This window comes from Flavobacterium sp. 123, assembly GCF_003634825.1.
Taxonomy (GTDB): domain Bacteria; phylum Bacteroidota; class Bacteroidia; order Flavobacteriales; family Flavobacteriaceae; genus Flavobacterium.
Genome location: NZ_RBXD01000001.1, coordinates 447,844 through 505,514 on the forward strand (window position 1 = coordinate 447,844; position 57,671 = coordinate 505,514).

The following is a 57,671-nucleotide window of genomic DNA, read 5'->3' on the forward strand; positions in this document are numbered from 1 at the left end:
ATGTTGCTATTCCTAGAAATAAACTAGTGGTGATTACCGGACTTTCAGGCTCTGGAAAGTCAAGTTTAGCATTTGACACTTTATATGCAGAAGGACAACGACGTTATGTAGAAAGTCTATCCTCTTACGCCAGACAATTTTTAGGTAGGTTAGACAAACCAAAAGTAGAGTATATCAAAGGAATTGCACCCGCAATTGCTATTGAGCAAAAAGTAAATACGACCAATGCACGTTCAACGGTTGGTACTTCTACAGAAATTTACGATTATATTAAATTGCTTTATGCTAGAATTGGAAGAACTTTTTCGCCAGTTTCAGGTCAAGAAGTCAAAAAAAATACCGTTTCTGATGTAATCAATGATGTTAAAAATTTTACGCTTGACAGCAAATGGTTACTCCTGGCTCCTATTCATCTCGAAGAAGGAAGACAACTGGAAGACAAACTAAAAGTGCTCTTACAACAAGGTTTTTCAAGAATTTTAGTTGGTACAGAAATGGTTCGTTTAGACGATTTACCAAGTTCTCTTGCTCACAAAGATATTCTTCTAATTATTGACCGAATAGTTGTAAAAGAGGAAGATGAATTTTACAACCGATTAGCAGATGCAGTTCAAACTGCTTTTTTTGAAGGAAAAGGAATTTGTTACCTACAAGAACTTAACTCAGAAAAAAGATACTCCTATTCAAACAATTTTGAAATGGATGGAATGACGTTTTTAGAACCAAATGTTCACTTGTTTAGTTTTAATAATCCTTATGGAGCTTGTCCAGTTTGTGAAGGATATGGAAAAATTATTGGTGTTGATGCCGAATTAGTAATTCCTAACACGACTTTATCAATTTACGAAAATGCTATTTTTCCTTGGCGAGGAGAAAGTATGAGCTGGTTTCGTGATGAACTAGTAAACAACGCCTATAAATTTGACTTTCCAATTCACAAACCTTTTTATCAGTTGACAGAGGAACAAAAAGAACTGATTTGGAAAGGAAACAAGTATTTTCAAGGTTTAAATGATTTCTTTAAAGAACTTGAGGAAAAGAATTATAAAATCCAAAACCGTGTAATGCTTTCGCGCTACAGAGGCAAAACTAAATGTAATTCCTGCAATGGTAAACGCCTACGCACAGAAGCATCATATGTCAAAATAAATTCTAAAACCGTTTCGGACTTAGTTGATTTACCTATAAAACATCTTGTTAGTTTTTTCAAAAACATCGATTTAGATGTGTATGAAAAACAAATTGCGAAACGTTTATTGATTGAAATTAACAATCGATTATCTTTTTTAACCGAAGTTGGATTGGATTATTTGACCCTAAATAGAAATTCAGCTTCACTTTCAGGGGGTGAATCACAGCGTATTAATCTAGCCACTTCATTAGGAAGTAGTCTGGTAGGTTCGATGTATATTTTAGACGAACCTAGTATTGGTTTACACCCAAAAGATACGGAGCGCTTGATAAAAGTATTGCTATCATTAAGAGATTTAGGCAATACCGTTATTGTGGTGGAACATGATGAAGATATTATGAAAGCGGCCGATATGATTATTGATATTGGTCCAGAAGCAGGAACGCTCGGAGGGAATTTAGTTGCTCAAGGTACCTATGAAGAAATATTAAAATCAGCTTCGCTAACTGCTCGCTATTTAAATGGAGATTTAGAAATTGCTGTTCCAAAGAAAAGAAGACCATTCAAGAATTTCATTGAAATAAAAGGCGCTAGAGAGAACAATCTTCAAAACATTGATGTTACTTTTCCTTTAGATGTATTGACTGTAATAACAGGTGTTTCTGGAAGCGGAAAAAGTACACTGGTAAAAAAAATTCTGTTTCCTGCAATGCAAAAAAAGCTTGATAATGCTGGTGAAAAAGCAGGTCAGTTTACAGAACTTGGAGGCTCTTTTTCGCAAATAAAACATATTGAATATGTAGATCAGAATCCTATTGGTAGAAGTTCACGCTCCAATCCTGTCACTTATATCAAAGCGTATGATGACATTAGAGAATTGTATGCTAAAGAAAAACTTTCTAAAATAAGAGGATATCAAGCTAAACATTTTTCTTTTAATGTCGATGGTGGAAGATGTGAAACTTGCAAAGGAGAAGGCTCTATTAATGTAGAAATGGTATTCATGGCTGATGTACAATTGCCGTGTGAAACTTGTAATGGAAAACGATTCAAAAAAGAAGTTCTAGAAGTCTATTTTGAAGGCAAGAATATCAATGATATTTTAACAATGACTATTGATGACTCGATAGCATTCTTTAAAGAAACTAAACAAAATAAAATCACACAAAAACTACAACCACTTCAGGATGTTGGATTAGGATACGTTCAATTAGGGCAATCTTCATCAACATTATCTGGTGGTGAAGCGCAACGTATTAAGTTGGCTTCGTTTTTAGTAAAAGGAGCTACAAAAGACAAAGCTTTATTTGTATTTGACGAACCAACAACTGGATTACACTTTCATGACATCAAAAAACTATTAGCGTCATTCGATGCATTGATAGAAAAAGGGCATTCGATACTTGTAATTGAACACAATCTTGATTTGATAAAATGTGCAGATTGGATTATTGATCTTGGACCAGAAGGTGGCGAAAATGGAGGTAAGTTATTGGCCACAGGAACTCCTGAGAATATTGTAAAAATAGATGAATCTATAACAGGAAAATATTTAAGAGAAAAGTTATAAACTATCCAATGTAGCAATCTTCTTGAAAAACATTTCCGTCTTCATCTAAGGCTACTAATATCTTTTTGGTTTTAGAAACATAGGTTAAATAAATCCATGGAATAAACCAAAGTCCAAAAGTAAAACAAGAAATCAAAAAATTAAATCCATGATTAATCTGTTTTCCTTTTTTGGATAAAATAGCAAAAGGCAATTTATCATTGAGTTCCTCTAGAATAAATCCTTTATGAATTTTATTCGCAATTGATTTAGAGAAATTTTGAAAACTCTCTTCATTTATTAATTGAGTCCCTTTCATAAACGTTGAATTTAGTTTGTTCCCATTTTTAAAATATCTATTTAAAGATACTTTACAAAAATAGGCAATACCTAAAGTTCATACCATACCCACTTTTAGTGATTTTATAAGTAAAAGAGTTTATTTTTGGATTTTCAATTTTTTGAATACAACATTCAATGCTTGATTTATTTCAGGAGAAATAACAAATTTATAGTTGACATAAACATATAATATTGTCACTAAAACGGACTTCATTCCTATAGCAATAATAGGATGAAAGGGAAATTTCCAAAAATAAAACAGTAAGAATATAACAAATGTTATCCCAATAGAATAGAGTGTTTGATTTGTAAAAGGATACAAATGCATTCGTTTGACAACAAAAAGTAATTTGGCTATACTATATAAAGTTATCGATAATAAAGTAGCAAAAGCAGAACCAATTATACCGTATCGTGGTATAAAAAACATATTTAAACTAATAGTTAAAAAGACTAGCATAAGTCCTAAAAACAAAACCATTCGGTAGTATTTTGAATTAAAAATAATAGCATTATTATTCCCTAATATCAAATCAAAATATTTAGAAAGCCCAATCATAAAAACAACCATAATCCCTCCTGCATATTCTTTTGGTACCAATTCGTATAATTGATCTATGTTTACAAAAATACATAGCATAACAAATCCTCCAACCATTTGAAGATTAATCGAAGTCTTTTTGTACAAATCATTAAGTTCATCATGTTTGTTTTCGTGCATCAGTTTAGCGGTAATAGGATACACGATTTGATGCATTGCACGACTTGGAACCGAGATTACCAAAGCAATATAAGTAGCAACTGAATAATACGCAATATTCTCAATTTTCATATATTGATTAAGAATCATTTTATCTCCATCCAAAAGTAAATTAGCCACACTTCCTGACAAAATGATATAAAAAGAATACTCCATTATACCTTTGACATTTTCTGGAATACTAAATTGAAAAACGGGTTTCTTAATATAAAAGGCATAAAACATAGTCACTAATAATGCCAATAAATATATACCCGCGGTCAAATATGTAAATTCAACTACAGTAATCCATTTAAGGTATACTGCTATTAAAGCTCCTAAAAACAAGAGTCGCAAACCAACTTCTTTAATGAAATTTCCAAAAACAGAATGCATATGTACTCTTGCCCAAGCATAGAAAATTTCAAAATAAGCCATACACAAGGCTATGAAAGGAATTAACCAAACAAAGGTTTTAACTACTGGATTTTCTTTCGACAAAAAGCTTGTTATATCATCATAAAAAAACAAGGATATTAAAACTAACGGAATACACAGCAGTAAAGGAAATAGCACTGTAAAAGATAAAAATTCAGAACGCTCTTTTTCCGTTTTATATTGCGAATAATATTTTACTAATGTGTTTTGCATCCCAATAGCAAAAAGTGGCATAATTACATTTGCCGAAGAAACTAAATAGTTCGATAAAGCATAATAAGTAGCTCCTAAAAAAACGGGATATAAATAAATTGTATTTATGGCACCAATCCCAAAACCAATGTATGTTATTATTGTATTCTTTAAAGATTGATTTAATACTATTCCCATTTTAGGATTTTAAGGTTTAAAATTGTGTTATTTCTGAATCAGTTTAGCCAATTCTTTCGTTAGATTTTTTCTGGAATAATGCTGTAATCCTATTCCGTTTACTTGCAATTTACCTTCTAAAAACTGGTTATAAAAGTCCAAAATTACACTTTTTAGTTTCATTTTTTCAGAATAGTCAAAGAATACGCCTGTATTTGTATTGGTTATAATTTCCGCAAAATCGGAATCCTTTGGGCCAATAGCCACTATTGGTCGGTCAGAAACCATATATTCAAATAATTTACCCGGAATAATACTTTTGGTATCCTGTGAATCAATTTCTATCAACAACAAAACCTGAGAATTTCTTTGATGAGCAATTGCTTCGGTGTGCGATACATACCCTAAATTATTAACATATCCATTTAATCCATATTGAGAGATGGTTTCTAAAACTTCCTGACTCACCGCACCAATTAATTTTATTTCTAAATGAGACTTAAAATCAGGGATTTCATGAAGTAATTCAACCAAACTTTCCCATAAAATCAAAGGATTTCTTTCGGATAGAAATGACCCAATATGAGCTAAACTAAATTTAGTATCTAAGGTTTGTTTTGCTACTTCTTCGGTATCATATCCATTGGTAATAACCGCAATTGGTTTACTAGTAATGGCTTGAAATTCGGTTTTTGTAGTTTTACTGGTAACGATAATTGTATCGGCTGAATTCAATACTTTATGCTCTAACGCCTTGTGTTTATTAGCCGCATACTTAGACAATCGCAATGCTTTATGATACCCAATCGTGGTCCATGGATCTCTGAAATCAGCAAACCATTTTACATTCAATTTTTCTTTTAATTCTAATCCAATAAGATGTAAACTATGAGGTGGTCCCGAAGTTACAATGGTATCAATATTATGCTCTAAAATGTATTTCTCTAAATACGAAACTGATGGTTTTACCCAAAAAATACGGGCATCCGGTATAAACAAATTTCCTCGAATCCAAAGAAAGGTTTTATCCAAAAAAGATTGTTTCTTTTTATTGGGAATAATTCCAGAACTGATTTTTTTGGTTTTATTCTTCGAAAAGAAAGAAGCCAATTGATAGGGTTCAAAAATTTTATGTTTTACTATAATGGCTTTATCCGAAACTTCATTTACTAATGCTTCATCAACAATAGGATAGGTTGGATTTTCTGGAATATATACAGTGGGCAGAATACCAAAATCTGGCAAATATTTTACAAACTTAAGCCAACGTTGCACTCCTGGCCCTCCTGCTGGTGGCCAATAATAGGTAATTATTAATAGTTTTTTTTGTTCCAAGTTTCAGGTTTACTATTTTTTAAATTTATAAGTTTAATTTTAAACTTATAATATGCACAGACTATTCACTAGTAAAAAATTGTTCAACAACAATTTTTAATCCTTCTTTTTATTTAGTTTTTCTAACTCTTCAATATCTAAAATATCTTTAGGACGATTTGTGGCTTTTTTAGCTTTTATCAAATTATCATAATCTAAAAAATATACTGGAATTTCTTTCAGGAAAACAATAGTTGAATTTTGCAGTAAATTATCAAATTTTTCATTTTCTAATCCTTTAATAGAAGTCATTACATCTAACCTCAACCCATAAGAAATAGTAAAATCTGTAAATCCTACAACAAATTGCATGGTTTCAAGTGATTCAAAATCTCCAATTCCAATTGCTGCAAAAGCAAGACGAAGATTTTTTCTATTTTCAATAGTATCTTCAATCAATAAATCAATATCACCTGTGTTTCTGGTATACCCATAAATATTTACTGCTAATCCGCCAATAGTTAGATAACGAACATTATATTCATTGAGTTTTTCCCAAATATCTAAAATTTCTTGAAGCATTATTTTTTCTGAATAATTCTTGGTGCTGTTTTTAAGGCATACGAAATCTCAACCAAAACCATAAATCGTTCTAATCTTTCAGCATATGTTTTTTGCAAATCAGAAACTTCAATTTCTTTTTGCATTAATTTATTTTCTTTTTTATGTAAAGATTTCATATTCAAATGTACAATTTTAGTAAAACAATCAGACTAATTCTCATTGTCTTTACTCTTTTGTTTTCCTCTTTGTTCAAAATAAATCCCACCTACTAACAATATCAAAATGCAAACAGAACTTATTAATGCAATTGTACTTCCTGTTTGAACTACTTGCGGTTCAAACTTAAATTCTATAGTATGATTTCCTGATGGAATTTTTAATGCTCTTAAAACATAATTAGCCTGAAAAACATCAGTTTTATTTCCGTCTATATAAGCATTCCAACCATTTTTATAATACATTTCAGAAAAAACAGCAACTCCTTCATGTGAATTAGTAGCAGAATATTTTAAATAATTGGGTTTATAAACATCTAATTTTATTACAGCTGAACTGTCTTTAACAAAGCTTTTAGGATCTGATTTAAATCTAGAACCAAACTCAAAATCATTTACAACTGCTACGTTTTTAGAATCTAAGTGATCTAAAGCTTTCATCTCATTATCAGCAGAATCCACTAATTCAATCTGTCTTACAAACCAGGCATTTCCATTAATTTCTGGATTTAAAGTTGGAAATTCTTTCCCTTCTTTATCGGCTTGAATTACATACTTAACATTAAGCATGTTCAAGATTTCTAAATTATTTTTAGCAATTTGATAATCAAATAATTGCTGCATTCTTCTTGGTTTCACTGCGCTATACCCTCCAATAGACTTATGGAAGTACGATGCTCTAGCGCTTGATAAATTACCCGAAACTTCAAAAACTCGGTAATGAGTTGTGTCCTGTAAAATCTGAGCATCAGTAGGTGTTTCTTGAAAAGGAACTGCAACTTCTCTTCCGCTTACAAAATCTTTTCCTGAAACATATCTTTTATCTACAAAAAACAAATCAAAAATCATCAAAAGTCCTACTACTATTATAGCGGTATTTTGAGCAAATCTATTTTTAATAAACAACCATAATATTCCTGCTGAAACTAAAATAAAGAAAGCGGAACGCAATAAATCAGCACTATAAAGACTTTTTCTGTCTGCTTTTAATGCATCGACAAAACTAGGTCCGTAGGTCTGTAAAAAATAGCTGTCACCACTTCCAGAGAAACTAAACATGCTTTTGCACAAAAACAAAATAACAATAACTCCCAAACCAAAAATTCCAGTTTGAACCAATCCCTTAGTTTGTTGTTCTTTTTCGGACATAAAAAAAGATTGCAATCCCATAATTGCCAAAACTGGAAAACATAATTCTAATAGAACTTGTATTGATGAAACAGCTCTAAACTTATTATACATGGGAACATGATCTATAAAAAAGTCTGTCAAAAGAGCAAAGTTTTTCCCCCATGAAAGTATTAATGCAAACATTGCGCCTGCAAAAAACACATATTTTATTTTTCGTTTGTCAATAAATAAAGCTAAAACTGCCAAAAAGAAAACCACAACCCCAATGTAAGCTGGTGCGGCAACAATAGGCTGATCTCCCCAATAGGTTGGTAATCCCGAAACAAAATCGCTTGCTTGTGCTTCTGGTACCCCTTGACCAATCATGAATTCATACATGCTACTATCTGTCCCTACTGCTTCACTATTAGAGCCTCCAAAAAGTCTTGGAGCAATAAGATTGAAACTTTCGGTGATTCCGTAACTGTACTCCGTAATATAATCTCTGGATAGCGCACTGTTTCCAACAATTTTAGAACCATCTGGATTAAAAGTCAATTCGCTTTTTCCACGCGTGCTAAAATCAGTATATTCTGTAGTCGCTAATAAATTAGTTGCATTTGCTCCAATAGCAAATATACCTGCCACGGCTAATACACCACAAGAGGTTAACAGTTCTTTATATTGTTTCTCTTTTACTGCTTGATAAATAAAATAACCTGAAAGTATCAATAAGAAAATCAATAAATAATAGGTCATTTGGAAGTGATTCGCATTAATTTCTAAGGCTGTTGCAAACAAAGTAATCAATCCTCCCAGAATATATTTTCGTTGAAAAACCAATATAAAACCAGCAATAACTAATGGCATATACCCAATTGCATGCGCTTTGGCATTGTGTCCGACACCAAGAATTATAATCAAATAGGTTGAAAAACCAAAAGCGATAGCGCCAAAAAAAGCTTTAAGAGGATCTACTTTTAAAACCAATAACAACCCATAAAACCCAATAAAATAAAGAAATAAATAATCTGCTGGGCGAGGTAGAAATCGCAAAGCATCATCAATAGCTCCGATATAATCGTGTGGGTATTTTGCTCCTAACTGATACGTTGGCATACCGCCAAAAGCCGAGTTAGTCCAGTAAGGCTCTTCATGATCTGAGGCTCTAAAATCATTTTGCTCTTTAGCCATACCTGTATATTGAGCAATATCTGATTGAAAGATTTGCTTGCCTTGCAATACAGGATAAAAATAGATAAGAGAAATGAGGACAAAACCAATTAGGGCTAGCGCGTGTGGATAGAACTTATTTATTATTTTCAATTTAAAACGGTTTGGATTAGAGTATCAACGAATAGTATAAACGACAAATTTAATCTATTTCTTCGTAATCAACGTAATCCCCTACTTTTTTGGTTTCGCGAGGATTTTTAGCATGGGTAGTATCATATATAACCTCATCCTTATTGGAAGATTTCTGCCAAGAACTATCTTGGGCATATTGTTGCTGTTGTTGAAAACTCTCTCCTGCTTTTTCTACTACTTTTTTAACGATTAATGGCAAAAATAATTTGGCCAAAAACTTAAAAATATAATAGAAAGCCATAATATAAAATATCGTTTCTATGAAACCCGTGAATGAGGCTGTTTGCATAATCAAATAATTTTTTTTCAAAATTAATAAATTCATCCCGAACCTTCGGGACAAAATTAAAATATCATTCTTAAATAAATAATAAAATATAGTACATTTGAAATGCGTTATTACTTTTTAACCCCTAAAAAAATAATATGTTCAAATTCAAAAGTACAGTTGTTGTTGCGCTTCTCATGATTCCAATGCTTAATTATGCACAACACACCGATGAAATAAACTCAAATAGACCTGGCGAAACAATGTCTGCTTTTTCAGTTGGAAAATCAGTTTTCCAAATAGAAACAGGTATTTACGGTATTACTGAGAAACATAATTTATTGAATTATGATGCCAATGGTTTTGGAGTTGATGCTACTTTACGATGGGGTTTATTTATGGAAAGATTAGAATTTGTAGCGGATTTACAATACCAAAATGAAAAAGTTAACGCCCTTTTTAGTAGCACAGAAAAATCTGCATTAAAGCAAACTGTCCTTGGCGCTAAATATCTGATTTACGATCCTTTCAAGAATTACGAAAAAAAAGTCAATCTTTATAGCTGGAAAGCCAACCACGCTTTTAACTGGCATCAGTTAATTCCTGCCGTATCAGTATTTGCAGGTGCTAATCTGACTTTTTCAGATAATCCATATTCTTTTTCTCCTGATGGAACTATTTCACCAAAAATAATGTTGATTACTCAAAACCATTTTGGTGACGGAACCTGGGTTTTTGTAACTAACATTATCGCTGATTACATCTCAACGGACTACCCTAGCTATGGTTATGTACTAACACTTACAAAAGGATTCAATGACAAATGGTCTGGTTTTATAGAAAATCAAGGTTATAAAAGCGATTTTTATAGCGATGCTATTGTTAGAACTGGTGCCGCTTATTTAATAAATAAAGACACTCAAATTGACGCTTCAATAAGCACTAATTTCAAAGATACTCCATCGATATTATATGGTGGCGTAGGTATTTCTTGGCGATATGATGCAAATTACAAAGAAGTACGAATGGATGTTGATAGTGGCGACTCCAATAAAAAAGCACTTCGACGAGCTAAAAAGACTAAAAGAGGATAAATCTAAATAAAACAAATGCTTCAAACCTTAAAAGCCCATTAATTTGGGCTTTTTTTTATGTCGCTTTTTTATTCTGTCAAAGTTAGTTATATTCGTGGCGTTGTCTTAAAACAAAACATTTTCTCAATGATTACAATACAAGAAGCTAAAACAAAAAAGGAGTTAACAGATTATATCAAATTCCCTTTTTCTTTATACAAAAACAATAAGTACTGGGTTCCGCCAATCATTGCTGACGAACTAGAAACTTTTGATAAAACAAAAAATCCTGCTTTCGAAAATGCTGAAGCTTACTTTTATATCGCTTATAAAGACAACAAAATTGTAGGTCGAATAGCAGCAATAATTAATTGGGATGAAGTAAACAACCAACAAAAAAGCAAAGTCCGTTTTGGCTGGTTTGATGTAATCGATGATATTGAAGTAACTAAAGCTTTGCTTGAAAAAGTATATGAATTAGGGCGCAAAAACAATTTAGAACATGTAGAAGGACCGATGGGTTTTTCTAACTTAGACAAAGTTGGTGTTTTAACCGAAGGATTTGAAGAGATTGGCACTATGATTACTTGGTACAATCATCCGTATTATGCGAATCATTTTGAGCAATTAGGATACGAAACCGAAAAGGAATACTTAGAAAATAAATTCCCTTTTGTCAACGTAAAATTAGAGTATTTCGACAAAGCACAAGAATTAATCAAAAGACGCTACCAACTCAAAGCGCTCAATTTCAAAAAGACCAAAGAGGTCATGCCCTATGTAGACAAAATGTTTGATTTATTCAATGCTTCGTATGCCAGTCTATCCTCTTTTGTGGCCATTTCGGATATTCAAAAAGAATATTTCAAAAAAAAATACATCAGTTTTATCAATCCAGAATACATTAAATTTGTAGAAGACAAAGATGGAAATTTAGTAGCTTTTGCTATAGTAATGCCGAGTTTTTCAAAAGCATTGCAAAAAGCAAATGGCAAATTATTCCCTTTTGGATTTCTTCATTTATTAAATGCCCGAAACAATAGCAAAGACGTAACTTTTTATCTTATTGGTGTACATCCAGAATATCAAAACAAAGGAGTTCACGCTATTATTTTCAAAGAATACCATACTACTTTTACCGAAAAAGGCATTGAAAACTGCATCCGAACACCAGAATTAGCTGATAATCATGCCATTCATTTGCTTTGGAAAAACTTTGATCCAAAAATTATCTGTAGACGAAAAACGTTCAAAAAATATTTATAAATCAATCCATAAAAAAACCCATCTTGAAAAAGATGGGTTTTTAATTTATTTTAAATCGGAAAATTTAAACTTATGAAACGTCAACTGTAGTACGTTCCGCAATTTCTTTATACGTTCCATTTTCTAATTTTTCTCTAATCGCTTCAAATGCTGCCAAAGTTTCATCAATATCAGCAATAGTATGTGAAGAAGTAGGAATCATACGCAATAAGATAATCCCTTTTGGAATTACTGGATAAACAACTATTGACAAGAAAATTCCATAATTCTCTCTCAAATCATTCACCATAATCATTGCTTCTGGAATAGAACCTTCAAGATAAACTGGTGTAATACAAGTATTTGTATCACCAATGTTAAATCCTTTTTCTTTCAAGCCGTTTTGTAACGCATTTACGTTTACCCACAACTTATCTTTTATTTCTGATGATTGACGCAACAATTCTAAACGTTTCAATGACCCAATAGTTTGAATCATTGGCAATGCTTTAGCAAACATTTGAGAACGCAAATTGTATTTCAAGTAATCAATAATATCTTTATCAGCAGCAACAAAAGCACCAATGTTAGCCATTGATTTTGCAAAAGTTGAGAAATACACATCAATATCATCTTGAACTCCTTGCTCTTCTCCTGCTCCTGCTCCTGTAGCGCCAAGAGTTCCAAAACCGTGAGCATCATCAACAAGTAAACGGAAATTGTATTTCTTTTTCATTTCTACTACTTCCTTCAACTTTCCTTGTTGCCCACGCATTCCAAAAACACCTTCGGTAATAAATAAAATACCTCCACCGTTTTCTTCTGCAAGTTTTGTAGCACGTTGCAAGTTTTTCTCCATGCTTTCTACATCGTTATGACGATACGTAAAACGTTTCCCCATATGCAAACGAACACCATCTATAATACAAGCATGCGCATCAACATCATAAACTATAACATCATTTTTAGTAACCAAAGCATCGATAATCGAAACCATTCCTTGGTACCCAAAATTCAATAAATAAGCAGATTCTTTCATTACAAAAGCCGCTAATTCTTGCTCCAATTGCTCATGGTATTTTGTGTGTCCACTCATCATACGCGCTCCCATTGGGTAAGCCGCTCCATATTCAATTGCTGCATCAGCATCCGCTTTACGAACTTCTGGATGATTAGCAAGACCTAAATAATCATTCAAACTCCAGTTCAAAATATCTTTTCCCTGAAACTGCATTCTTGGTCCTAATTCTCCCTCAAGTTTAGGAAAAACAAAATAACCTTCCGCTTGTGAAGCCCATTTTCCTAATGGTCCTTTATTGTTTTGAATTCTTTCGAATAAATCTTTTACCATGATATATTGAAGTATTATATTTTTTTTACAAGTTGCAAAAATAAATATTTATAATTTATTATACTCTTGAAAGCAAATTTATTTTCAAGGAGCAATTTCCTGCTATTCATTACAATCTTTTTTTCTAAAATCTTTTTTTCCAAAACTTTGCAGGAACTTCCTTTGGTCGTTCTGCAAAATCAGGAAAAAATAGCTTTTCTCAAAAAAAGGATTTCCATTTCTATCAGGGCTAGAGCGTTATTTTATCCAGAAACTTTGTACATTTGAACTACAATTTTCAATTGCAAAAATCAATCTCAATAAATTATGTCAACAGACAACAAAGAATTAAAACTTGCCGTCCTAATTGATGCTGACAACGTACCTTACAGCAATGTAAAAGGTATGATGGAAGAAATTACAAAATTTGGAACACCAACCACCAAACGCATTTATGCAGATTGGACAAAACCTAATGCAGGAGGCTGGAAATCAGTTTTATTAGAACATGCCATAACTCCTATCCAACAATACAGCTACACGGTAGGTAAAAATTCTTCGGATTCCGCGATGATTATTGATGCTATGGATTTATTATATTCAGATAAAGTTGATGGATTTTGCATTGTTTCCAGCGATTCTGATTTCACACGATTAGCCATTCGTTTGCGTGAATCTGGCATGAAGGTCATAGGAATTGGCGAAAAGAAAACACCCAATTCTTTTATTGTTGCTTGTGACCGATTTGTTTATATTGAGGTTTTAGACGGAGCCATCAAAAAGAAATTACCAAAACGCACATCTGATCCTAAAAAACTAACCGAAAAACCAGTAGAAAAATCACTTAACAAAATAGATATTCAAACTATTGAATTAATCGAAACTACAATAGAAGATATTTGTGATGATGATGGATGGGCTTTCCTTGGTGATGTAGGTAATCTTATTGTAAAGAAAAAACCAGAATTTGATCCTAGAAATTATGGCTTTTCAAAACTAACACCCATGTTGAAATCACTAACAGATATATTAGAAATAGACGAAAGAGATTCCGACAAAAAAGGAATCAAACATGTATTTGTAAGATTGCGATATAGTTAAACAAAAAAGGAGGACGTTTATAGTCCTCCAGTTGTTGATTTTGATTTACCATTATCTAACTTATACTTTTACTCGTATAGCTGACTATTGAGTTGTCTTGTTTTACTGTGAAAACCGACATACGCAAGTAATTAATCAAAACCACACTCAAAGATACAACTAAATACTTAAAAAACAACGATTTAACTATCATTTAACACAGCCTCCTGTTAGTCTCAAAACCTGACATTCTTAATTACCAAATTCCACTTTAAAACATTTGTTTAAAAATGTATCTTTGAAAACTAAATTTCAAAATCAACAAAATGCAACTCGTTTTCGCTTCTAACAACAAAAATAAAATCACAGAAATTCAAAGCATTCTTCCCGAAACAATCAAAATTTTAAGTTTAGAAGATATCGGTTGCTATGAAGAGATACCTGAAACTGCCGATACTATTGAAGGAAATGCTATTTTGAAAGCTAATTATGTTTCTGAAAAATACGGATTTGATTGTTTTGCAGATGATACTGGACTTGAAGTGGACGCATTAAATGGAGCACCAGGAGTGTATTCTGCCAGATACGCTGGAGAACAACGCGACGCAGATGATAACATGAATAAATTATTAGCAGCACTAAAGGATAGTTCAAACCGAAAAGCACAATTCAAAACTGTAATTGCGTTGAATCTAAAAGGAAAACAGGAATTGTTTACAGGAATTGTTCGAGGAGAAATTACTTTAGAAAAATTTGGAAATAAAGGTTTTGGTTACGATCCCATTTTTCAACCCGAAGAATACCAAGAAACTTTTGCCCAATTACCATTAGAAATCAAAAATAAAATAGGTCATCGAGGAAAAGCTACTCAACTATTAATAGCGTTTTTAAAAGCAATCGAATAATTGTTTTAAATACAACATTTTTTATTCAAATTTTTAAATTTATAGACGAAATTATACCCTTAAATTATAAATCCTAAATTCAAAATTTCAAATTTCAATTATAACTTTCTGATAATCAAATTATAATAAAACATTAAATCTTAAAATAGCATTAGTTTATATGGATTATAAACAGTAATTTTGCACCCTATTTTAAAAATACATATGAATAAATTTGAACAATTAGGATTGAGTGAATCGTTACTGAAGGCGATTTTAGATCTAGGATTTGAAAATCCGACCGAAGTACAGGAGAAAGCGATTCCCCTATTATTGGAAAAAGACACAGATATGGTTGCGTTGGCTCAGACAGGGACAGGGAAAACAGCAGCTTTTGGTTTTCCGCTAATTCAGAAAATTGATGCCAACAACAGAAATACACAAGCATTAATTTTATCTCCAACACGTGAACTTTGTTTACAGATTACTAACGAAATTAAAAACTACTCTAAATACGAAAAAGGTATTAATGTAGTAGCAGTTTACGGTGGGGCTAGTATTACAGAGCAAGCAAGAGACATTAAAAGAGGCGCACAAATTATTGTTGCAACTCCAGGTAGAATGCAAGATATGATTAACAGAGGATTGGTAAACATTTCTCAAATCAACTATTGTGTTCTTGACGAAGCTGACGAAATGTTGAACATGGGTTTCTACGAAGACATCGTAAACATCCTTTCTACATCTCCAGACGAAAAAAGTACATGGTTGTTCTCTGCAACAATGCCACAAGAAGTTGCTCGAATTGCAAAACAATTCATGCACGATCCTTTAGAAATTACAGTTGGTGCTAAAAACTCAGGTTCAGCAACGGTTTCTCACGAATTTTACCTTGTAAATGCACGTGATCGTTACGAAGCTTTGAAACGTTTAGCTGATGCTAATCCAGACATTTTCTCAGTAGTATTTTGTAGAACAAAACGTGATACACAAGCTGTTGCCGAAAAATTGATTGAAGATGGGTATAGCGCTGCCGCTTTGCATGGAGATTTATCCCAAGCACAACGTGATGGTGTAATGAAATCTTTCCGTGGAAGACAAATCCAAATGTTAGTAGCTACTGATGTTGCTGCTCGTGGAATTGACGTTGATAATATTACTCACGTAGTAAATTACCAATTACCTGACGAAATCGAAACGTACAATCACCGTTCAGGTCGTACAGGTCGTGCTGGTAAATTAGGAACTTCTATTGTAATTGTAACTAAAAGTGAATTACGTAAAATTTCTTCTATCGAAAGAATCATCAAACAAAAATTTGAGGAAAAAACAATTCCTTCTGGAATTGAAATCTGTGAAATTCAATTGTTGCACTTGGCTAACAAAATAAAAGACACAGAAGTTGATCACGAAATTGATAACTATCTTCCTGCAATTAATAATGTACTTGAAGGTTTATCGAAAGAAGAACTAATCAAAAAAATGGTCTCTGTAGAGTTTAACCGTTTTATCAATTATTACAAGAAAACAAGAGATATTTCTTCTCAATCTTCAGGTTCTGACAGACGTGAGCGTGACGATAGAGATGGAGCTCCAAGAGAAAATAATAATGGTGGTGCAACAAGATATTTCGTGAACATTGGTTCAAGAGATAATTTTGATTGGATGTCATTAAAAGATTACTTGAAAGAAACATTAGACTTAGGTCGTGACGATGTATTCAAAGTAGACGTAAAAGAAGGTTTCTCTTTCTTTAATACAGATCCAGAACACACAGATAAAGTAATGGAAATATTGAACAACGTACAATTAGAAGGACGTAGAATCAATGTTGAGATTTCTAAAAATGACGGTGGTGGAAGACGTGACCATAACGGAAGAAATTCTGGTGGAAGAAGTTCAGCTCCAAGAAGAGAAGGAAATTTTGCTCCAAGAAGAGAAGGTGGTTTTAGAAGCGATAGAAATTCCGCTCCAAGAGAAGGTGGTTTCAGAAGCGACAGAGGATCTGCTCCAAGAAGAGAAGGTGGTTTTTCATCAGATAGAGGTTCTAGAGAAGGTTCTTCTGAAAGAGCGCCAAGACGTTCGGAAAGCTTTGGTGATTCACCAAGACCAAGAAGACCAAGAAGAGACTAACATCTACTGTTAATTTTCTTATAATTATATAGAAACTACAAAATATTTAATCCTGATTTATTACTTTTAAAGTTTTAAATTAGCTTATGAAATATTTTGTAGTTTTCTTTTTTTTGGTTCTATCAGTAACTGCTGTTGCTCAAGATGTAGAACCTTCCCAAAGAGTTTCTGGTACTATAATCAATGATATTACGAATCAGCCTTTACCAAATGTAAACATTATAAATGTCAATAAAGTAAGAGGTGCAACTACAGATTCAAATGGATATTTTGAAATAAACGTACAGCCAAACGATACTTTACACTTTACAATTTTAGGATTTCAATCCCTAAGAGTCAGAGTTACAAACGATTGGATAAAAAATAAAACTACTAAAATCCGACTTACCGAAAAAGCAATTGCGCTTGAAGAAGTAGTCATAAGACCTTTTAACTTAACTGGTTATTTAGAAGTTGACACCAAATTAATTCCCACAAAAGAAAACTACCGTTATAGCATATCAGGATTAACACAAGGTTATGAAGCTGGCGAATATTCCCCTAATGCATTTGGAAGAGTTTTAGGATCCATATTCAACCCCGCTGATGTTCTCTATAATTTCTTTGGAAAAAACCCAAAAGAGCTCAAAAAACTTAAAGAAATGAAGAAAGATGATACTGTCAGAACGCTTCTGGAATCTAAGTTTGACAGAGAAATGATCGCCGTGCTATTAGGTGTTGATGTAAAAGAAATTGCTGAAATATTACAGCGCTGTAATTACTCTGAATCTTTTATACAGACTGCAAATGATTTACAAATCATGGATGCTATAAGCTCTTGCTATGAAGAATATAAAGTATTAAAAAAGAAATAATAGTTTCGTTTTAGAACCGTTCAAACAAAACAATTCCAAATTACTAAACTAATTTGGAATTTTTTATTTGTAGAAAACCATTTGCAAAAAAGAAATCGTTTACATTTACTTAAATAATAACGAATTAATATCTAAAAAAACATATCATGGCAAAAAGTCAAGACGCTAAAAAAACAGTAAAGAAAGAACCGCTTAAAACGGCTAAAGAAAAGAAAGAAGAAAAAAGAGAAAAGAAAAATAGTCCAAAAAGAGACTAAAATTTAGTGTTCAGTTTCGTTTTGATACTGAACACTATTTTTTTTAAATACCGAATACTGAATACTATTTAACTGGAATAGTAGCTAAAATTTCTAATACAAATTTCCAAAATTTCTGAGCTGATGAAATACTCGCTCTTTCATCTGGAGAATGTGCTCCGTGAATCGTTGGTCCAAAAGATATCATATCCATATCTGGATAATTAGTTCCTAAAATTCCACATTCTAAACCAGCGTGACAAGCAACAACTTTTGGCTTTTCATGATTTTGTTTTTCATAAATCCCTACCAAAACATCTAATATTTCTGATTTTGAATTTGGCGTCCAGCCTGGATAGGAACCAGAAAATTCTACTTCACAACCCATTAATTCAAAAGCAGAACGCAAGGCATTAGCCAAATCAAATTTTGAAGTTTCTACAGAAGAACGTGTTAAACACTGAATAGAAAGTTGTCCATCCCCTACTACCACTTTAGCAATATTATTAGAGGTTTCAACTAAATTATCAAAATCAGCACTCATTCTATACACTCCATTATGAGCAGTATACATGGCTCTAACAAAGTAAAACTGAGCAATTGAAGGCATTATTTTAGTTGGAACAGTTTTCAATTTTTCAAAAACCACTTCAAGATTTGGTTCAGTAGTTTTGAACTCCACTTTTATTTCATTAACAATTTGCTGCATATCAAAAACAAACGCTTCAGCATACACTTCAGCAATAATAACTTTCGCTTGACTTTCACGAGGAATCGCATTACGCAAACTTCCTCCTTTTATTTCAGCGATTTGTAAACCAAAATTATCAAAACCATCAAACAATAATCGGTTCATGATTTTATTAGCATTCCCTAAACCTTTATGAATATCCATTCCAGAATGTCCACCTTTCAAACCTTTAACGGTAATAGTATATCCTACTGAACCTTCCGGAGTTTCTTCCTCATCATATTCAGCAGTTGCTGTAACATCAATTCCTCCTGCACAACCAATATCAATTTCATCATCTTCTTCGGTGTCTAAATTCAAAAGAATTTGTCCTTGAAGAATCCCTCCTTTTAGGTTCAAAGCGCCTGTCATTCCTGTTTCTTCATCAATGGTAAACAAAGCTTCAATTGCCGGATGTGGAATATCTGTGCTCTCCAAAATAGCCATAATAGTAGCTACACCAAGACCATTGTCAGCGCCTAATGTTGTACCCTTAGCGCGTACCCAATCTCCGTCAACATACATATCGATTCCTTGTGTATCAAAGTCAAAAACGGTATCCGCATTTTTTTGGTGTACCATATCCAAATGCCCTTGAAGCACAATTGCTTTTCGGTTTTCCATTCCTGCAGTCGCTGGTTTACGAATGATTACGTTACGAATTTCATCTTCAAAAGTTTCTAAACCAAGACTATTTCCAAAGTTTTTCATAAACTCAATAACACGTTCTTCTTTTTTAGAAGGACGAGGAACCGCATTCAAATCGGCAAACTTATTCCATAGTGCTTTTGGCTCTAGATTTCTTATTTCTTGACTCATTTATATTTGTTTGAAGTTTAACATTTCTAAGCTCCAAAGTTACAAAGTTTATATTTCTAGCTGGTAAAAAAATATTTTTAATTACACTAAGAAGTATTGTAATTATATTTACAGTATTAAAATTTACAATGTGCAAGCAAAATATTTTCTCCCTTCTTTTTTAATTGTTCAAATAGTAGTTCTGCAGCTTATTCCATTCTTCCCAGAACTGACAGAACAGCTGTACAGCAATGGTTTATACCCGATACTTTCTAATTTTTCAAGAGTTATATTCGGAAAAATTCCATTCTCTATTGGAGACTGTATTTATTTAGTTGTCATTATTAGTAGTTTACTTTGGTTTTGGAACAAAAGAAAATCATGGAAATTGGCATGGAAAAACAACATTTTAAGCATTTTAAACTTCCTTTCTGTTTTTTATTTCTTGTTTCATTTGCTTTGGGGATTCAATTATTACAGGCAACCGCTTTTTGAAAAAATGAACATTCAAAGAGACTATTCTGATGCAGATTTATTAGCTTTCACTAAAAAAATAATCGCTAAAACGAATTTAATCCAACACCAAATCACGAAAAACGACAGCTCGAAAGTGGTTTTTCCCTACTCGCAAGAACAGGTTTTTGAAATGAATGTAAGTGGTTATAAAAACTTGGCTAAAGACTATCCTTATTTTACTTATAAAAATTTAAGCGCAAAAAAGTCTCTTATTAGCCTACCGCTAACCTATATGGGATTTGGAGGTTATTTGAATCCGTTTACCAATGAAGCACAGGTCAATTATTTGATGCCAATGTACAATTCCCCAACCACAAGCTCACACGAAATGGCACATCAAATGGGATATTCCAGCGAAAGTGAATGCAATTTTATTGGATTTATGGCTTCGGTAAAAAACGATAATTTATACTTTCAATATTCTGGATATAGTTTTGCTTTGAATTATTGTTTGGCAAATTGGCATGTCAGAAATGAAAAAATATTTAACCAATTACTAAAAACTATCCATCCAGGAATTTTGAAAAACTATAAAGAAAGTGAGGATTTCTGGAAGCAGTATGAAACTCCAATCGAAAAAGGATTTCATTTTTTTTATGACAATTTCCTGAAATTAAATCAGCAAAAAGACGGCATGGAAGGGTATAGTAAATTTGTGAATTTGATGGTTAATTATTATAAAAATAAAGATTTATAAATTTTAGTAGCGCTAGTTTATTAAATAGAAGAATACTTTTTAGAGAGTAAAATTTTACACCTCAAATAGTATTACTTTCTTTGTAACAAAATCATTTTTTAGGTTACTAATGTTTATATGAGTGATAATTTAGAACATTCTTTTGTAAAGCAATTGCAAGAAAACCAGAATATAATCCACAAGATTTGTCGATTGTATACTAATGGTGAAGATGCGCACAAGGATTTGTTTCAAGAAATTACCATTCAACTCTGGAAAGCATTCCCTAAATTTAGAGGAGATAGCAAGTTTTCAACTTGGACATACAGAGTAGCACTAAATACAGCAATAACGCTTTACCGGAAAACCAAACGATCTATAAATACTGTTGCGTTTGAAGGTCAAAAACATTTCACTACTAATATAGACTACAATTACGAAGAAGAAGAACAAATAAAACTCTTATATAAAGCAGTTTACCAATTGAATGACATAGAAAAGGCCCTCGTTTTTATGTATTTGGAAGACAAAGATTATACAGAAATTGCCACAACATTAGGAATTAGTGAAGTAAATGCTAGAGTGAAAATGAATAGAATTAAAGGTAAATTAAAAAAAATACTAAATCCATTAGAATCATGAAAGAGCTGGATTTACTAAAAAAAGACTGGCAAAAGAGTGAGGCCTCTTTTGAACAAGTAAGCGAAAAAGAAATTTACAAAATGATCCATAAAAAGTCCTCTTCAATCGTGAAGAGAATCTTGATTATTAGCATTTTGGAAGTTATATTATGGGTGTCAATCAATTTTGTTTTTAATTTAGATGATGATTTAAAGAAAATCAAACACGATGAATTAATTCAATATTTTGAAGTTTTGACGATTTTTAATTACGGTGTAATACTCGTTTTTATTTATTTGTTTTATAAAAATTACATCAATATTTCGGCTACTGTTTCGACTAAGCAGTTGATGAAAGATATTTTAAAGACACGAAAAACGGTTCAGTGTTATGTTTGGTACAATCTTGGAATGCTACTTCTGAGTTTATTTATTGGATTCGGAATTGCTTTTGCATATAATCCTGATGTAAGTATATTAAGAGATAAAATTGCTAACGACGGAAAAGTATTGGGAATCACAATAGGCATTCTACTTTTGACAATTGCTACTTTTTTTGGTATTTTTTGGTTGTTCTACAGACTCCTTTACGGAATCCTACTCCGAAGGTTGTATGCTAATTACAAAGAACTAAAAAAGATAGATTTATGATTTTATAAAAAAAGAGCTTATTTACATAAGCTCTTTTTTATTAATATTCCCATTGACGGGTTTTATCTAATTCTTCTTGTTCTTTTAACGCTTCAGCAGGAATTACTTTTAAGAAAGAAGGATGCTGCTCAATGGCAAATTCTACTTTTTCTACAATTTCCTCAATAGTATCGTTTTCATAGTCAATTTCCAATGGCTCCTTGATAATAAACGATTGAAGAATTCCCTTCTTTTTCATCCTAAGACCTTTTTTATCAAACGAACGACGAAATCCATCAATCACTATTGGAATTACAATTGGTTTATGCTGCTTGATTATATGAGCCGTTCCTTTACGAACAGGTTTAAACGATTTTGTAGTTCCCTGCGGAAAAGTAATTACCCAACCATCAGCTAAGGCAATCTTAATATTTTCAGTATCATTAGGATTTACATCTCGTTTTTCCGTTACATCAACACCTTTTGAGCGCCAAGTTCGTTCTACTGTTATAGCTCCAACATAAGACAAAATTCTAGGTAATAATCCTGCTTGCATTGTTTCTTTGGCAGCAACATAGTAAATATTCATTTTAGGTTGCCAAAGGTAACATACGTTTTTAATAGTGTCATCTCTACCGCTCAAACTCGCATTAAAAACATGAAACATCGCAACAACATCTGCAAAATAGGTTTGATGGTTTGATATAAAAAGTACGTTGTTATCTGGCAAAGTTCTTATGATTTCAGAACCTTCTATTTGCAATTCATTAAACCCTCGATAACGTCTATGTGTAATGGCTCCGAAAATTCGGATAAGCCATTTTTTTATAAATAGTATATGACCAAAAGGATTTCGCTTAAACAATCCCATATAATTAATTGTATTTTTTATTAACGAGCAAACATACGAAATTTATTCTTGTTGCAATTTACATTTTCACCTTCAACTATCCTAAAACCGATTATCTATAACTGATTTCAGAACTTCTTTTAATTCACTCAACATCATCGCAGTTGCTCCCCAAACGATGTGTTTTTCAATTTCAAAAGCTGGAACGCTAATATCATTCGCGTATGATGTTGTTAACTTTGTATCCACAATAATAGCATCGCTCAAAAAAACAGAAAGTGGTAATTCAATAATATCAGCCACTTCACTAGGATCAGGTCTGAAAGTGATTTGCTCTTTACAAATTCCTAAAAAAGGATGTACTATAAAATTACTTGGGGGAATGTACAACTCTGTAAATGTTTTTACAATCTCAATTTTATCCGGGTGAATCCCTACTTCTTCATGAGTCTCCCGCAATGCAGTAGTAGCATAATTTTCATCTTCTTGCTCAAATTTACCTCCTGGAAATGCTATTTGTGCCGAATGCACTCCTTTATATGAATTACGAAGAATTAAAACCAAATGTGTTTTGTCATTTTTAGGATAAAACAACATCATTACAGCAGCAATTCTTGGATTTTTATCCCCACTTTGATTCCTTTTCAAGCTTTCTATTCGTTCCAAAGGAGCCATTTTGATATGCGCATCAAAAGCTGGAAGTCTTGCTTCAATTAATTTGGGAACATACTGTAAAAATTCTTGGAAATCCATAATCAAAGTCTATTTTTGCAAACAAATAGCATATAAATATAGTTTAGAAAATACAATTTAACAACTTTTCTAGAACCAAAAAGTCACTAAAAATGTACAGTAAAGAAGAAACCCAACGATTAAAGCGTGAATTCTGGATTGCTTTCGCAGAAAAATATCCTCGAAAATGGCTATTATATGATACCAAAATCAAGGACTTCTCCTTTAAATTTTATGTTGATAATAAAAAAGCGCAAGTACTTATTGATATAGAACCACGAAACAATATTAAAAGAATTGCTTATTTTGAAAAATTAGAGGCTTTAAAAAACATTTTAGAAGAAGAATTCATTCAGGATTTAGTTTTCGAAAAAGACTTTACCCTTGAAAGCGGAAAAGTTATAAGCCGCATTTGGGTTGAAAAATTAGGTGTAGGCGTTAGCAATCGAAACTATTGGGATGCTATTTTTGATTTTTATAATGAAAAAATGAGTGCGCTAGAATTGTTTTATTTAGAGTACGATGAATTCATAAAAGATATCGAATAATATCGTCTCTTTTTTTTATAATAAAGTCGCTCTCGTTAGCGACTTTATCATTTGTTACATATTAAAAATATTGTACACTATAATTCGGTCATCATAATTAATATACAACTGCTTCCTATTGTCTTGTTTTTTTCTGGTTATGATTGAAAGAGTACAATCAACTCCATCATTATCTTTACACGTAAAAGTGTACACAATATCAGTATCATTTTCTGTCCTATCTTGATAATCAATAATTTCGAATAATTGAATAATTTGAGAATAGACAACAATTCTGCTTTTATTGGTATCCAAAGAAACTAAAATATTAACCAATTCTAAGTCTGACCATTTTCCCCATTTCCCTTTTTCAGTTTTTTCCAAAACACTAAAACCAGAGGTTTTAAATTTATAAACCTGACTGTATGATTTTTGAAAACCTAAACCTAAAAAAAGAAGTAGTATATATATTTTTGTTTTACTCATATCTAAAAATTAAAAATCAAATTGTATTAGTTCAACTTTAGCGGCTTGAAAGTCAGCTATCATTTCTTCTATAATGGCATTTACTGGTTTAATTTCATGTATTACCCCTGCAATTTGTCCTATTTCCAATTCACCTTCGACCAAATCACCTTCAAACATACCTCTTTTTGCTCTTGCACGACCTAATAATTGACTCAATTCTTCTTTTGTCGGACATTTTTCATACAAATGTTGTACATCCTGATAAAATTTATTTTTAATCAATCGTACAGGCGCTAATTCCTTTAGAGTAACTTGTGTGTCCCCTTCTTTTACATTTAGAATAGCATTTTTAAAATTTTCATGAGCTGAAGATTCAACTGATGCAGCAAAACGGCTACCTACTTGAACCCCATCTGCCCCTAGAATCATGGTCGCAAGCATCGCTCGGCCAGTAGCAATCCCGCCAGCCGCAATCAAAGGAATTTTTATTTTTTCCTTAACCATCGGAATCAAAGTGAGCGTCGTAGTTTCTTCCCTACCGTTGTGTCCACCAGCTTCAAAACCTTCGGCAACAATAGCATCAACGCCAGCTTCTTGAGCTTTTAAAGCAAAAGTGGAACTGCTCACTACATGAACCACTATAATTCCTTTTTCCTTCAAATAAGAAGTCCAAGTTTTAGGATTTCCAGCTGAAGTAAAAACAATTTTAACGCCTTCATCAACAATAATTTTTAGGATTTCCTCTATGTTAGGATACAACATCGGAACGTTTACACCAAAAGGTTTTGAAGTTGCTTTTTTACATTTCTGAATATGTTCCCGTAATACTTCAGGATACATAGAACCTGCTCCTATCAATCCTAATCCACCAGAATTACTAACCGCACTTGCCAATTTATATCCACTGTTCCAAATCATTCCTCCTTGAATAATAGGATATTTAATCTTAAAAAGTGTTGTAATTTTATTCATATAGAAATCAGAATTTTTAATTTTTAATTATTTTTCCAGTTGTAGCGTAAATATCGGATTCTAATTTATATAAATACATTCCTTTATTCAACGTTTTTAATGAAATGACAACGGATTGACCTGATATGTTTTTTTCTAAAACCTTTTGTCCCAAAATAGTATACATCACAAAAGTCCCTTTACTACCGTTAGTAGGAAGCACAATTGATACTAAATCATTAGTCGGATTTGGATAAATCAATGCGTCATTTTTAGATACCTGATCTACAGACAATCCATTAGACAAGGCCAAACTAAAATCAGGAATTCCATATCCATATAAATTGTTAGGATTTGCAAATCGATCAGATACTTCTAGAATCAATTGTTTGATTTCAGCATTTGTCTTACTAGGAAAAGCCTGCCACAAACACGCTATCATCCCTGCCATTATTGGACTTGAAAATGAAGTTCCATTACCCGTTACTATATTTCCAAATTCATCCGAAACATAATCAGATTGTCCTTGAGCTACAACATCTGGTTTTATTCTGTTGTCATATGATGGGCCGATAGAACTAAAAGATGTAAGCATCTCCGTTGAATTTACAGCACCAACAGCAATTACTCCTGCCGCATCCGCTGGCACTGCAATATGTGAATCTGTATTAGGATCACCATCATTGTTAGAATTTCCAGCCGCAGCAACCACAATCATTCCCCGACTAAAAGCAATTACTGCTCCACGAGACATATAAGCTGTTGCGCCGTCCATTTCGCTGTAAGTATGACTGTAAGCTGGATTATCATAATCAAAGTATCCCAAAGATGTATTTATAATATCAACGCCTAGGCTATCCGCTTTTTCTGCTGCTTCAACCCAAAGTGATTCTTCAATTGGGTTTTCAGATGTGTCATCTTCAGTAATGAATAAATAATAGGAAGAATCTGGAGCAGTACCAATTAATGAATTCTCTTTGTAGCCTCCCATCAAAGAAAGCACTGATGTACCATGTGAATCACCAGTATAAAAATTAGAATCTCTCAAAACATAATTATAACCGCCTAAAATCTGATTGTTATTAATTAATCGTTGAAAAGGTTGGGTTGAATTTACACCTGGAAATCCAGCATCCATTATGGCTATTATTTTTCCAGAACCTGTATAATTTTGTTGATGTAAAACCTGTCCATTAAGCATCTGAATTTGATTGGCAGAAGTACCGTAAGCATAATCAACTTTGGTTTTTTGAATTTTATTGACTTTAGTTAACTTTTTTACAATTGGTTTTTTTCCTGTCTGATTGAGTGTTTTATCTGCAAAATCTATTCGATCAACAAATGTCAAAAGTGCCAACGAATTAATATCAGCCTGAGTTCCTCGAACATGAACCGAATTCAACCATTTTGATTTAGCTAAAACCGTTATTCCATTTGAATTTTTTATATGACTTATATATAATGGGTCAATTGGAATATCTTTCAAGTCCAAAACTATATTTTGGTTTGTCCTCCTATCCAAAGCTCTTTGCGTAAGCATTAATAAAGGAGAATCATAATACAGTTGAGCATTCGGTTTATCTTTAAAATAAACCCAAGCATCTTCTTGAGAAAAAACAGATATGGAAACAAAAAAAACAAGGGACAGTAGTAGTAGCTTTTTCATGTTCATAGATTAAGGGGTACTTCAAAGATAATAAAGTATTTAAAATCTATTTGTTAAAAAAGTCTGTTAATGACTTTTAAAATAACAACCTATTAAATTACACGAATGCTATTAATTCTTAAAAATAAAATTAAGATATAACTCCTGAGCCTATCAACTCGTCATTATCATACCAAGCTACAAATTGCCCTTCCGTTATAGCAGATTGAGGTTCGTCAAAAGAAATATACATGCCCGATTCAAATTGATGAAGTGTAGCTTTTTGTAACGGTTGTCTGTAACGAATTCTCGCCATAACATCCATAGTTTCTCCGTTTTTCAAAGCCAAATCTTTACGAATCCAATGTACTTCTGATTTTTCTATAAATAAGGCGCTTCTAAACAATCCAGGATGTTGACTGCTCAAACCGGTGTAAATAGTATTTGTGACAACATCAGTAGCAATTATAAATAATGGATCAGTAGTTCCACCCACATTTAAACCTTTACGTTGCCCAATAGTGAAATAATGAGCGCCTTGATGTTTCCCTACAACTTTACCCATATCTGGCGTGTAAGCAATCTTTTTAGCTGCAGCTACTACTTCTTCTTCAAGAGTTAATCCTTCTTGTTTTGGGGTAGTATATACCGAATTATTTTTATCAATTTGAACAATTAAACCTTCTTTCGGTTGTAATTTTTGTTGTAAAAATTCAGGCAAACGAACTTTACCAATGAAACACAATCCTTGCGAATCTTTCTTTTCAGCGGTAATCAAATCCATCTGAGCAGCTATCTCACGAACCTCAGGTTTTGTTAATTCGCCTATTGGGAATAATGACTTCGCTAATTGTTCTTGTGATAATTGGCAAAGGAAATAGGATTGATCTTTGTTGGTATCAGTTCCTGCAAGCAATTGATATACTTTTTGACCATTTACTTCAATTTCTCCTTTTTTACAATAATGTCCTGTTGCCACAAAATCAGCGCCTAAACTCAAGGCAATTTTCATGAAAACTTCAAATTTTATTTCGCGATTACAAAGAACATCAGGGTTTGGAGTACGCCCTTTTTCATATTCGTTGAACATATAGTCCACAATTTTTTCTTTGTATTCTTCGCTTAAATCAACTGTTTGAAAAGGAATTCCTAGCTTTTCAGCTACTAAGAGTGCATCATTACTATCTTCTAACCAAGGACATTCGTTCGAAATGGTAACCGAATCATCGTGCCAATTTTTCATAAAAAGACCGATTACTTCATACCCTTGCTGTTGCAACAAATAAGCCGCAACACTTGAATCCACACCACCTGAAAGACCTACAACAACACGTTTCATTTTCAAATAATTATAATTTTACAAGGGTGCAAAGTTACAAAAAAGATTCGCAAAAGTAGGACAGTTAATAAAGACTTAATTAGGACTTGCTTTTGTACTATTTTCAGAAAAACTCATGTCCATTTCTTTGATTAATTTTCCTTTTTCGAAGAATTGCCAAATACCCGTTTTTTTTCCATTCACAAAAAATCCACTTGAAGCCACATTTCCATCTGTATCTCTAAAAATGGCTTTACCATTGTAGTCATTATTTTTAAAAAATGATTCTTCTAAAACAATGCCTTTCTCCGTATACTTTTTATAAATCCCTTCTTTCAAATTATTTTTAAAATTCATTTCTTCAGCAATTTTACCATCAGGAAAAAAGACGGTTCGTAATCCTTCTAATTTTCCGTTTTTATAGTTTTCGATAGTCATTATTTTTGTTGAAGCGCGATGGTAATATTTCCATTGCCCTTCAAATAATTTATTCACGACTTTTCCTTCACTTACTTTATTTTTGCTTTGGTCGTAAAAAACAGTATAGGCTTCGTTATTCAAAGGGATGAATTCTCTTGTTGCTATAACATCTCCTGCTTTTGTATCGTCAAAAAACTTAAAAAGACCTACTTCTTTGCCATGCGAAAATACGCCTTGATATCGAGGTCTTTTGGACTCTTCATAAACACCTTTCCAAACACCATGCTTTTTGCCTTTTTCATCTAACTTGTTGAAATCTGTTTGCGATAGAATATTTTGGCTAAAAAAAACCAACATCAAAAGTGTAAAAAAACTAATCTTATATTTTCTCATTATTTCTTTGTGTTTTAGTATTACCATAAAATGATAATCTACTTTTTATTTTAGTTAACTTACTAATTACAGTTATTCCTTACCGTACTATTTCACAAATATACTACTCTATTCTTTTGAGTCGCTGCAAAAGTGATTGGCAATTCTGAATTATAGATCCAAATTGTCTGTTTAATAATATCGTTGATTTAACACCAGAAGTACTTACAATACATCATTCTTTAAAATGTTTAAGCATCTTATTATTATTTTTTAGAAATCATATATTAAAAAACCCAGTAAAAACATATAAATCTAATTATCAATACATTAAAACTAACTTATTACTAATAGAATAATAAATTAAACAAGCCTTAAAAAAATAATAAATTTTAATTTTGTTTATCATTTTTATAAAATAATTAAACAAAATAAAGAATCAATTTATTACTTTCGAAGAAACAAATAAACAATATAGACTATGAAAAATGTATCTAAAATTAGAAATTTAGCTATGATTGCATTATTTTCAATCTTAGTAGTATCGTGTGATAACGATAATGACAATGTTGTTGTAGATAACACTATAACTGGAAAAGCATCTGCGACGGCAAATTTAAGCATTTTGGTTCAAGCGCTTGTAAAAGCTCAATTAGCGACTACATTGCAAGGGTCTGGTCCGTTTACAGTTTTTGCACCTACTAACGAAGCATTTGCAACTTTTCTTGCAACAACTCCTTACGCAACAATAAATGATGTACCAAAAGAAGTATTGACTCAAATTTTATTAAATCATGTTGTTTCAGGTACTGTGAAATCAACAGATTTAGCCACTGGCTACATAAAAACTTTAGCTAAGGGTTCCGCATCAACCACCAACACATTGAGTATGTATGTCAACACATCTTCCGGAGTAAAGCTAAATGGAATTGCAACCGTTACAAGTGCTGATATTATGGCTTCTAATGGAATTATTCACATAGTAGACAAAGTTATTGACTTACCTACTATTGTAACTCATGCAGCAGCAAATGCAAACTTTAGTACTTTAGTTAGTGTACTGAATCGTTCAGGTGAGCCCAATTTTATAACTGCATTATCAGGCACGGATCCATTTACCGTTTTTGCCCCAACAAATGCAGCTTTTACTTCCTTAGATACGGAATTGGCTCCTGGAGGAATTGCAGGTGTTTCAGCAGCAAACTTGACTAAAGTTTTACAATATCATGTGGTAAGTCCAGCTAATGTATTAGCAGCAAGTTTAACCGAGGGACAAATAGTAACTCCAATCCTAACACCAGCTCAAACATTTACCATACAGCTAAGCGGTGGGGCAAAAATCAAAGATGCAAACAATAGGATTTCTAATATTATTATCACCGATGTACAATGCTCTAATGGAGTCATTCATGCTATTGACAAAGTATTATTACCCGTTCTCTAATTTTTAGAACAAAAAAAAGCTCTCGAAAACGAGAGCTTTTTTAAATTATTTTTTCTTTTGTTGAGCCGCTTTTTGCGCCTCAGCTTGTTCCATTACTTCTTGAAGTTTTCGTTGGAACTTACCTTGTTTTTTCGGCTCTTTCAATTTATTCTCTTGAATTTGAGCATGAATCTTATCACTATCGATAAAGTATCTTTTTATTACAATCATAATTCCAATTGTAATTAAGTTCGAAATAAAGTTATACAAACTCAATCCTGCTCCATAACTATTGAAGAAAATCAACATCATAATTGGCGAAATATAAATCATATATTTCATCATTTTAGCCATATCTGGCATACCTTCTTGTTGAGGAGCCGCCATCTGTTGATCTCCAGAAGTCATTTTCATATAGAAGAAAATAGCTATAGCAGCAAGTATTGGAAACAAACTAATGTGATCTCCATACATCGGAATGTGGAAAGGCAATTTCACTACTTGGTCAAAAGAAGATAAATCGTCTGCCCAAAGGAAACTTTTTTGTCTTAATTCAAAAGCAGATGGAAAAAACTGAAACGATGCGTACATAAACGGAAGCTGAATCAAAGCGGGAATACAACCTGCCATAGGATTCACTCCAGCTTTACTATACAACTTCATAGTTTCTTGCTGCTTTTTCATTGGGTCTTTTTTGAACTTTTCACCCAATTCTGTAATTTCTGGTCGCAATACTTTCATCTTGGCTTGTGACAAGAATGATTTAAAAGTAATAGGTGACATCGCTATTTTTATCAAAATTGTAAATACAATGATGGCAATTCCATAAGCGATATACGAACTTAAAAATCCAAATAATGGAATAAAAATAAATTTGTTAATCCATCCGAAAATCCCCCAACCTAATGGAATAATTTTCTCTAGATTTTTATCATATGCTTTTAAAGTCTTGTAATCAGAAGGTCCAAAATACCAACTCATTTTATAATCAACTTCGCCGTTTGTATAAGCTAAAGGCACAGTTGCTTTGAATTGTTTTACAAATACAGTATCCACTTTTTCATCAGCAACAAGATTATCAGACTGAAGTTTTGATTTCTCAAATGGTGTGTTCGTCAATAATATTGTGGTAAAGAAATGCTGTTTGAAAGCGATAAAATTCACTTTTTCAGGAGTCTCTTCTTTATCTTTTCCTGTTCCAGAAACATTGTTAAACTTATCTCCTTCATGCTCATAATTAAGCAGCGTATATCGGTTTTCGTAAGAGATACTTTTTTCTGTTCTGAATGTTTTTAAGCCCCATTCTAAATCTAATGGTTTTGAAGTGTTCAAAACTTTATTCAAATCTTGTGAACGAATATCAAAACCAACCATGTAGTCATTTGGTTTCAATATGTATTTGTATTCTAAAAAGGCATTTGCTCCCGCTTTCAATTTCATTGACAATACTTGATCTGCACCAACTTTAGTAATTGTTGGTTCAAAATACAAATCTTTAGTATTCAAAGTATGATTGTCAGCAGTGAACAATTGTAAATTCAAGTTAGAATTGTTGTCTTTTATCAATTCAACTAATTCCCCTGAACCTTTCTCAAATTTCTCAAATTTTTTCAGAATAGCTTCAACAATAAATCCTCCTTTATTAGCTACTTTCAATTTCACTAATTCATTTTCGATGATAGTAAAATCACCTTTCGCAGAAGGAAGTGTCGCAGAATATGCAAAATTACCTAAGCTTTTTTGTAGTTGAGCTAATTGTGTAGAATCGCCAGTTGTTGCAACAGCAATTGTAGCATTTGCGACAGCTTTGTTAGCTAGCTCTTTGGCTTTAGCCTCCTTAATTACCAATTCTTTTTTGGCTTTCTCAGCCGCAATTGCCTTTTCGTCAGGTTTATTTTTGTACATGATCCAAATCAAGATCCCAAAAATCAATACAAAACCTATAATCGAATTAAGGTCTAATTTTTTTTCTTCCATTATAATAGTAAAAAGGGTTAAGGTTTAAATTTCCAAAGTTGTTGAAAACTAATTCCTTTTGTTATTTTTTCTTTGCTTTAACAGCTGCTGCTACAAAACTCACAAATATAGGATGTGGATTAGCTACTGTACTTTTATATTCAGGGTGGTATTGTACACCAATAAAAAATGGATGATTTTCAATCTCAACAATTTCTACCAAACCTGTATCTGGATTAATTCCTGAAGCTATCAAACCTGCTTTTTGCAATTGATCTACATACTCACTGTTGTATTCATAACGGTGACGGTGACGCTCTGAAATAGTAGCTTTTCCATAAATTTTGTATGCCAAAGAATCTGATTTCAAATCACATTTCCAAGCTCCAAGACGCATTGTTCCACCTTTATCAGTGATTGTTTTTTGCTCTTCCATCAAGTTAACAACTGGATTAGAAGTGTTTTCATTCATTTCAGTTGAATTAGCATCTGCAAGACCTAAAATATTTCTTGAATACTCAATAATTGCCATTTGCATTCCTAAACAAATTCCGAAAAACGGTACTTTATTTTCTCGTGCATAACGAACGGTTTCAATTTTACCTTCAATTCCTCTTTCTCCAAAACCTGGAGCAACAAGAATCGCATCTAATCCCGCTAATTTTTCATTTACATTTGAGGCATCAATATATTCTGAATGGATTGAAATCACATTTACTTTAGTTTCATTCGCTGCACCAGCATGAATGAACGCTTCTAAAATAGACTTGTAACAATCTTGCATTTCTACATATTTCCCAACCAAACCGATATTTACGGTATGTTTTGGGTTTTTTAAACGCTTCAAAAACGTATTCCAGTTTTTCAAATCTGGAGCCGCTTTTTTAGGCAAATCTAATTTTTTCAATGCTACCACATCAAGTCCTTCTTCTAACATCAAGTTAGGGACTTCATAAATAGTTGAGGCATCAATAGATTGAATAACAGCTTCTCTCTTAACATTGCAAAATAAAGCTAATTTATTACGGATTTCATCTGAAATTTCGTGCTCCGTTCTACAAACTAAAATGTCTGCTTTTATACCACTTTCCATTAAAGTTTTAACCGAATGCTGTGTTGGTTTTGTTTTCAATTCCCCAGCTGCAGCTAAATATGGAACAAGAGTAAGGTGAATTACAATTGCATTATTTTCTCCTAAATCCCAAACCAATTGACGAACAGATTCGATATAAGGCAATGATTCAATATCCCCTACAGTTCCACCAATTTCAGTAATAACAATGTCATAATCACCTGATTTCCCAAGCAATTGCATTCTATCCTTAATTTCATTGGTGATATGAGGAACAACCTGAACTGTTTTCCCTAAAAACTCTCCTCTTCTTTCTTTTTCAATAACCGAAAGATAAATTCTACCTGTGGTAACATTGTTCGCTTGAGAAGTTGGAACATTAAGAAAACGCTCATAATGTCCTAAATCCAAATCCGTTTCTGCACCATCATCAGTCACATAACATTCTCCGTGTTCGTATGGATTTAAAGTACCTGGGTCAACATTAATATAAGGATCGAACTTTTGAATAGTTGTTCTATATCCTCTTGCCTGTAATAATTTCGCCAAAGATGCCGCTATAATTCCTTTTCCTAAAGAAGAAGTCACACCGCCAGTAACAAAAATATATTTCGTTTGATTCATTCTGTTGTTGTTTGTAATGTAGTAGTTTAAAAAACGTGGCAAAAATACAATTATAAATTGAAAAAAAGCTAATTTGAAAATGAGATAATTTCGAAAATTGACAAATGTGTGTCGTATTAATTTTCAAATTTTCAAATAGCTGAATTAAAGTGGTTTTGGATATCGTTTTTTTATATTTCGAATTAACTCCTCAAGGCCATTAAGCTTCAATTCATAGATTAATTGCAACTGTTGTCCTAGTTCGCCTTTTGGAAATCCTTTATTGCTGTACCAAACCACATAATACTCTGGCAAATCAATCAGATACTTGCCTTCATATTTGCCAAAAGGCATTTTGGTGTGGGCAAGTTTTATAAGTTGTTGTTGATTTTGTTCCAATGAATGTTTATCGTTTAAGGTTTAAAGTTCCATTTGCAAACTATAAACAGTTATTTGAATCTATGTGATTATTTCCAATTGAATGTAATGCGCTTTTCTATTTCCGTATTAAGACTCAAAAAAACGGGACAGGTCATAGCCGCTCTTTCTAAGATGGTTCTGTTTTTTTGATCTGCAGTTCCAAACATTTCAAAAACGATTTCTATTGCGCCAATTCGCCTAGGTTCAGCATTCATAATTTTTGTTACTTCAGCTACAGAACCTTTCAAATCAACATTCATATCTCTAGCTTTTATGCCCATTATTGTCATCATACAACTTGCTAAAGCATTTGCTACAGTATCTGTTGGAGAGAAAGCTTCTCCTTTTCCGTTGTTATCCAATGGGGCATCTGATATAATTTCTGTTCCAGATTGCAAATGAATAGACGAGGTTCTTAAATCGCCTAAATAGGTTACTTTTGAGGTCATTAATTGGCTTCTTTAGTGGTTAAATCTGTATCATAATATAAAACATAAACGCCTTTATTAGCGTATCCTCCCGTTTCCTTTTTATAATACTCAAATTTATTATCAACTTGTTCCGTAACTGATGAATCCGCCGCTTCCTGATAAGTCTTACCTTGAGACAATCGCATCATCGTATCAAAAGTCACGTCAAATCCTCGAGTAGCAAATGTGCTTGGAAAAATTTTGTTTTTCTTTTTATATTCTTTTTCAAAAATCAGCGCTTCAGGAGCATCATTTTCACGATTTGTAGCTGGATACATTAATTTTAATTTTGTCAAAGCCTGAAAATCAATCTCGTCTGTATCAAGGGTTTCGTTTGGTTCTAAAATGACCAATTGAACATTATACAAAGTCATAGAACTCAGTAAGGCAGCCATAGTAGTCTTAATCATCGCTGTGTTTGCAGTCTCCATAACGACATAGTTTACTTTGTTTTTAACCAATAAACTTTTCACACTTTCTGGCAAAAGACCTCCAGTGGGTGTTAACGGAACAAAGCGAACGTCTTTTTGATTTTCTTGAATATACTTTCTTATTGATTCTTTTTTCTTGTCAACTACAGCAATTATATTTCCGCCTTTAGATCGCATAAAATCAAAAACAGTGTTTCTGATGATAGCAACTGTTGGAATTGTTTGATATAAATTAGGAAAAGAAGCTCCTAAATCTTTTGACAAAGGCGAAATAACTGGCACTTGATTTTGACTTAATAATTCAGCTGTTTTTTCAACATTAGCTTGATAAAATGGACCAACAATTGCATCTGCATTTTGAAGATTATTATCTTTAATCAAAGAAACGATATTCGATGTGCTTTTTGTTTCCTGCGAATCTAAAATAGTTACATCAACATTAATTCCTAATTGCTTAGCCGAATCTATAGCGACTAATGCACCCGAATAAAAATCCAAAGTCATGTTCAAAAACTTATCTTTTTTCAAACGCGTAGCAGTAGTATTTACAGTATCTCCTTGAATTTTAGACATATTAAAAGGCAACAGCAAAACTACTTTTTTTCGTTCATTACTTGACTTTTTTACAGGTGTAGCAATTTCAACTTTATTATTCTCCTCAGAAAAAGAAGGTGCTGAAGGTGCTCTTTGAGATTCAATTTTCTCTAATTTTGGAGCAGTTCCTTTAATGATTAATTTGTATCCAATAGGCAAATTAGAAACAATTTCAGGATTTCGTTTTTCTAATTCTTCAATCGTAATGCCATATTGTTTCGCTATAGAATATTTTGTTTCTTTAGGAAGGACTTCATGATAAATCACTTTCTCTGGAATTGACGGAAGTGTTTTTATTTCATTATCTGAGGGAATTGCAAGAATTTGACCTATTTGTAAACCGTCTTTTTCAAGAAAAGGATTGGCTTTTTTTAAGGCTTCATCCGAAACATTGTATTTTTTTTCGATACCAAATAAAGTCTCTTTAGGAGCTACTTCATGTGTTTTGGCTTTTGAAATAGGTTTAGAGCTGACATTTGAAATTTGTTTGATTTTAGTATTGGGAATTAACAAAATTCTATTGGGCTGCAAACCGCTTTGTGCATCTGGATTTAACTGATAAATATCAAAAGGAGTTACCTTATATTTTTGAGCAATCTGATTAATAGTTTCCCCTTTTTCCACCTTATGAGTTAAATTCTTTTCTTGTGCAAAAAGACTGTAAGTAAACAATAAACCAACCATACAAATCGTAAAAAAATACTTCATCCTTTTATTTATAAAATTATTCAATTAATAACAATTGAACGGTATCAAATTTTATTCCAAAATCTGATACCGTCCTTAATAACCATTAAAAAACTAATGACTTTTTAATGCATAAAACTATTGTTCTATTCCCATTCTATTGTGGCTGGTGGTTTCGAGCTGATATCATAAACAACACGATTCACTCCTTTTACTTTATTGATAATATCATTTGATACTTTCATCAAGAAATCGTAAGGTAAATGTACCCAGTCAGCAGTCATTCCGTCAGTAGATTCTACTGCGCGCAATGCAACTACTTTTTCATACGTACGTTCATCACCCATAACACCAACACTATTTACAGGAAGCAAAATTGCTCCAGCTTGCCAAACTTTGTCATACAATCCCCAAGATTTCAATCCGTCGATAAAAACCTTATCTACATCTTGTAAAATTTGTACTTTTTCTAAAGTAATATCTCCTAAAATACGGATAGACAATCCTGGTCCTGGGAAAGGATGTCTTCCTAACAATTCTGGATCAATTCCTAAAGTTGCTCCTACTCTACGCACTTCATCTTTAAAAAGCATACGCAAAGGCTCAACAATTTTCAATTTCATATAATCAGGTAAACCACCCACATTGTGGTGCGATTTAATTGTTGCCGATGGTCCTTTTACAGAAACCGATTCGATAACATCAGGATATATTGTCCCTTGGGCTAACCAAGTAACATCTTCAATTTTATGTGACTCATCATCAAAAACTTCGATAAAAGCATTTCCGATGGCTTTTCTTTTCAATTCTGGATCTGTAACTCCTGCTAAAGCATCATAAAAACGTTGAGAAGCATCCACTCCTTTTACATTCAAGCCCATTCCTTCGTATTGATCTAAAACACTTTGGAATTCATTTTTACGAAGCAAACCATTATTTACAAAAATACAATACAGGTTTTTTCCGATTGCTTTGTTCAATAAAACCGCTGCTACAGTTGAATCTACACCTCCTGAAAGACCTAAAACGACTTTATCGTTTCCGATTTTTTCTTTCATTTCAGCCACGATTTCTTCAACGAAAGCATTCGGCGTAAAATTTTGTGGTACTTCGGCAATTTTGACTAGGAAGTTTTCTAACATTTTTGATCCATCTGTAGAATGGAAAACTTCAGGATGGTATTGAATTGCATAGGTAGTTTCGCCTTCAATTTTGTAAGCTGCAAATTCCACATCATGCGTACTTGCTAGTTTTACTCCATTTGTTGGCAAAGCTTTAATACTATCACTATGACTCATCCAAACTTGACTATTCTCAGAAACTCCTTCAAAGAAAATTTCATCTTCTTTTATATAAGACAAATTGGCTCTACCATATTCTCTGGTGTTTGAAGCAGCTACTTCACCTCCACTAAAATGAGATAAATATTGTGCACCGTAACAAACAGCTAACATAGGAAGTTTACCTCTAATTTGAGATAAATCAGGATGTGGTGCATCTTCTCCGCGAACAGAAAAAGGGCTACCTCCAAGAATTACTGCTTTATAAGGTGATAAATCACTAGGAAAGTGATTGTAAGGGAAAATTTCGCAGAATATATTTAATTCGCGAACTCTACGCGCAATAAGCTGAGTATATTGCGATCCGAAATCTAAAATAAGTACGTTGTGTTGCATGCGCAAAAATACTTTTTATATTCGGAATTGAAAAATTGAATTTTAAAAATTTTTATTTTTATTCTGTAAAGATTTTTTCAATTGCTATAAATATAAATTTCTATTGGAATCAATATTCTTTAAACTATACCATTTAACATAATAGCCACTATTTAAAAACAAATAGGCTGTCATAAAAAAGAACAGCCTATTTGTTTTTATTAAACTTCTTATTTAATAAATCCTTATTGTATTATTGCCTAATATGGTTGAATAATATCTCCAGTTACGTAATAACGTCTTTCACCGTTAACAATAGCCACAATTAGTTTAACGATACCGCCAGCAGGAATAGAAAAATCACCCGAGCCTTGTGGAGTTAAAACGCTATAAAATGATGCTTCAAATCCGGCGTAAATTAATATATTATTTGGATATGAATTAGTATTACTATTTATAAAAGTACATGTAAAACCATCTGATAATTGACTAAAATCATAACTGGTATTACCTGTTAAATAAATAATTTTTCCTGACTCCATGTCTGTTAATAGAGCTGAAATGTTTTGTCCATTTACTGTGGGAGCAATACTACTATCAATAAAAGGATCGCTCCAAGTTGAATTTCCTACGCCATCGGTTGTTAAAACCTGATTAGGCATACCAACTATGTTTGGATACGTAACAGCACCAGTGGTTAGTTGACCAGTTGTTTTAACTGCCGTAACTTGTTCATTACCTAATTGAATTGAATTATTACCAAGAACAGTTGCTCCATAACCTATAGCTGTAGCATTTTCAATCTCACCGGAACCGCCATTAGTATTTACACCTATCAAAGTATTATGAGATCCTGTGGAAAGAGCACTCCCTGAACCAAATCCAAAAGCGGTATTGTATGACCCTTCTGTATTTATTAATAGAGAACTTTGACCAATAGCGGTATTATATTCTCCAAATGTGTTGACAGCAAGTGTATTCCTACCTATGGCCATATTTGAATCTAAATTATTTCCTCCCTTATCTATAGTTATTCCATTAACTGTTAGTGAACCACTAATGGTAGTTTTTCCATTTTTTAAAACTACCAATGCATTACTTGGAGTTTCAATTGTGCCATTTCCAATCACAAACAAACGATCATTCGGGTCAAATAAAGATACTGAGCTTGGAGTATAATCCGTATTATGTGTTCCAACAACAGTTTCTACATAAGATCTAGCTTTAGTAAAGTATCCCATAGCAGTAGAAATATTACCACTAGCCAAGTTACCATCTCCCATTGTAGTAGCAATTTCTCCACTAGCTGTAGTATTATATCCCATCGCAGTAGACGTATTCCCAGTGGCTGTGGTAAGATTACCCATTGCAATAGAAATATTACCACTGGCAATACTTTTATTACCCAATGCAGTAGAAAATACTCCAATATTATCATCATCCCATTGCGTACCATTCACATAACCAGCTCTAAAGGCTGCTTTCTTAGGATACCACATCATTCGAGTTCCTTCACCAAGGGAAGATGCTGTGCCTGTACCAAAATTACCTGTTGCTAATAAACCATCAATACTATTAAACGTTTTTTTACCAGCAATAGTCTGGTCAGTTGTTAAATCCACAAAGTTTTTCTCAGCAGATCCTGTACCTCCATTTTCTACAGGCAAAATACCGCTGTAAGCCGAAGCACTTGATGTTTCCCAAGTTGCATTTCCAGCACCATCGGTTGTTAAAACCTGATTAGCTGTACCATCAATGTTAGGATACGTAACAGTACCAACTTTCAAGTTGTTTATGACCGCATCTTTTACGACAGCACCGTTTTTAGATAATCCTTGTGCCGCCATAAAATTTACTAGCACCAAACTTATAAAAACTAAAATATTTTTTTTCATGTATCTTCTATGTTAATTTTTATAATTAAACTTCATAATTTTTTTTTGTTTCTTATTTACTGATTGCTAACAACTCCGAGCACTATAAAACTAACCCCAACTCCGTACGCCGTTCCTTGTTGTTAAAAACTACGAACCAGTACGACTTTAAAATTTGCAGCAGCGTAAGTTTTGGTAATATTAGAAACAACACATGAGTTATCCCATACTATATCTATATTAGCACCGTTAGGGGTAGATGACATCATCATACCGAAGCCGGCACCAGTTTGGCAAATTTTCTGTGCTTCAGTAAAATTAGGCAAACGCCAATCACTATATCCATTAAGAACTGCGGTATTCGCATTTGGTATAGTAGTGCTTATTACGGTATTGTAACTCACATTACTAGCGTAAATACCCGTTCTTATAAGACCATGTTGTATTCCGTCACTACCTGGCGCACTAAGATAAAAAATTGTTCCTCCCTGATATGTATCTCCAACTACTTTAGGCGGCGGCAAAGGGCTATCCATAAGTTCGCCATAGCTACTTATACTTTTTCCAGATCCTATTTTACCATTACTATCTATAGACACTGCAGGATTCGAAATTTTACTTCCATTGATACTAATCCCATTATTTCTAGCAATAACACTATTAGACGATGTGGCAATCGCTCCTGTACAATTATTAGTATTGCTATAATTGATGCTCACTATTTTCGATCCGTTTGTCAACCACTTCAACACAAGTGTATTATCTGACGAAGTCCCTCCTGAAGTAATTGTATAATCTGTATTTATAACTCCTGGAATTGTCCAAATATAATTCGTTTGACCTGATTGCGTAGTATAAGTTACATCTGTATTAATTACTACTATTGCACCAGCTTGTGTAGTAAAAGAGGGAACTGGCAGAACATTAACAGCTACTGCTTGAGAAATACAACTCGTATTTACATTATAGCCTTTTCGGTTAGCATAATAGGTAGTCGTTGCAGTAGGTGCAACAGTAATAGACGAACCGGTACCAATAATAGGAGCAGAACTTAATTCTATAAAATCAAGATCTAGAGTAGCACCAGATAGTGTTGCATAATCATATCGAATCCCTGTAATATTTCCTCCTGTAGCCCAAAGAGCGTGTGTCGACATATCTACAGAAACCGTATGCCATTGATTGTCTGAAACCAATGTCTTATTTAAATATTTAGATCCTGTTGCAGTTACATCAGTACTATTCAAAAAAAACATTTGTGCTTCTCCTGCAGTACCCGAAACAACCCGATAGCGAAAATTAATATATTTATAAACCGTTGGGTCAAAAGAACCTAGATTATACATTTCGATTTCTGGATCTACACTGGTGGTAGTTACATTCAGTATTCCATTTAAGTTTGAATTTACTGTAGTCTGGTAGGTTACGGTTGGTTGAGTATTAAAACCTTGATAAAAAGCATCTCCACCACAAGCTCCTTCATACCAAACATCTACCCCATCCGTCCCTGTACTTCCTCCTGAAGATGTCAACGTTGTACTTGTACCAGCACATACACTAGCCGTTCCTGAAATATTAGTTGGAGCAGTTGTTGGTTGCGCAAAAATTGAGATTTCGTCAATACTACCTGATCGGATATTGATATCTAATTTATCAAATGCTGGAGCAAAACTTGTAGCCGAAGCATCAGAAATTGGTGGATTAGAATAATTAAAAGTAGATAAGTTAGGATTTACCCACATGTCTGTTTTATTCAAATTATAATCAATACGAACGATTACCATATTTTGCGCACTCAAACTTGCTGAAGAAGAACTTAAATTAGCGCTAGGGGAACAAATAGACATTAGAGATCCTGATTGAGCTCCAATTACACCTGTTAATACTGCTCCATTATAAAGTCTAATTGTTGGTGTTCCAAATCCTCCATTTGCTTCAAAAACAGATATGAATTGAAAGTAAACCACTCCTCTATCTTGCAATGGAAATGATCTTCCTATTGCAGCAATTTGATTACAAGTTCCTCCATAACAAGTGGCGTCAAAATCAGCTTTTAAACCAGAAGTTGTTAATCCCGAATAAGTAAAGCCAGTTGCTGAAATCTTTAAATATTCTTGGTTATAGGTTTTTACCCAACTACCGCTCCAACCAGCACCTCCGTTGGCATTCAGTAATGAAGTACCAGAGGTATAATCAAATCCTTCATAAGCAACAAGATTAAAACCTGATGGAGTTTGCGCTGTGACAGAAACTACCGTTAATAAAAAAATAAGACTAAAAATAATATTTATAGAGAACTTTGATAGTGAAATGTTTTGCATAATTTTTTTATTTAATTAATCTGTACCAAAAAGGTCAATATTTTTATTTTATTAACGTATCCAAGTAGAAAACCAAGCATCTGGACTAGTTGATTGTCTTCCCATTTTAGTATCAACATACCAGTGTACGCAACTTCCATAATTATTAGAATGGTACATTTGAGGCCAACCTGTGACATCAGGATCACAACAGTTATTCCAACACCATGAGCCTGAGTCTGTAGTAAATATTGACGTCGTTAAGCTTCCATAATGCCATGTTCCTGAACCGCCAGCAACAGTAGAACTACTTCTCAATGCTCCAATGGCTAATGGATCAGTTGATGTAGTTTTGTTTGCATATGAAGAGTATGAATTACCTGCTCTTAATTGTACCGTTGTGCAGTTATTAGCTAATCCAATTACAGTAGTACGAGGTAAATATCCTTTAGAAGAAGGAGATGTAAGACTACTAACTTCAAGAGAAGTAGAAGAATTTCCTCCAACATTCAATAATGTCCACCCTCCTCCATCTGTTGTCATATCTGCATATACTTGAAAAGGAGTCCCTGAATTGATATTTGGGTTTGTTATCCAATATACCCCATCTGGAGATGATGGGAATTCTTGTTTAATATCTAAGACACTTAATGCTGCTTTTATTGATGTGAGCCCGTCTTTAGGAAGCGGTTTATCAACACTTTTTCCAAATTTATTTTTTCCTTCTCCGGCACCTTCTTCTCCATGTAAATTAACAGCCTGTAAAACGTCTGACACTAATTTTCCATATTTATTCAATACTAATGGATTCATTGTTACTACAAAAGTCTTAGTTACCACACCACCAGAATTATCATCTAATGTGATAGTAATAGTTGAAGTTCCCAACTGTCCTGAAACTGGTGTTAGTGATAGTGTCCTACTCCCTGTATTTCCTTGTAAGGTTATATTACTATTCGGAATTAATGCTGTATTACTAGAACTGGCTGTTACTGTTAAATTATTTAATGGAGTTTCTTGATCATTAATAGTAAATGCAATTGGTGAAGGTGTTGCTCCTTCTACAATAGAAATATCACTAATTGATGAAATCGTTGGATTAACGTTTATATAACTCGTATTACAAGTGAATGTAGATCCCGAAATTAAGGCTGTTGTGGCTCCTCCCCAATCTTCCATTACCATAGAAGCTATATTTACTCCAGCATTCAAATAAGTAACTCCTGAAAAAGTTCCCATCGAAGTAAAACTATCGAATCTTGTCCCTATTTGTGTTCCTCCTGTAATAGTTGGTTTGACAGGATCAGTTGTATCAATTACTCCATTAATATAAAATGAAATGGCATTATCTCCCATACCAGAGAAATTCAAATCATAGAAACCCGATTGTGCAACATTAAATGTTTGTTGAACAATCCAATTGTAATTTGCTCCTCCTCCAATTAATGCAGAGGCATCAGACTTAGGTGCAATCCAATAATAAGTAGATCCAGAAACAGTATATCCGTTTACATCTAAATATACTGGTGCCAAAGAAGATGTTTTCGGAACATAAGCGTTATAAGGCAAGGTTTCTGAATAAGAATATCCTTGGGGCAAAGTGACTATTTTCCAATTGTTATCAAGAGCCATTGCCGAAATTGGATTTGTTCCATAACCTGAACCAATAATATTTCCGCCACAAAATGCAGCAGTTGTAAAACTCAATTCTGAGCCATAAGAAGTTCCTTGCGAATTAATCGCATAAGCACGAACATAATAAGTTGTACTGGTTGTTAATCCAGTTACTGCTTGGGAAAAAGCCCCTGTTCCAGAACCTATTACTACTTTAGTATTAGCAGTAGTTGGATTAGTTGTTAAACTATATACAACCCCTCGCTCTGTAACCGTTGCTCCACCATCACTAGTAATATTTCCTCCAAGTTGAGCACTTGTATAAGTGGACGAAACTGTAGTGGTTAAAGTTGCTGTTGTAATAGGTAAATTAAAAATTACCGAATAGTTATTCGATATTTTAAATGTATTTAGCGCATAATTTATATTAACAGAGAAAAGCAATAAAAAAGATAGTAATTTTAATTTCATAGTTTTCTATTTAAGAATATATATCAAGTCGAATGTCTATAACATTATTTATTGAATCAGGATATGCAAATAATTCATAATCTTTTATTGCCTTTCTGTTTCAAAATAACAAATCTATAGCAATGTATGCTATAGATTTGTCGTTGATATTATTTAGGGTATCCTATTGTTTTATAGAAAATTTTAGTAATAATAGTCAAATTGAACTCTTTCAGTTCCAGCTAAAGCATATGTTCCATTGTTAGCTGGAATATAGGTTAACGTACTTCCACTTATACTATAAGCAGTGTTACTAATTCTCACCCCATTGATATACATTTTTACTTTACTGTTTGCTGATGGTGTTTGTGTTAAAGCAAAACTAACCTGAGCTGCAGTTGCCGTAAATTCATCTGCCACTTCTCGTACAGTAGCTGCTGGGCTTCCCCATGCAATTGTTCCAGAACCATCAGTAATTAAAACTTGACCAGTTGTTCCGTCAGTATTTGGGTAAGTAACCGCTCCTGATGTAATTTTCGCACTTGTATTTATACTAGTAACTGATGTATTTCCTAATTGAACTGTGTTACTTGTTGCAACTGATGAATTATAACCAATAGCAGTAGCATTAGTTAAATTTGCCGAAGCAACATCTGCTCCTGAACCCAATGCAGAATTCCCAATTCCTGTTGTATTTGTTAATAAAGCTATATTACCAACAGCTGTATTATAATTTCCTGTTGTATTACCAAAAAGCGCTTTACTACCATTAGCTGAATTAAAAATACCCGAAGTGTTATTAGTTAGAGATAAATAACCACTACCTGTATTATCATTACCACCAATATTCAATTGTAAAGACTGGGCACCAAAAGCTGTATTGTTAAAACCTGTAGTGTTACTTTTAAGTGCATAAAAACCATTGGCTGTATTTTGTGTAGACGAAGTATTTGCCTGAAGAGCTCCTAAACCTGTAGCAGTATTTCGAGTTCCTGTTGTATTATTAGCTAAGGCACTACTCCCTAAAGCTGTGTTTTCTACACCAGTACCAGCACCACTACCTACATTAACACCACTAATAATCGCATTATTGCTAAATGTTTTAACACCTGCAACAGTTTGCGCAGTAGTTAAGTCTACAAAGCTTTTTGTCGAAGACCCTGTTCCCCCGTTTGCAATGGCAACAATACCTGAAACATTAGTTGCAGTTCCACTTGTAACTTGGGCATCAACATATGTTTTAACTGATTTTACACTTGGATATTTAGTATCTGATGCAGCGTCTGTCGTGATATTTGTACTTTTATTAATTAAAATTTCTTTCGTTGCTTCAGCTGCAATAGCACGATCAACTTCAGTTTGTAAATTTGTTGCTGACGTATTATCACCAAGAATTCTGTTCGATTTCTCTGTGTTTAAATTAGACGTAATTGTACTTTCTGCTGCTGTTGCTCTTGAAGTTTCGGCTGTTATTAAGGCCGAAGTATCTGTGAGTCCAGCTATGGCGCCATCAACATAAGTTTTAACCGATTTTACACTTGGGTATTTTGTATCTGATGCAGCATCAGTTACAATACTTACACTTTTGTTGGTTAAAATCTCTTTTGTTGCCTCTGCGGCTGTTGCTCTTGTTATTTCTGCAGCTAAGTTAGTTGTCAAAGTTCCTTCGGCTGTTGTAGCTCGTGTAACTTCTGTTGCCAAATTAGTTGTCAATGTAGCATCTGCAGCCGATCTTGTTGTAGCTTCGCTTGCTAAATTGGTTGTTAAAGTCGTATCTGCTGTACCTCTGGTTGTAGCCTCAGTAGCAATTGCTGTTGTATTTACTGCTTCGGCTGCTGTAGCTCTTGCTACTTCTGTTGCCAATGCTGTTGATCCTGTTGATGCACTAGCATCAACATAGGTTTTAACCGATTTTACACTCGGGTATTTTGTATCTGATGCAGCATCAGTTACAATACTTACACTTTTGTTGGTTAAAATCTCTTTTGTTGCCTCTGCTGCTGTTGCTCTTGTTACTTCTGCAGTTAAATTAGTCGTCAAAGTTCCTTCGGCTGTTGTAGCTCGTGTAACTTCTGTTGCCAAATTAGTTGTCAATGTAGCATCTGAAGCTGATCTTGTAGTAGCTTCGCTTGCTAAATTGGTTGTTAAAGTCGTATCTGCTGTACCTCTGGTTGTAGCCTCAGTAGCAATTGCTGTTGTATTTACTGCTTCGGCTGCTGTAGCTCTTGCTACTTCTGTTGCCAATGCTGTTGATCCTGTTGATGCACTAGCATCAACATAGGTTTTAACCGATTTTACACTCGGGTATTTTGTATCTGATGCAGCATCAGTTACAATACTTACACTTTTGTTGGTTAAAATCTCTTTTGTTGCCTCTGCGGCTGTTGCTCTTGTTATTTCTGCAGTTAAATTAGTCGTCAAAGTTCCTTCGGCTGTTGTAGCTCGTGTAACTTCTGTTGCCAAATTAGTTGTCAATGTAGCATCTGAAGCTGATCTTGTAGTAGCTTCGCTTGCTAAATTGGTTGTTAAAGTCGTATCTGCTGTACCTCTGGTTGTAGCCTCAGTAGCAATTGCTGTTGTATTTACTGCTTCGGCTGCTGTAGCTCTTGCTACTTCTGTTGCCAATGCTGTTGATCCTGTTGATGCACTAGCATCAACATAGGTTTTAACCGATTTTACACTCGGGTATTTTGTATCTGATGCAGCATCAGTTACAATACTTACACTTTTGTTGGTTAAAATCTCTTTTGTTGCCTCTGCGGCTGTTGCTCTTGTTATTTCTGCAGCTAAGTTAGTTGTCAAAGTTCCTTCGGCTGTTGTAGCTCGTGTAACTTCTGTTGCCAAATTAGTTGTCAATGTAGCATCTGCAGCTGATCTTGTAGTAGCTTCGCTTGCTAAATTGGTTGTTAAAGTCGTATCTGCTGTACCTCTGGTTGTAGCCTCAGTAGCAATTGCTGTTGTATTTACTGCTTCGGCTGCTGTAGCTCTTGCTACTTCTGTTGCCAATGCTGTTGATCCTGTTGATGCACTAGCATCAACATAGGTTTTAACCGATTTTACACTCGGGTATTTTGTATCTGATGCAGCATCAGTTACAATACTTACACTTTTGTTGGTTAAAATCTCTTTTGTTGCCTCTGCGGCTGTTGCTCTTGTTACTTCTGCAGCTAAGTTAGTTGTCAAAGTTCCTTCGGCTGTTGTAGCTCGTGTAACTTCTGTTGCCAAATTAGTTGTCAATGTAGCATCTGCAGCTGATCTTGTTGTAGCTTCGCTTGCTAAATTGGTTGTTAAAGTCGTATCTGCTGTACCTCTGGTTGTAGCCTCAGTAGCAATTGCTGTTGTATTTACTGCTTCGGCTGCTGTAGCTCTTGCTACTTCTGTTGCCAATGCTGTTGATCCTGTTGATGCACTAGCATCAACATAGGTTTTAACCGATTTTACACTCGGGTATTTTGTATCTGATGCAGCATCAGTTACAATACTTACACTTTTGTTTGCAAGATTTTCTTTTAATAAATCAGCATTAGTTCTAGCAGTAACTTCTGTTGTTAAATCTGTTCTTAAAACTCCTTCGGCATTGATTGCTCTGGTAGTTTCATTTGATAAAGCAGTGCTTATTGTTCCTTCAGCTGTTGTAGCTCTGGTGGTTTCAGCAGCTAAATTGTCCGTTAAGACTACATCTGCAGCTGCTCTTGTAGTAGCTTCAGCTGTTAAATTAGTAGTCAATGTGCTTTCGGCTGTTTGAGCTCTATTTTTTTCTGTTGCAATAGCTGTTGCATTTACACCCTCAGCTGTTGTAGCTCTGGTGATTTCTGTAGTTAAATTTTCAGAAATATTATTCTCTGCTGCTATAGCTCTAGTTCTTTCTGTATTCAAGTCAGTTGTTGCTGCAGATGTACTGGCATCAACATAAGTTTTAACCGATTTTACACTTGAGTATTTAACATCTGAATCTCCATCAGTAGTTACACTTACACTTTTGTTTGCAAGATTTTCTTTTAATAAATCAGCATTGGTTCTGTTAGTTGCTTCCGTTGATATAGATGTAGTCAAAACTCCTTCGGCATTGATTGCTCTGGTAGTTTCATTTGATAAAGCAGTACTTATTGTTCCTTCTTCATTAATCGCTCTTGTTGTTTCAGCAGCTAAATTGTCCGTTAAGACTACATCTGCAGCTGATCTTGTAGTAGCTTCAGCTGTTAAATTAGTAGTCAATGTGCTTTCGGCTGTTTGAGCTCTTCCTTTTTCTGTTGCAATAGCTGTTGCATTTACACCCTCAGCTGTTGTAGCTCTGGTGATTTCTGTAGTTAAATTTTCAGAAATATTATTCTCTGCTGCTATAGCTCTAGTTCTTTCTGTATTCAAGTCAGTTGTTGCTGCAGATGTACTGGCATCAACATAAGTTTTAACCGATTTTACACTTGAGTATTTAACATCTGAATCTCCATCAGTAGTTACACTTACACTTTTGTTTGCAAGATTTTCTTTTAATAAATCAGCATTGGTTCTGTTAGTTGCTTCCGTTGATATAGATGTAGTCAAAACTCCTTCGGCATTGATTGCTCTGGTAGTTTCATTTGATAAAGCAGTACTTATTGTTCCTTCTTCATTAATCGCTCTTGTTGTTTCAGCAGCTAAATTGTCCGTTAAGACTACATCTGCAGCTGATCTTGTAGTAGCTTCAGCTGTTAAATTAGTAGTCAATGTGCTTTCGGCTGTTTGAGCTCTTCCTTTTTCTGTTGCAATAGCTGTTGCATTTACACCCTCAGCTGTTGTAGCTCTGGTGATTTCTGTAGTTAAATTTTCAGAAATGTTATTCTCTGCTGCTATAGCTCTAGTTCTTTCTGTATTCAAGTCTGTTGTTGCTGCAGATGTACTGGCATCAACATAAGTTTTAACCGATTTTACACTTGAGTATTTAACATCTGAATCTCCATCAGTAGTTACACTTACACTTTTGTTTGCAAGATTTTCTTTTAATAAATCAGCATTGGTTCTGTTAGTTGCTTCCGTTGATATAGATGTAGTCAAAACTCCTTCGGCATTGATTGCTCTGGTAGTTTCGTTTGATAAAGCAGTACTTATTGTTCCTTCTTCATTAATCGCTCTTGTTGTTTCAGCAGCTAAATTGTCCGTTAAGACTACATCTGCAGCTGATCTTGTAGTAGCTTCAGCTGTTAAATTAGTAGTCAATGTGCTTTCGGCTGTTTGAGCTCTTCCTTTTTCTGTTGCAATAGCTGTTGCATTTACACCCTCAGCTGTTGTAGCTCTGGTGATTTCTGTAGTTAAATTTTCAGAAATGTTATTCTCTGCTGCTATAGCTCTAGTTCTTTCTGTATTCAAGTCTGTTGTTGCTGCAGATGTACTGGCATCAACATAAGTTTTAACCGATTTTACACTTGAGTATTTAACATCTGAATCTCCATCAGTAGTTACACTTACACTTTTGTTTGCAAGATTTTCTTTTAATAAATCAGCATTAGTTCTAGCAGTAACTTCTGTTGTTAAATCTGTTCTTAAAACTCCTTCGGCATTGATTGCTCTGGTAGTTTCGTTTGATAAAGCAGTACTTATTGTTCCTTCTTCATTAATCGCTCTTGTTGTTTCAGCAGCTAAATTGTCCGTTAAGACTACATCTGCAGCTGATCTTGTAGTAGCTTCAGCTGTTAAATTAGTAGTCAATGTGCTTTCGGCTGTTTGAGCTCTTCCTTTTTCTGTTGCAATAGCTGTTGCATTTACACCCTCAGCTGTTGTAGCTCTGGTGATTTCTGTGGTTAAATTTTCAGAAATGTTATTCTCTGCTGCTATAGCTCTAGTTCTTTCTGTATTCAAGTCTGTTGTTGCTGCAGATGTACTGGCATCAACATAAGTTTTAACCGATTTTACACTTGGATATTTAACATCTGAGTCACTATCCATCAAAATACTAGTGCTTTTATTAACCAATACTTCTTTAGTTAATTCTATCGCTTTCGCTCTTGTTACCTCTGCTGCTAAATTGTCTGTCAATCTACCTTCGGCTATAGTTGCTCTTGAAACCTCAGCAGCTAAATTTAATACCAAATTTGCATCTGCAATTTCTCTGGATGTAATCTCAGCAGTCAACTCTGTAGACAGGTTTTTTTCAGCAGCCGTTGCTCTATTAACTTCTACCAACAAAGCATTGGCTCCAGTTGTCATATTCGTGTCTACATACGATTTAACAGATTTTACTGTTGGATATTTCACATCTGAATTTCCATCTATAACAACACTGGAACTTTTATTTACCAAATCTTCTTTAGTAGCTTCAGCCCCAACGGCTCTACTTATTTCGGTATTTAAATTAGTTGTCAATGTTTGCTCTTCATTAGAAGCTCTAGCTACCTCCTCTGCTAATGCTTGAGAACCAATTGCTGAATTTGCATCAACATATGTTTTAATCGCATTTACAGTTGGATATTTTGTATTAGACTGACCATCAATTATAATATCAGTACTTTTATTAGTCAAATCTTCTTTTAAATTTAATGCCGTTTGATTAGCAATACTTACAGGCTTATTTATATCACTTGTATTATCTACATTTTCAAGACCAAGATTTGTCTTTGCACCAACAACTGTAATAGCATTTGTTCCTCCATTTTCTATTGGGACAATACCAGTAACATTTTCGGCATTTTTTGCAGAAAATGCAAAAGGTACATAAGTTAAAGGTTGGTCACTTATTTCAACAAAATTTAAGCATTGACCATTTATATCTAATGCTACTTTCAGATTTTTTTTGTTAACATCCCAGTATATGTCTGAAAATGTAGATGCATATCCTGCTGATTGATTTCCAGAACCGATAATGGTATTCACCATACCAAATTCATCTGTCGTAACATTTATAGTTTCTTGATATTCCGTTCTAAAGGTTGCGTCAACAATTGTAAATCGTAAACAAATGTCTTTATTTGCTAGTGGAGCACTAGAATTATCAACTCCAGGAACTTTTTCTCCATTTGGATCTAATATAACTGCTTGATACGTTATACCATTTGTTTGAGAATAAATTGCTGATGAAATAAATAGAAGTAAAAGTAAAGTTATCTTTTTCATAATTATTTTTTATTGATATTAAAATGTATACCAAATAGAATTTGATTGGTATTAAATGATAATTTTTGCGGAGAGAGATTAAATGGATTTAAGCTTTTTGAAAAACCATATCCCAGGCTTAAATAACCATAATCATTTAATTTGTATCTAGTCTGAAGTCTAATAAATGATAATAAAAGCATTCCTGAAAATTCATCTTGAGTTTTCAAATCATTTACAGCCCCATTTATAGTTTGCTTTCCATAAATTATAGTAGAAAAATTTAAACCACCATTTACTAATAATTGAAAATTAGTCGAAATTGGATAATTATAACTTATACCATTTTGAACTCCAACATATTTAGAATCCCAGCTGTAGCTGCTTACAGAAGATCCAGCTATAGCATTATAATCATCCAATGTTAAACTAATAGCATACGATACTTTTGGATATTTCAAAGGAATTGAATATCCTATTTCATAAGTAGAACCTGTTCCAACTTGAAGTTTAGTGGTCATAGATTCACCCGATGTTTTAAAAATATATTTAGTGAAATTATTCCCAGTCAAAAAATATGCCTCTTGGGAAAATAACTGAAAAGACGTAATTAGAGTAGCAATCAGTAGATAGTTTTTCATCATTTTTTAATAATTTTAGTATAATAATTCAGGTTGGCAGTACTTAATCGTACCAGATATTCAGAAGAGGATAAAGTTGTCAAATCAATAGTTAGAATTGTACTATCCGCTTTTTTCTTTTGTTCATAAACCAAACGCCCCAATATGTCAAAAATGTAAACAGATATAACATCAGTAATGGGCTTTGAAAACTGAAAATTTACACTTGTTGTAAATGGATTTGGATAAGTAATAGTCTTGATATCCTCAACAGAATCAATTTTATTAGAAGCAATGTATTTGCCCCATAAACTTTGTTGAAATCCTTGTATGACAACATACTTCTCGTTTGAAGAACTTCCAGTTATGCTCTGCTGACCAACAGTTTGCTTAACAAATAAGCCATTTGGTGCTTTTGTTGTTTGACCCTGAGAAGAAAGCATTTGATGATGCAAAACTTGTCCGTGGAAAGTGATTGAAAAAAGTAATATTAGGTACTTCATGAATTTTTTTGGCAATGGTACTATTTTTTTTAAATATTATTTTTTCCTTGTCAAAAAGCATGAAGAATATGAGCTTATTAGTAACAACTTCCCAGTTTTCATTAACTCAAATTTTCTATTAAAAAAGATTGTTTTTGGAATAAAAAAGAATGAATAAAGGTATAGACTACTAAAAATATAAATTTATAAAGCAAATATTTTCATTAATTAGTAACTATCTAAAAGAACCTATTATTTTATACTAATTTTGATTTTCGGCAAAAGCTACAACCTATATTTTGGTTTATTTACAATATAAATTATCTAACATCGAATTATAAAAATGATACTAAATTTAATCCTTTTAATTACTGGTTTAACTGGCTTTGTTACGGCTGCATTAGTATCCAAAAATCACAAATTAAATAGTACAATGAATATTTATATTATCTTAATAATCATAGCGATTTCAATTCGTTATTTTTTATTAGGTTTAGTATATTTTACATCAGACGAATCGTTTAAATCTTTTTGCTTGAGATATTCAAATTTTGCATTAATAATAATTCCTCTTTTTTATCTGTATTTCAAAAATTTATCTAGTAGTAACAAAGCATTCAAAAAGAAAGAATTTCTACATATCATTTTTCCGATATCCTTTTTTATTTTTATAGTCAATCTCCACCATTTCAAAATCGATTATAAAGGAATTAATTTAGTGCTCTACCTCATATTTTTCATGTATTCCGTACTTTATACCATCCTTTGTTATAAGTTACTAAAACAGAATATTTGGGTAAAAAAAGGCGCACTTAAACTAGTCAAAAAACAAAATATAATAAACAGTAAATGGACTTATTTTCTATTTTTTGCAATTGTGATTATAGTAATACGCCTTCTTGTAGCCATATTTTATGAATTGCAAAATGAAAACAATATGAGAGGATTTAGTTTTCAATGGATTTCAGCGATGATTTGGCTTCTTGTTTTATTTAAAATATTAGTATCCCCAGAAATACTTTATGGGTACACTATGATTCATAAAAAAATTGATAAAAACAGAAATGAAAATTTAGCCTTAAATCATATCTGGGATATAAATCCAAAAGTCGAAATAAATAATTTAAAACATATACAATTAAGAAATAAGATAGAGCCTAATATTTTAACATACATTGAAGAAATAGAAAAAATTTCTATTTCTAAAACTGTCTTTAGAGATCCAACAATAACAATTGTAGATCTAGCTAATAAGTTAGGCATACCTAAAAGCCATATTTCCTATTTATTCAAATACCATTGCACAATTTCATTTTCTGAATATAAAAAAATGGTGCGGATTCAAGATGCAATAAAACTTATAAACAAGGATTTTCTTAAAGAGAATACCTTAGATTATTTATCTAAGAAAGTAGGCTTTCTTTCTTATAATTCATTCTTTACAGGTTTCAAAGAAATCTCAGGTACTTCTCCATTTGAATATTGCAATACAGATAAAAGAGAAATTTAATTTCTAAATTCTTTTTATTCCAAAGTAATACAAAGCAATGATAAAAAGTGATTAAAATATATTGTAATTGGGGTTTTAAACCCATTTTTCAATAAATGGAATACAAGCACAACACCAACTTCTACTCTTTAATCATAATTATTGAACCTTTAAATCCTGCAGCTAGATTATCCCAGAAATTATTAGTTATCAAATTATTCTTATCATCATAAATTTGGATTTCGGCAGTATTTCCTCCACTTGTACCTGTATTTAAAGCCTCAAATTCAACTTTATTAATTCCTGGATTCAGGACTATTTTAATCTCTTTTAAGGTTCCTTCTAAAAATAACTCTGACCGAATAACATTATAATTCTGATATACTCTAAGCAAATCTCCATCTACATAAATGTAATCCCGATACTTTACAATTAAATATTCTGATTTAGTTTTATAATCCCCAAAATCAAAATTCTTTTTGAGCAGCGGCGCATTGTTTTCATTCAATGTTTTATTTAAATCTGCCACCATCTTTTCCTTATAAACATCACCAGGATTAACAAAATCATTTTTTTTAATCATCGAAAAAGGTTTGCTTTCCGTTAATTGATAGGATTTATTAGTATTTTGATTTAAAACAGATGGATTTTTAAAAACATTTGGACTCTTTATTGACGGAATATCCTTGCTTGCTGGAGGAATAACTTTTTTTGGTGTTGCTGGAAATTTAACAGGCGGAATCGCTTTAAATTTAGAACTAAATTCACTTTGAGCATTCCCATTAAATGCGAAACTAATAATACAAATAAATAATAATAAAGCCTGTTTCATATTATATAAATAGTGATTAATCTATTTTGATTTATTCAAACAAAAATCATACTACAAAAAGCAAAAATAGTATAATTATGCAGCAAGCATCCTTAATTAGAAATTTCTTAACAAAACATATAGCCATTTTTACAGAAACAAAAATTTAACAAATACATTTTATAGCGCTTACTATTTAACCTTTTTTAACCTTAAATGCGGTGCATTATTCTGCTATTTTTTATAAATTGCGAAAATTAAATCGCAATAATAATTCTGATTTAATGACTTAAAAACCAGTTTAAAATAAAATTTAAAAAAAATAAAATGAAAAGAGAAAACATCTTGACAGGATCTCCATGGGAAGATAAAATGGGTTATTGTCGTGCAGTTCGAATAGGAAATATCATTGAAGTTTCAGGAACTGTGGCAATTGTAGATGGCGAAAAAGTGAAGGCAGATGATGCTCATGCACAGACTTTAAATATTTTAGAACGTGTAGAAAAAGTCTTGGAAGACTTGAATGTAAGCATGAAAGATGTTATTCGCACAAGAATATTCACAACTGATATTAACTCTTTTGAAGCAGTTGCAACTGCACATGCAACATTTTTTAAAGATATTAAACCAACAACTGGTTTTTATGAAATCAGCAAATTAGTAGCTCCTGAATATTTAGTAGAAATCGAATTTACTGCAGTAGCTTCAGAAAAATAAAACGAATCCCGTTCAAACATAAAGCCACAAATTCAAAAATTCTTGAATTTGTGGCTCTTGTTTTTTATAAGTTTACCATAAAATGTTAAAGATTTCATCGTTTTAAACTATTTTTGGAATCGAAACTTACAAAAAGTAAAAAAGCGGTTATTTATATCAAATGAATTCAGAAAAAGCAAAAACAATACTCATTCTACTATTCAAATGGATTTTCATTTGTGTATTGGTTGGTATTTTTTCAGGTTCAGCTTCTGCTTTTTTTTTAGTCAGCTTAGAAAAAGTTACCCAAATTAGAGAGCACAATCAGTGGCTTATTTGGTTCTTACCAATAGGAGGTCTCGCAATAGGATTATTGTACCATTATCTAGGGAACGGAGTCGTAAAAGGCAATAATTTATTATTAGAAGAATACGAGAGTCCTAAAAAACCAATCCCTCTAAAAATGGCTCCATTAGTACTTATTGGCACATTAATCACTCATCTTTTTGGTGGTTCAGCAGGTCGAGAAGGTACCGCAGTACAAATGGGAGGCGCAATATCTGATCAATTTACAAGGATTTTCAAACTAGATAATTCTGACAGAAAATCACTTATCATTATGGGAATAAGTGCTGGTTTTGCATCCGTTTTTGGAACTCCATTAGCTGGTGCATTATTTAGTTTAGAGGTTTTATACTTTAGTAAAATCAATCTGAAAAGTGTTTTTTTATCCTTTTTTACCGCTTATATTGCTTATTTCACCGTTGCCTTTTGGAATGTAAAACATACGCATTATAGTATTCCTATTGTCCCTGAAATATCAATCACTAATTTACTTTTGATTATACCACTTGGAATTGCTTTTGGTTTAGCAGCCATGTTATTTTCTAAAAGCACTCATTTTTGGGCTAAATTATTTTCGAAAATTATTAGCTTTTCACCCTTGCGTCCTTTCATTGGAGGAACCATTTTTGCCATAACTATTTACCTAATTGGTACTACAAAATATATTGGTCTTGGCGTTCCTATGATTGTAGATTCCTTTTCAACACCAAATGCTTCTTATGATTTCTTATTAAAAATTCTCTTTACTGGATTCACCTTAGGAGCTGGATTTAAAGGTGGCGAAGTAACGCCTCTTTTCTTTGTAGGAGCCACTTTAGGAAGCGCATTATCTGTCTTTGTACCGTTGCCAATAGCATTATTAGCTGGAATGGGATTTGTTGCGGTATTTTCAGGAGCTACTCACACACCAATAGCTTGCACTGTAATGGGCATGGAACTTTTCGGGATAGAAAGTGGCGTTTTTATTGGCTTAGCCTGTTTATTTGCTTATTTTTCATCTGGAAATGTGGGGATTTATCATTCCCAAATTGTAAAAGGAGCAAAATATCATTTGTACCAAAAAATCAACCACAAGAAACTCGACCTTTTCTAAGATCGTAAAAACGTGTTAATTATTTAAA

The 57,671-nt window shown here is 33.0% G+C and carries 44 protein-coding genes (1 of these 44 running past the window's edge); 15 read left to right on the top strand and 29 right to left on the bottom strand.

What is annotated here, in order from left to right; genetic code table 11:
- Nucleotides 1–2,702, top strand: partial view of an excinuclease ABC subunit UvrA gene (gene uvrA / locus C8C88_RS02085; RefSeq protein ID WP_121336549.1) — the 3' portion only. Its footprint begins 82 nt before the window's first position; 2,702 of the gene's 2,784 nt are visible here — the last part of the coding sequence; its start codon lies off the left edge, out of view; it ends in the stop codon at nt 2,700–2,702.
- 1 nt (nt 2,703) lies between these two features.
- On the opposite strand, the gene C8C88_RS02090 is transcribed toward uvrA, so the two are convergent.
- From C8C88_RS02090 to C8C88_RS02115, 7 genes are all read right to left on the bottom strand, one after another.
- The gene (locus tag C8C88_RS02090; protein WP_121336550.1) at nt 2,704–3,000 is read right to left on the bottom strand and encodes a hypothetical protein; all 297 of its coding nucleotides are present in this window, start codon (nt 2,998–3,000) and stop codon (nt 2,704–2,706) included.
- 120 nt (nt 3,001–3,120) lie between these two features.
- Nucleotides 3,121–4,590, bottom strand: coding sequence for an oligosaccharide flippase family protein (locus tag C8C88_RS02095; RefSeq protein ID WP_121336551.1), 1,470 nt, complete (start codon nt 4,588–4,590; stop codon nt 3,121–3,123).
- Nucleotides 4,591–4,617: 27 nt separating this feature from the next.
- The gene (locus C8C88_RS02100) at nt 4,618–5,904 is read right to left on the bottom strand and encodes a glycosyltransferase family 4 protein (RefSeq protein ID WP_121336552.1); all 1,287 of its coding nucleotides are present in this window, start codon (nt 5,902–5,904) and stop codon (nt 4,618–4,620) included.
- Between the two features lie 96 nt (nt 5,905–6,000).
- The gene (locus C8C88_RS02105; protein ID WP_121336553.1) at nt 6,001–6,465 is read right to left on the bottom strand and encodes a DUF6036 family nucleotidyltransferase; all 465 of its coding nucleotides are present in this window, start codon (nt 6,463–6,465) and stop codon (nt 6,001–6,003) included.
- Nucleotides 6,465–6,623 carry a hypothetical protein gene (locus tag C8C88_RS12910; protein ID WP_199711377.1) on the bottom strand — a complete coding sequence of 53 codons (159 nt, stop codon included), beginning with the start codon at nt 6,621–6,623 and terminating at the stop codon, nt 6,465–6,467. The genes C8C88_RS02105 and C8C88_RS12910 overlap by 1 nt, the downstream gene beginning before the upstream one ends.
- Before the next feature lie 33 nt (nt 6,624–6,656).
- Nucleotides 6,657–9,098 carry a YfhO family protein gene (locus tag C8C88_RS02110; RefSeq protein WP_121336554.1) on the bottom strand — a complete coding sequence of 814 codons (2,442 nt, stop codon included), beginning with the start codon at nt 9,096–9,098 and terminating at the stop codon, nt 6,657–6,659.
- Nucleotides 9,099–9,147: 49 nt separating this feature from the next.
- Nucleotides 9,148–9,429 (bottom strand): DUF4834 family protein, encoded by a 282-nt coding sequence (locus C8C88_RS02115; RefSeq protein WP_121338525.1) that lies wholly within the window; start codon nt 9,427–9,429, stop codon nt 9,148–9,150.
- Nucleotides 9,430–9,566: 137 nt separating this feature from the next.
- Here C8C88_RS02115 and C8C88_RS02120 point away from each other — a divergent pair, with 137 nt between their 5' ends.
- Nucleotides 9,567–10,502 (top strand): transporter, encoded by a 936-nt coding sequence (locus C8C88_RS02120; protein ID WP_199711378.1) that lies wholly within the window; start codon nt 9,567–9,569, stop codon nt 10,500–10,502.
- 126 nt (nt 10,503–10,628) lie between these two features.
- Nucleotides 10,629–11,747 (top strand): GTP cyclohydrolase, encoded by a 1,119-nt coding sequence (locus C8C88_RS02125; RefSeq protein ID WP_121338527.1) that lies wholly within the window; start codon nt 10,629–10,631, stop codon nt 11,745–11,747.
- Between the two features lie 70 nt (nt 11,748–11,817).
- On the opposite strand, the gene C8C88_RS02130 is transcribed toward C8C88_RS02125, so the two are convergent.
- A complete protein-coding gene (locus C8C88_RS02130) occupies nt 11,818–13,077 on the bottom strand; it encodes an aminotransferase class I/II-fold pyridoxal phosphate-dependent enzyme (RefSeq protein WP_121336555.1) in 1,260 nt (419 codons plus the stop codon).
- 306 nt (nt 13,078–13,383) lie between these two features.
- Between C8C88_RS02130 and C8C88_RS02135 the strand changes: the two genes are divergently transcribed.
- The 4 genes from C8C88_RS02135 (at nt 13,384) to C8C88_RS02150 (ending at nt 18,007) form a co-directional block, all read left to right on the top strand.
- A complete protein-coding gene (locus C8C88_RS02135) occupies nt 13,384–14,157 on the top strand; it encodes an NYN domain-containing protein (protein WP_199711379.1) in 774 nt (257 codons plus the stop codon).
- Between the two features lie 305 nt (nt 14,158–14,462).
- Complete coding sequence (locus C8C88_RS02140; RefSeq protein ID WP_121336557.1) at nt 14,463–15,041, top strand: non-canonical purine NTP diphosphatase; 579 nt, start codon at nt 14,463–14,465, stop codon at nt 15,039–15,041.
- A gap of 204 nt (nt 15,042–15,245) precedes the next feature.
- The gene (locus C8C88_RS02145) at nt 15,246–17,153 is read left to right on the top strand and encodes a DEAD/DEAH box helicase (RefSeq protein WP_121336558.1); all 1,908 of its coding nucleotides are present in this window, start codon (nt 15,246–15,248) and stop codon (nt 17,151–17,153) included.
- Nucleotides 17,154–17,239: 86 nt separating this feature from the next.
- Nucleotides 17,240–18,007 (top strand): carboxypeptidase-like regulatory domain-containing protein, encoded by a 768-nt coding sequence (locus C8C88_RS02150; protein WP_121336559.1) that lies wholly within the window; start codon nt 17,240–17,242, stop codon nt 18,005–18,007.
- Between the two features lie 321 nt (nt 18,008–18,328).
- On the opposite strand, the gene C8C88_RS02160 is transcribed toward C8C88_RS02150, so the two are convergent.
- Nucleotides 18,329–19,792: an aminoacyl-histidine dipeptidase gene (locus C8C88_RS02160; RefSeq protein ID WP_121336560.1), complete on the bottom strand. Its 1,464-nt coding sequence runs from the start codon at nt 19,790–19,792 to the stop codon at nt 18,329–18,331.
- 130 nt (nt 19,793–19,922) lie between these two features.
- On the opposite strand from C8C88_RS02160, the gene C8C88_RS02165 reads away from it, so the two are divergent.
- The 3 genes from C8C88_RS02165 to C8C88_RS02175 all read left to right on the top strand — a co-directional run bounded on the left by C8C88_RS02165 (nt 19,923) and on the right by C8C88_RS02175 (nt 22,234).
- A complete protein-coding gene (locus C8C88_RS02165) occupies nt 19,923–20,984 on the top strand; it encodes a DUF3810 domain-containing protein (RefSeq protein ID WP_121336561.1) in 1,062 nt (353 codons plus the stop codon).
- Nucleotides 20,985–21,101: 117 nt separating this feature from the next.
- Entirely contained in the window at nt 21,102–21,605 is a 504-nt protein-coding gene (locus tag C8C88_RS02170) for an RNA polymerase sigma factor (protein WP_121336562.1), read from the top strand.
- Nucleotides 21,602–22,234 (top strand): hypothetical protein, encoded by a 633-nt coding sequence (locus C8C88_RS02175; protein ID WP_121336563.1) that lies wholly within the window; start codon nt 21,602–21,604, stop codon nt 22,232–22,234. The genes C8C88_RS02170 and C8C88_RS02175 overlap by 4 nt, the downstream gene beginning before the upstream one ends.
- Nucleotides 22,235–22,274: 40 nt before the next feature.
- On the opposite strand, the gene C8C88_RS02180 is transcribed toward C8C88_RS02175, so the two are convergent.
- Complete coding sequence (locus C8C88_RS02180; RefSeq protein ID WP_121336564.1) at nt 22,275–23,084, bottom strand: 1-acyl-sn-glycerol-3-phosphate acyltransferase; 810 nt, start codon at nt 23,082–23,084, stop codon at nt 22,275–22,277.
- Nucleotides 23,085–23,165: 81 nt separating this feature from the next.
- Nucleotides 23,166–23,816 carry a CoA pyrophosphatase gene (locus C8C88_RS02185; protein ID WP_121336565.1) on the bottom strand — a complete coding sequence of 217 codons (651 nt, stop codon included), beginning with the start codon at nt 23,814–23,816 and terminating at the stop codon, nt 23,166–23,168.
- A 92-nt stretch (nt 23,817–23,908) separates the two neighbouring features.
- On the opposite strand from C8C88_RS02185, the gene C8C88_RS02190 reads away from it, so the two are divergent.
- Entirely contained in the window at nt 23,909–24,343 is a 435-nt protein-coding gene (locus C8C88_RS02190; RefSeq protein ID WP_121336566.1) for a DUF4268 domain-containing protein, read from the top strand.
- A gap of 54 nt (nt 24,344–24,397) precedes the next feature.
- Here the strand turns inward: C8C88_RS02190 and C8C88_RS02195 are convergent, their stop codons facing one another.
- The 5 genes from C8C88_RS02195 to C8C88_RS02215 all read right to left on the bottom strand — a co-directional run bounded on the left by C8C88_RS02195 (nt 24,398) and on the right by C8C88_RS02215 (nt 29,517).
- A complete protein-coding gene (locus C8C88_RS02195) occupies nt 24,398–24,808 on the bottom strand; it encodes a hypothetical protein (RefSeq protein ID WP_121336567.1) in 411 nt (136 codons plus the stop codon).
- Nucleotides 24,809–24,817: 9 nt separating this feature from the next.
- Nucleotides 24,818–25,762, bottom strand: coding sequence for a nitronate monooxygenase family protein (locus C8C88_RS02200; protein WP_121336568.1), 945 nt, complete (start codon nt 25,760–25,762; stop codon nt 24,818–24,820).
- A gap of 16 nt (nt 25,763–25,778) precedes the next feature.
- On the bottom strand, nt 25,779–27,407 hold the full coding sequence (locus C8C88_RS02205; RefSeq protein WP_121338528.1) for a S8 family serine peptidase: 1,629 nt from the start codon (nt 27,405–27,407) through the stop codon (nt 25,779–25,781).
- 130 nt (nt 27,408–27,537) lie between these two features.
- Nucleotides 27,538–28,725 (bottom strand): tRNA 2-thiouridine(34) synthase MnmA, encoded by a 1,188-nt coding sequence (gene mnmA, locus C8C88_RS02210; RefSeq protein ID WP_121336569.1) that lies wholly within the window; start codon nt 28,723–28,725, stop codon nt 27,538–27,540.
- Between the two features lie 75 nt (nt 28,726–28,800).
- Nucleotides 28,801–29,517, bottom strand: a complete 717-nt coding sequence (locus tag C8C88_RS02215; protein ID WP_121336570.1) for a toxin-antitoxin system YwqK family antitoxin — start codon at nt 29,515–29,517, stop codon at nt 28,801–28,803.
- Between the two features lie 460 nt (nt 29,518–29,977).
- On the opposite strand from C8C88_RS02215, the gene C8C88_RS02220 reads away from it, so the two are divergent.
- Entirely contained in the window at nt 29,978–30,940 is a 963-nt protein-coding gene (locus C8C88_RS02220) for a fasciclin domain-containing protein (RefSeq protein WP_121336571.1), read from the top strand.
- 45 nt (nt 30,941–30,985) lie between these two features.
- Here the strand turns inward: C8C88_RS02220 and yidC are convergent, their stop codons facing one another.
- The 12 genes from yidC to C8C88_RS02280 form a co-directional block, all read right to left on the bottom strand.
- Entirely contained in the window at nt 30,986–32,896 is a 1,911-nt protein-coding gene (gene yidC / locus C8C88_RS02225) for a membrane protein insertase YidC (RefSeq protein WP_121336572.1), read from the bottom strand.
- A 61-nt stretch (nt 32,897–32,957) separates the two neighbouring features.
- Nucleotides 32,958–34,571 carry a CTP synthase gene (locus tag C8C88_RS02230; protein ID WP_121336573.1) on the bottom strand — a complete coding sequence of 538 codons (1,614 nt, stop codon included), beginning with the start codon at nt 34,569–34,571 and terminating at the stop codon, nt 32,958–32,960.
- Between the two features lie 144 nt (nt 34,572–34,715).
- Entirely contained in the window at nt 34,716–34,949 is a 234-nt protein-coding gene (locus C8C88_RS02235) for a DUF3820 family protein (protein ID WP_121336574.1), read from the bottom strand.
- 68 nt (nt 34,950–35,017) lie between these two features.
- Nucleotides 35,018–35,419 (bottom strand): OsmC family protein, encoded by a 402-nt coding sequence (locus C8C88_RS02240; protein ID WP_121336575.1) that lies wholly within the window; start codon nt 35,417–35,419, stop codon nt 35,018–35,020.
- Nucleotides 35,419–37,173 (bottom strand): LysM peptidoglycan-binding domain-containing protein, encoded by a 1,755-nt coding sequence (locus tag C8C88_RS02245; protein ID WP_121336576.1) that lies wholly within the window; start codon nt 37,171–37,173, stop codon nt 35,419–35,421. The genes C8C88_RS02240 and C8C88_RS02245 overlap by 1 nt, the downstream gene beginning before the upstream one ends.
- Before the next feature lie 125 nt (nt 37,174–37,298).
- A complete protein-coding gene (guaA, locus tag C8C88_RS02250; protein WP_121336577.1) occupies nt 37,299–38,828 on the bottom strand; it encodes a glutamine-hydrolyzing GMP synthase in 1,530 nt (509 codons plus the stop codon).
- A gap of 239 nt (nt 38,829–39,067) precedes the next feature.
- Nucleotides 39,068–40,702, bottom strand: a complete 1,635-nt coding sequence (locus tag C8C88_RS02255) for a hypothetical protein (RefSeq protein WP_121336578.1) — start codon at nt 40,700–40,702, stop codon at nt 39,068–39,070.
- A 122-nt stretch (nt 40,703–40,824) separates the two neighbouring features.
- Nucleotides 40,825–43,002 carry a hypothetical protein gene (locus C8C88_RS02260; RefSeq protein WP_121336579.1) on the bottom strand — a complete coding sequence of 726 codons (2,178 nt, stop codon included), beginning with the start codon at nt 43,000–43,002 and terminating at the stop codon, nt 40,825–40,827.
- Nucleotides 43,003–43,053: 51 nt separating this feature from the next.
- A complete protein-coding gene (locus tag C8C88_RS02265) occupies nt 43,054–45,066 on the bottom strand; it encodes a fibrinogen-like YCDxxxxGGGW domain-containing protein (RefSeq protein ID WP_121336580.1) in 2,013 nt (670 codons plus the stop codon).
- A 183-nt stretch (nt 45,067–45,249) separates the two neighbouring features.
- The gene (locus C8C88_RS02270; protein WP_121336581.1) at nt 45,250–52,128 is read right to left on the bottom strand and encodes a hypothetical protein; all 6,879 of its coding nucleotides are present in this window, start codon (nt 52,126–52,128) and stop codon (nt 45,250–45,252) included.
- Nucleotides 52,129–52,130: 2 nt separating this feature from the next.
- Nucleotides 52,131–52,751, bottom strand: a complete 621-nt coding sequence (locus tag C8C88_RS02275) for a hypothetical protein (protein ID WP_121336582.1) — start codon at nt 52,749–52,751, stop codon at nt 52,131–52,133.
- Nucleotides 52,748–53,230: a T9SS type A sorting domain-containing protein gene (locus C8C88_RS02280; RefSeq protein WP_121336583.1), complete on the bottom strand. Its 483-nt coding sequence runs from the start codon at nt 53,228–53,230 to the stop codon at nt 52,748–52,750. The genes C8C88_RS02275 and C8C88_RS02280 overlap by 4 nt, the downstream gene beginning before the upstream one ends.
- A 916-nt stretch (nt 53,231–54,146) precedes the next feature.
- Here C8C88_RS02280 and C8C88_RS12860 point away from each other — a divergent pair.
- Nucleotides 54,147–54,719, top strand: a complete 573-nt coding sequence (locus C8C88_RS12860; protein WP_158588978.1) for an AraC family transcriptional regulator — start codon at nt 54,147–54,149, stop codon at nt 54,717–54,719.
- A 121-nt stretch (nt 54,720–54,840) separates the two neighbouring features.
- Here the strand turns inward: C8C88_RS12860 and C8C88_RS02290 are convergent, their stop codons facing one another.
- Nucleotides 54,841–55,530: a hypothetical protein gene (locus C8C88_RS02290; protein WP_121336585.1), complete on the bottom strand. Its 690-nt coding sequence runs from the start codon at nt 55,528–55,530 to the stop codon at nt 54,841–54,843.
- Between the two features lie 306 nt (nt 55,531–55,836).
- On the opposite strand from C8C88_RS02290, the gene C8C88_RS02295 reads away from it, so the two are divergent.
- Both C8C88_RS02295 and C8C88_RS02300 read left to right on the top strand, forming a co-directional pair.
- Nucleotides 55,837–56,226: a RidA family protein gene (locus C8C88_RS02295; RefSeq protein WP_121336586.1), complete on the top strand. Its 390-nt coding sequence runs from the start codon at nt 55,837–55,839 to the stop codon at nt 56,224–56,226.
- A 160-nt stretch (nt 56,227–56,386) separates the two neighbouring features.
- Nucleotides 56,387–57,643 carry a voltage-gated chloride channel family protein gene (locus C8C88_RS02300; protein WP_121336587.1) on the top strand — a complete coding sequence of 419 codons (1,257 nt, stop codon included), beginning with the start codon at nt 56,387–56,389 and terminating at the stop codon, nt 57,641–57,643.
- Nucleotides 57,644–57,671: the final 28 nt, after the last annotated feature.

What these genes read in the sequence shown, in the direction of transcription:
- C8C88_RS02275 (WP_121336582.1), bottom strand. Translation starts at nt 52,751, where the DNA reads ATGATGAAAAACTATCTACTGATTGCTACTCTAATTACGTCTTTTCAG.
- C8C88_RS02270 (WP_121336581.1), bottom strand. Translation starts at nt 52,128, where the DNA reads ATGAAAAAGATAACTTTACTTTTACTTCTATTTATTTCATCAGCAATT.
- guaA (WP_121336577.1), bottom strand. Translation starts at nt 38,828, where the DNA reads ATGCAACACAACGTACTTATTTTAGATTTCGGATCGCAATATACTCAG.
- C8C88_RS02170 (WP_121336562.1), top strand. Translation starts at nt 21,102, where the DNA reads ATGAGTGATAATTTAGAACATTCTTTTGTAAAGCAATTGCAAGAAAAC.
- C8C88_RS02185 (WP_121336565.1), bottom strand. Translation starts at nt 23,816, where the DNA reads ATGGATTTCCAAGAATTTTTACAGTATGTTCCCAAATTAATTGAAGCA.
- C8C88_RS12910 (WP_199711377.1), bottom strand. Translation starts at nt 6,623, where the DNA reads ATGAAATCTTTACATAAAAAAGAAAATAAATTAATGCAAAAAGAAATT.
- mnmA (WP_121336569.1), bottom strand. Translation starts at nt 28,725, where the DNA reads ATGAAACGTGTTGTTGTAGGTCTTTCAGGTGGTGTGGATTCAAGTGTT.
- C8C88_RS02290 (WP_121336585.1), bottom strand. Translation starts at nt 55,530, where the DNA reads ATGAAACAGGCTTTATTATTATTTATTTGTATTATTAGTTTCGCATTT.
- C8C88_RS02240 (WP_121336575.1), bottom strand. Translation starts at nt 35,419, where the DNA reads ATGACCTCAAAAGTAACCTATTTAGGCGATTTAAGAACCTCGTCTATT.
- C8C88_RS12860 (WP_158588978.1), top strand. Translation starts at nt 54,147, where the DNA reads ATGAGAGGATTTAGTTTTCAATGGATTTCAGCGATGATTTGGCTTCTT.
- C8C88_RS02160 (WP_121336560.1), bottom strand. Translation starts at nt 19,792, where the DNA reads ATGAGTCAAGAAATAAGAAATCTAGAGCCAAAAGCACTATGGAATAAG.
- C8C88_RS02145 (WP_121336558.1), top strand. Translation starts at nt 15,246, where the DNA reads ATGAATAAATTTGAACAATTAGGATTGAGTGAATCGTTACTGAAGGCG.
- C8C88_RS02180 (WP_121336564.1), bottom strand. Translation starts at nt 23,084, where the DNA reads ATGGGATTGTTTAAGCGAAATCCTTTTGGTCATATACTATTTATAAAA.
- C8C88_RS02105 (WP_121336553.1), bottom strand. Translation starts at nt 6,465, where the DNA reads ATGCTTCAAGAAATTTTAGATATTTGGGAAAAACTCAATGAATATAAT.
- C8C88_RS02230 (WP_121336573.1), bottom strand. Translation starts at nt 34,571, where the DNA reads ATGAATCAAACGAAATATATTTTTGTTACTGGCGGTGTGACTTCTTCT.
- C8C88_RS02265 (WP_121336580.1), bottom strand. Translation starts at nt 45,066, where the DNA reads ATGAAATTAAAATTACTATCTTTTTTATTGCTTTTCTCTGTTAATATA.
- C8C88_RS02175 (WP_121336563.1), top strand. Translation starts at nt 21,602, where the DNA reads ATGAAAGAGCTGGATTTACTAAAAAAAGACTGGCAAAAGAGTGAGGCC.
- yidC (WP_121336572.1), bottom strand. Translation starts at nt 32,896, where the DNA reads ATGGAAGAAAAAAAATTAGACCTTAATTCGATTATAGGTTTTGTATTG.
- C8C88_RS02255 (WP_121336578.1), bottom strand. Translation starts at nt 40,702, where the DNA reads ATGAAAAAAAATATTTTAGTTTTTATAAGTTTGGTGCTAGTAAATTTT.
- C8C88_RS02300 (WP_121336587.1), top strand. Translation starts at nt 56,387, where the DNA reads ATGAATTCAGAAAAAGCAAAAACAATACTCATTCTACTATTCAAATGG.
- C8C88_RS02245 (WP_121336576.1), bottom strand. Translation starts at nt 37,173, where the DNA reads ATGAAGTATTTTTTTACGATTTGTATGGTTGGTTTATTGTTTACTTAC.
- C8C88_RS02260 (WP_121336579.1), bottom strand. Translation starts at nt 43,002, where the DNA reads ATGCAAAACATTTCACTATCAAAGTTCTCTATAAATATTATTTTTAGT.
- C8C88_RS02200 (WP_121336568.1), bottom strand. Translation starts at nt 25,762, where the DNA reads ATGAATAAAATTACAACACTTTTTAAGATTAAATATCCTATTATTCAA.
- C8C88_RS02130 (WP_121336555.1), bottom strand. Translation starts at nt 13,077, where the DNA reads ATGGTAAAAGATTTATTCGAAAGAATTCAAAACAATAAAGGACCATTA.
- C8C88_RS02205 (WP_121338528.1), bottom strand. Translation starts at nt 27,407, where the DNA reads ATGAAAAAGCTACTACTACTGTCCCTTGTTTTTTTTGTTTCCATATCT.
- C8C88_RS02140 (WP_121336557.1), top strand. Translation starts at nt 14,463, where the DNA reads ATGCAACTCGTTTTCGCTTCTAACAACAAAAATAAAATCACAGAAATT.
- C8C88_RS02095 (WP_121336551.1), bottom strand. Translation starts at nt 4,590, where the DNA reads ATGGGAATAGTATTAAATCAATCTTTAAAGAATACAATAATAACATAC.
- C8C88_RS02220 (WP_121336571.1), top strand. Translation starts at nt 29,978, where the DNA reads ATGAAAAATGTATCTAAAATTAGAAATTTAGCTATGATTGCATTATTT.
- C8C88_RS02190 (WP_121336566.1), top strand. Translation starts at nt 23,909, where the DNA reads ATGTACAGTAAAGAAGAAACCCAACGATTAAAGCGTGAATTCTGGATT.
- C8C88_RS02195 (WP_121336567.1), bottom strand. Translation starts at nt 24,808, where the DNA reads ATGAGTAAAACAAAAATATATATACTACTTCTTTTTTTAGGTTTAGGT.
- C8C88_RS02125 (WP_121338527.1), top strand. Translation starts at nt 10,629, where the DNA reads ATGATTACAATACAAGAAGCTAAAACAAAAAAGGAGTTAACAGATTAT.
- C8C88_RS02135 (WP_199711379.1), top strand. Translation starts at nt 13,384, where the DNA reads ATGTCAACAGACAACAAAGAATTAAAACTTGCCGTCCTAATTGATGCT.
- C8C88_RS02295 (WP_121336586.1), top strand. Translation starts at nt 55,837, where the DNA reads ATGAAAAGAGAAAACATCTTGACAGGATCTCCATGGGAAGATAAAATG.
- C8C88_RS02090 (WP_121336550.1), bottom strand. Translation starts at nt 3,000, where the DNA reads ATGAAAGGGACTCAATTAATAAATGAAGAGAGTTTTCAAAATTTCTCT.
- C8C88_RS02115 (WP_121338525.1), bottom strand. Translation starts at nt 9,429, where the DNA reads ATGCAAACAGCCTCATTCACGGGTTTCATAGAAACGATATTTTATATT.
- C8C88_RS02150 (WP_121336559.1), top strand. Translation starts at nt 17,240, where the DNA reads ATGAAATATTTTGTAGTTTTCTTTTTTTTGGTTCTATCAGTAACTGCT.
- C8C88_RS02280 (WP_121336583.1), bottom strand. Translation starts at nt 53,230, where the DNA reads ATGAAGTACCTAATATTACTTTTTTCAATCACTTTCCACGGACAAGTT.
- C8C88_RS02215 (WP_121336570.1), bottom strand. Translation starts at nt 29,517, where the DNA reads ATGAGAAAATATAAGATTAGTTTTTTTACACTTTTGATGTTGGTTTTT.
- C8C88_RS02120 (WP_199711378.1), top strand. Translation starts at nt 9,567, where the DNA reads ATGTTCAAATTCAAAAGTACAGTTGTTGTTGCGCTTCTCATGATTCCA.